General features: G+C 65.7%; 55 protein-coding genes, 1 tRNA gene and 1 pseudogene (1 of these 57 only partly in view). 42 read left to right on the top strand and 15 right to left on the bottom strand.

The genetic code is table 11. The annotated features are described in order from the left end of the window. The 3 genes from ACT6UX_RS26380 to ACT6UX_RS26370 form a co-directional block, all read left to right on the top strand. Positions 1–37: the 3' end of a hypothetical protein gene (locus tag ACT6UX_RS26380; protein WP_444778129.1), read on the top strand. The gene continues 815 nt to the left of window position 1, outside the view; the window shows 37 of its 852 coding nt (coding positions 816–852); its start codon lies off the left edge, out of view; the stop codon is at positions 35–37. A gap of 69 nt (positions 38–106) precedes the next feature. Further along, positions 107–931 carry an isocitrate lyase/PEP mutase family protein gene (locus ACT6UX_RS26375; RefSeq protein WP_444778128.1) on the top strand — a complete coding sequence of 275 codons (825 nt, stop codon included), beginning with the start codon at positions 107–109 and terminating at the stop codon, positions 929–931. 9 nt (positions 932–940) lie between these two features. Continuing rightward, positions 941–1570 carry a hypothetical protein gene (locus tag ACT6UX_RS26370; protein WP_444778127.1) on the top strand — a complete coding sequence of 210 codons (630 nt, stop codon included), beginning with the start codon at positions 941–943 and terminating at the stop codon, positions 1568–1570. 3 nt (positions 1571–1573) lie between these two features. Here the strand turns inward: ACT6UX_RS26370 and ACT6UX_RS26365 are convergent, their stop codons facing one another. Next, the gene (locus ACT6UX_RS26365; protein WP_444778126.1) at positions 1574–1954 is read right to left on the bottom strand and encodes a rhodanese-like domain-containing protein; all 381 of its coding nucleotides are present in this window, start codon (positions 1952–1954) and stop codon (positions 1574–1576) included. Positions 1955–2075: 121 nt separating this feature from the next. Between ACT6UX_RS26365 and ACT6UX_RS26360 the strand changes: the two genes are divergently transcribed. Beyond that, positions 2076–2447 (top strand): RidA family protein, encoded by a 372-nt coding sequence (locus ACT6UX_RS26360; protein ID WP_428681214.1) that lies wholly within the window; start codon positions 2076–2078, stop codon positions 2445–2447. 65 nt (positions 2448–2512) lie between these two features. Continuing rightward, positions 2513–3997 carry a flavin-containing monooxygenase gene (locus ACT6UX_RS26355; RefSeq protein WP_444778125.1) on the top strand — a complete coding sequence of 495 codons (1485 nt, stop codon included), beginning with the start codon at positions 2513–2515 and terminating at the stop codon, positions 3995–3997. A gap of 4 nt (positions 3998–4001) precedes the next feature. On the opposite strand, the gene ACT6UX_RS26350 is transcribed toward ACT6UX_RS26355, so the two are convergent. Beyond that, complete coding sequence (locus tag ACT6UX_RS26350; RefSeq protein ID WP_444778124.1) at positions 4002–4775, bottom strand: 2-keto-4-pentenoate hydratase; 774 nt, start codon at positions 4773–4775, stop codon at positions 4002–4004. Between the two features lie 39 nt (positions 4776–4814). Between ACT6UX_RS26350 and ACT6UX_RS26345 the strand changes: the two genes are divergently transcribed. The 6 genes from ACT6UX_RS26345 (at position 4815) to prpF (ending at position 11311) form a co-directional block, all read left to right on the top strand. Then, positions 4815–5633 (top strand): isocitrate lyase/PEP mutase family protein, encoded by an 819-nt coding sequence (locus ACT6UX_RS26345; protein WP_444778123.1) that lies wholly within the window; start codon positions 4815–4817, stop codon positions 5631–5633. Then, positions 5630–6112 carry a MarR family winged helix-turn-helix transcriptional regulator gene (locus ACT6UX_RS26340; RefSeq protein ID WP_444778122.1) on the top strand — a complete coding sequence of 161 codons (483 nt, stop codon included), beginning with the start codon at positions 5630–5632 and terminating at the stop codon, positions 6110–6112. Before ACT6UX_RS26345 ends, ACT6UX_RS26340 begins: the two co-directional genes overlap by 4 nt. Before the next feature lie 104 nt (positions 6113–6216). Then, positions 6217–7263, top strand: a complete 1047-nt coding sequence (locus tag ACT6UX_RS26335) for a putative 2-aminoethylphosphonate ABC transporter substrate-binding protein (protein WP_444778121.1) — start codon at positions 6217–6219, stop codon at positions 7261–7263. 88 nt (positions 7264–7351) lie between these two features. Beyond that, positions 7352–8419, top strand: coding sequence for a putative 2-aminoethylphosphonate ABC transporter ATP-binding protein (locus ACT6UX_RS26330; RefSeq protein WP_444778120.1), 1068 nt, complete (start codon positions 7352–7354; stop codon positions 8417–8419). 67 nt (positions 8420–8486) lie between these two features. Then, the gene (locus tag ACT6UX_RS26325) at positions 8487–10121 is read left to right on the top strand and encodes a putative 2-aminoethylphosphonate ABC transporter permease subunit (protein WP_444778131.1); all 1635 of its coding nucleotides are present in this window, start codon (positions 8487–8489) and stop codon (positions 10119–10121) included. A gap of 20 nt (positions 10122–10141) precedes the next feature. Then, positions 10142–11311: a 2-methylaconitate cis-trans isomerase PrpF gene (gene prpF / locus ACT6UX_RS26320; RefSeq protein WP_444778119.1), complete on the top strand. Its 1170-nt coding sequence runs from the start codon at positions 10142–10144 to the stop codon at positions 11309–11311. A 2-nt stretch (positions 11312–11313) separates the two neighbouring features. Here prpF and ACT6UX_RS26315 read toward each other — a convergent pair whose 3' ends face one another. Next, on the bottom strand, positions 11314–11502 hold the full coding sequence (locus ACT6UX_RS26315) for a hypothetical protein (protein WP_444778118.1): 189 nt from the start codon (positions 11500–11502) through the stop codon (positions 11314–11316). Between the two features lie 26 nt (positions 11503–11528). Between ACT6UX_RS26315 and ACT6UX_RS26310 the strand changes: the two genes are divergently transcribed. Genes ACT6UX_RS26310 through ACT6UX_RS26295 form a run of 4 tightly spaced genes read left to right on the top strand, consistent with a single transcriptional unit; the run spans position 11529 to position 15935 of the window. Then, complete coding sequence (locus ACT6UX_RS26310; RefSeq protein ID WP_444778117.1) at positions 11529–12671, top strand: NAD(P)/FAD-dependent oxidoreductase; 1143 nt, start codon at positions 11529–11531, stop codon at positions 12669–12671. Positions 12672–12700: 29 nt separating this feature from the next. After that, positions 12701–14038, top strand: coding sequence for an aspartate aminotransferase family protein (locus tag ACT6UX_RS26305; RefSeq protein WP_444778116.1), 1338 nt, complete (start codon positions 12701–12703; stop codon positions 14036–14038). A 17-nt stretch (positions 14039–14055) separates the two neighbouring features. Then, the gene (gene speB, locus ACT6UX_RS26300; protein WP_444778115.1) at positions 14056–15030 is read left to right on the top strand and encodes an agmatinase; all 975 of its coding nucleotides are present in this window, start codon (positions 14056–14058) and stop codon (positions 15028–15030) included. Between the two features lie 56 nt (positions 15031–15086). Beyond that, positions 15087–15935 carry an alpha/beta fold hydrolase gene (locus tag ACT6UX_RS26295; RefSeq protein WP_444778114.1) on the top strand — a complete coding sequence of 283 codons (849 nt, stop codon included), beginning with the start codon at positions 15087–15089 and terminating at the stop codon, positions 15933–15935. A 142-nt stretch (positions 15936–16077) separates the two neighbouring features. Here ACT6UX_RS26295 and ACT6UX_RS26290 read toward each other — a convergent pair whose 3' ends face one another. Further along, positions 16078–17223 (bottom strand): iron-containing alcohol dehydrogenase, encoded by a 1146-nt coding sequence (locus tag ACT6UX_RS26290; RefSeq protein WP_444778113.1) that lies wholly within the window; start codon positions 17221–17223, stop codon positions 16078–16080. A gap of 53 nt (positions 17224–17276) precedes the next feature. Here ACT6UX_RS26290 and ACT6UX_RS26285 point away from each other — a divergent pair, with 53 nt between their 5' ends. From ACT6UX_RS26285 to ACT6UX_RS26260, 6 genes are read left to right on the top strand one after another with little or no spacing between them, the layout of a single operon-like run. Beyond that, positions 17277–18671, top strand: a complete 1395-nt coding sequence (locus ACT6UX_RS26285) for a M20 family metallopeptidase (RefSeq protein WP_444778112.1) — start codon at positions 17277–17279, stop codon at positions 18669–18671. Between the two features lie 11 nt (positions 18672–18682). Continuing rightward, the gene (locus tag ACT6UX_RS26280) at positions 18683–19240 is read left to right on the top strand and encodes a sigma-70 family RNA polymerase sigma factor (protein WP_444778111.1); all 558 of its coding nucleotides are present in this window, start codon (positions 18683–18685) and stop codon (positions 19238–19240) included. Continuing rightward, the gene (locus tag ACT6UX_RS26275; protein WP_444778110.1) at positions 19237–19893 is read left to right on the top strand and encodes a ChrR family anti-sigma-E factor; all 657 of its coding nucleotides are present in this window, start codon (positions 19237–19239) and stop codon (positions 19891–19893) included. The genes ACT6UX_RS26280 and ACT6UX_RS26275 overlap by 4 nt, the downstream gene beginning before the upstream one ends. Positions 19894–19951: 58 nt before the next feature. Continuing rightward, a complete protein-coding gene (locus ACT6UX_RS26270) occupies positions 19952–20500 on the top strand; it encodes a carboxymuconolactone decarboxylase family protein (RefSeq protein ID WP_444778109.1) in 549 nt (182 codons plus the stop codon). A gap of 23 nt (positions 20501–20523) precedes the next feature. Further along, positions 20524–22035 (top strand): M81 family metallopeptidase, encoded by a 1512-nt coding sequence (locus tag ACT6UX_RS26265; protein ID WP_444778108.1) that lies wholly within the window; start codon positions 20524–20526, stop codon positions 22033–22035. 31 nt (positions 22036–22066) lie between these two features. After that, positions 22067–23074: a TauD/TfdA dioxygenase family protein gene (locus ACT6UX_RS26260; protein WP_444778107.1), complete on the top strand. Its 1008-nt coding sequence runs from the start codon at positions 22067–22069 to the stop codon at positions 23072–23074. 19 nt (positions 23075–23093) lie between these two features. On the opposite strand, the gene ACT6UX_RS26255 is transcribed toward ACT6UX_RS26260, so the two are convergent. The 6 genes from ACT6UX_RS26255 to ACT6UX_RS26230 form a co-directional block, all read right to left on the bottom strand. Further along, complete coding sequence (locus tag ACT6UX_RS26255) at positions 23094–24146, bottom strand: prolyl hydroxylase family protein (RefSeq protein WP_444778106.1); 1053 nt, start codon at positions 24144–24146, stop codon at positions 23094–23096. A gap of 210 nt (positions 24147–24356) precedes the next feature. Then, positions 24357–24854: a hypothetical protein gene (locus tag ACT6UX_RS26250; protein WP_444778105.1), complete on the bottom strand. Its 498-nt coding sequence runs from the start codon at positions 24852–24854 to the stop codon at positions 24357–24359. 188 nt (positions 24855–25042) lie between these two features. Next, positions 25043–26668, bottom strand: coding sequence for a dihydroxyacetone kinase subunit DhaK (locus ACT6UX_RS26245; protein WP_444778104.1), 1626 nt, complete (start codon positions 26666–26668; stop codon positions 25043–25045). A gap of 79 nt (positions 26669–26747) precedes the next feature. After that, on the bottom strand, positions 26748–27938 hold the full coding sequence (locus tag ACT6UX_RS26240) for a multidrug effflux MFS transporter (RefSeq protein WP_444778103.1): 1191 nt from the start codon (positions 27936–27938) through the stop codon (positions 26748–26750). Positions 27939–28021: 83 nt separating this feature from the next. Next, entirely contained in the window at positions 28022–28606 is a 585-nt protein-coding gene (locus tag ACT6UX_RS26235; RefSeq protein ID WP_444778102.1) for a histidine phosphatase family protein, read from the bottom strand. Positions 28607–28658: 52 nt separating this feature from the next. Continuing rightward, positions 28659–28961: a hypothetical protein gene (locus ACT6UX_RS26230; RefSeq protein WP_444778101.1), complete on the bottom strand. Its 303-nt coding sequence runs from the start codon at positions 28959–28961 to the stop codon at positions 28659–28661. A gap of 101 nt (positions 28962–29062) precedes the next feature. On the opposite strand from ACT6UX_RS26230, the gene ACT6UX_RS26225 reads away from it, so the two are divergent. After that, complete coding sequence (locus ACT6UX_RS26225) at positions 29063–29302, top strand: hypothetical protein (protein ID WP_444778100.1); 240 nt, start codon at positions 29063–29065, stop codon at positions 29300–29302. Between the two features lie 665 nt (positions 29303–29967). Here ACT6UX_RS26225 and ACT6UX_RS26220 read toward each other — a convergent pair. The 3 genes from ACT6UX_RS26220 to ACT6UX_RS26210 form a co-directional block, all read right to left on the bottom strand. Beyond that, positions 29968–30159 carry a hypothetical protein gene (locus ACT6UX_RS26220; protein ID WP_444778099.1) on the bottom strand — a complete coding sequence of 64 codons (192 nt, stop codon included), beginning with the start codon at positions 30157–30159 and terminating at the stop codon, positions 29968–29970. Positions 30160–30607: 448 nt separating this feature from the next. After that, a tRNA-Val gene (locus tag ACT6UX_RS26215) sits at positions 30608–30682 on the bottom strand. Between the two features lie 35 nt (positions 30683–30717). Beyond that, the gene (locus ACT6UX_RS26210; protein ID WP_444778098.1) at positions 30718–31422 is read right to left on the bottom strand and encodes an HAD-IA family hydrolase; all 705 of its coding nucleotides are present in this window, start codon (positions 31420–31422) and stop codon (positions 30718–30720) included. 59 nt (positions 31423–31481) lie between these two features. Here ACT6UX_RS26210 and glmU point away from each other — a divergent pair, with 59 nt between their 5' ends. After that, the gene (gene glmU, locus ACT6UX_RS26205; protein WP_444778097.1) at positions 31482–32855 is read left to right on the top strand and encodes a bifunctional UDP-N-acetylglucosamine diphosphorylase/glucosamine-1-phosphate N-acetyltransferase GlmU; all 1374 of its coding nucleotides are present in this window, start codon (positions 31482–31484) and stop codon (positions 32853–32855) included. Positions 32856–32882: 27 nt separating this feature from the next. Then, on the top strand, positions 32883–34706 hold the full coding sequence (gene glmS, locus ACT6UX_RS26200) for a glutamine--fructose-6-phosphate transaminase (isomerizing) (protein WP_444778096.1): 1824 nt from the start codon (positions 32883–32885) through the stop codon (positions 34704–34706). A 66-nt stretch (positions 34707–34772) separates the two neighbouring features. On the opposite strand, the gene ACT6UX_RS26195 is transcribed toward glmS, so the two are convergent. Further along, positions 34773–35852 (bottom strand): hypothetical protein, encoded by a 1080-nt coding sequence (locus ACT6UX_RS26195; RefSeq protein WP_444778095.1) that lies wholly within the window; start codon positions 35850–35852, stop codon positions 34773–34775. A gap of 270 nt (positions 35853–36122) precedes the next feature. Here ACT6UX_RS26195 and ACT6UX_RS26190 point away from each other — a divergent pair, with 270 nt between their 5' ends. From ACT6UX_RS26190 to ACT6UX_RS26165, 6 genes are all read left to right on the top strand, one after another. Beyond that, a complete protein-coding gene (locus ACT6UX_RS26190) occupies positions 36123–36911 on the top strand; it encodes an ABC transporter ATP-binding protein (RefSeq protein WP_444778094.1) in 789 nt (262 codons plus the stop codon). Then, positions 36911–37624 (top strand): ABC transporter ATP-binding protein, encoded by a 714-nt coding sequence (locus ACT6UX_RS26185; RefSeq protein ID WP_444778093.1) that lies wholly within the window; start codon positions 36911–36913, stop codon positions 37622–37624. The genes ACT6UX_RS26190 and ACT6UX_RS26185 overlap by 1 nt, the downstream gene beginning before the upstream one ends. Before the next feature lie 9 nt (positions 37625–37633). Then, positions 37634–38539: a branched-chain amino acid ABC transporter permease gene (locus ACT6UX_RS26180; protein WP_444778092.1), complete on the top strand. Its 906-nt coding sequence runs from the start codon at positions 37634–37636 to the stop codon at positions 38537–38539. 2 nt (positions 38540–38541) lie between these two features. Next, positions 38542–39549 carry a branched-chain amino acid ABC transporter permease gene (locus ACT6UX_RS26175; RefSeq protein WP_444778091.1) on the top strand — a complete coding sequence of 336 codons (1008 nt, stop codon included), beginning with the start codon at positions 38542–38544 and terminating at the stop codon, positions 39547–39549. Positions 39550–39649: 100 nt separating this feature from the next. Further along, positions 39650–40867 (top strand): ABC transporter substrate-binding protein, encoded by a 1218-nt coding sequence (locus ACT6UX_RS26170; protein ID WP_444778090.1) that lies wholly within the window; start codon positions 39650–39652, stop codon positions 40865–40867. A 188-nt stretch (positions 40868–41055) separates the two neighbouring features. Then, the gene (locus ACT6UX_RS26165) at positions 41056–42279 is read left to right on the top strand and encodes an ABC transporter substrate-binding protein (RefSeq protein ID WP_444778089.1); all 1224 of its coding nucleotides are present in this window, start codon (positions 41056–41058) and stop codon (positions 42277–42279) included. Positions 42280–42350: 71 nt separating this feature from the next. On the opposite strand, the gene ACT6UX_RS26160 is transcribed toward ACT6UX_RS26165, so the two are convergent. Then, on the bottom strand, positions 42351–42839 hold the full coding sequence (locus ACT6UX_RS26160) for an EF-hand domain-containing protein (RefSeq protein WP_444778088.1): 489 nt from the start codon (positions 42837–42839) through the stop codon (positions 42351–42353). A gap of 137 nt (positions 42840–42976) precedes the next feature. On the opposite strand from ACT6UX_RS26160, the gene gor reads away from it, so the two are divergent. From gor to ACT6UX_RS26100, 12 genes and pseudogenes are all read left to right on the top strand, one after another. After that, on the top strand, positions 42977–44371 hold the full coding sequence (gor, locus tag ACT6UX_RS26155; RefSeq protein WP_444778087.1) for a glutathione-disulfide reductase: 1395 nt from the start codon (positions 42977–42979) through the stop codon (positions 44369–44371). A gap of 95 nt (positions 44372–44466) precedes the next feature. Next, on the top strand, positions 44467–45912 hold the full coding sequence (locus ACT6UX_RS26150; RefSeq protein ID WP_444778086.1) for a class II 3-deoxy-7-phosphoheptulonate synthase: 1446 nt from the start codon (positions 44467–44469) through the stop codon (positions 45910–45912). Positions 45913–45950: 38 nt separating this feature from the next. Beyond that, a complete protein-coding gene (locus ACT6UX_RS26145) occupies positions 45951–47099 on the top strand; it encodes a hypothetical protein (RefSeq protein ID WP_444778085.1) in 1149 nt (382 codons plus the stop codon). A gap of 30 nt (positions 47100–47129) precedes the next feature. Then, positions 47130–47759, top strand: a complete 630-nt coding sequence (locus ACT6UX_RS26140) for a glutathione S-transferase family protein (RefSeq protein WP_444778084.1) — start codon at positions 47130–47132, stop codon at positions 47757–47759. 112 nt (positions 47760–47871) lie between these two features. Then, a complete protein-coding gene (locus ACT6UX_RS26135; RefSeq protein ID WP_444778083.1) occupies positions 47872–48381 on the top strand; it encodes a sigma-70 family RNA polymerase sigma factor in 510 nt (169 codons plus the stop codon). 142 nt (positions 48382–48523) lie between these two features. Further along, positions 48524–49438, top strand: coding sequence for a FecR family protein (locus tag ACT6UX_RS26130; protein ID WP_444778082.1), 915 nt, complete (start codon positions 48524–48526; stop codon positions 49436–49438). Between the two features lie 124 nt (positions 49439–49562). Next, positions 49563–52031: a TonB-dependent siderophore receptor gene (locus ACT6UX_RS26125; protein ID WP_444778081.1), complete on the top strand. Its 2469-nt coding sequence runs from the start codon at positions 49563–49565 to the stop codon at positions 52029–52031. A 6-nt stretch (positions 52032–52037) separates the two neighbouring features. Next, entirely contained in the window at positions 52038–52352 is a 315-nt protein-coding gene (locus ACT6UX_RS26120; protein ID WP_444778080.1) for a hypothetical protein, read from the top strand. Position 52353: 1 nt separating this feature from the next. Next, a complete protein-coding gene (locus ACT6UX_RS26115) occupies positions 52354–53913 on the top strand; it encodes a PepSY-associated TM helix domain-containing protein (protein ID WP_444778079.1) in 1560 nt (519 codons plus the stop codon). Further along, the gene (locus ACT6UX_RS26110) at positions 53910–54617 is read left to right on the top strand and encodes a DUF4198 domain-containing protein (protein ID WP_444778078.1); all 708 of its coding nucleotides are present in this window, start codon (positions 53910–53912) and stop codon (positions 54615–54617) included. The genes ACT6UX_RS26115 and ACT6UX_RS26110 overlap by 4 nt, the downstream gene beginning before the upstream one ends. Further along, complete coding sequence (locus ACT6UX_RS26105; RefSeq protein ID WP_444778077.1) at positions 54617–54940, top strand: DUF3325 domain-containing protein; 324 nt, start codon at positions 54617–54619, stop codon at positions 54938–54940. Before ACT6UX_RS26110 ends, ACT6UX_RS26105 begins: the two co-directional genes overlap by 1 nt. Before the next feature lie 12 nt (positions 54941–54952). Beyond that, positions 54953–55407: pseudogene (locus ACT6UX_RS26100) on the top strand (tonB-system energizer ExbB); the annotation flags it as partial.

Below are 55407 nucleotides of genomic sequence, written 5' to 3'. Positions count from 1 at the left end.
GCTGGTCGCGGCCAGACATGAGGCGACGTTGAAATAATCTCGATTGTCCCGCAAAGGGCGGCCGAGACAAACTCCGCCAGGTCATTCGAACGAGGGGAAGAGCTTCATGAGTGTCAGCCAGGCCGAGAAGGCCCGCAAGTTTCGGACGCTCCATGAGAGGCCGGGGGCCTTCGTCATCGCCAATCCCTGGGATGCAGGTTCGGCACGTATCCTGGCGGGGCTGGGCTTCGAGGCGTTGGCGAGTTCCAGCGGTGCCAAGGCTGGCGTGCTGGGTAAGCGTGACGGAAGGGTGACGCGCGACGAGGCGCTGGCCAATGCACGCCTGATCGTGAACGCCACCGACCTGCCCGTGGCCGCCGACCTCGAGAAGGGATTTGGCGATTCTCCTGACGATGCAGCGGAAACGATCCGCCAAGCTGCAGGTGTCGGGCTGGTCGGCGGTTCGATCGAGGATGCGACCGGAAACCCGGACCAGCCGCTGTTCGACATCGAAACGGCCACGGCCCGCATCAAGGCGGCGGTCGATGCAGTGCGTTCGCTGCCGGTGCCATTCGTGCTCTCGGCGCGCGCCGAGGGGTTCCTGCGCGGCAAAGCGGATCTCGCCGACGTGATCAAGCGCCTGCAGGCCTACGAGGCGGCGGGCGCCGATGTCCTGTTCGCCCCGGGCCTGCCCGATCTGGCGTCGGTCAAGAAAGTCTGTGGCGCGCTCCGCAAGCCCTTCAACTTCATGGTCGGCATCAAGGGCAAGTCGTTCAGCAAGGCCGAGCTCGAGGCCGCCGGCGTGAAGCGTATCAGCCTCGCCACCTCGCTCTATCGTGTCGCGATGACGGGCCTCATCGAGGCCGCGACAGAAGTGAAGGAAGAGGGGACCTTCACCTATCTCGACCGGGCGATTCCCACGGGCGACCTCAATGCGTTCATGAAGGAGTAGAGTACGACGATGCTGACCGAAGACGAGATGAAGCGCATCGCAGCCGAGGAACGCTATCGCCATTCGATCCGCAAATCTCTGGAAGAGGAGTCCGCGCGGCCCGCGGCCGACCCGCCGCCACCGCCTCCACCGCCGGGTTTCGGCGCCAAACTCTACGAATTCCTGAACAGCTCCGTGGGAATGTGGCTGCTGTCGTCGGTCGTCCTGACCGGCGGCGCCGCCTTCCTGCAGCAGGTGCAGCACCAGCATGAGATCTCACTGAAGAATCAGGCGGACCTGACCAGCCACCGCTTCGAGATCGAGCACCGGTTGGACGGGATGAGTTTCCTGCTTCGTCGTGCGGTCACGGTCGGGGACGCCAAGGCGGCCTTGGGCGGCGTCTTCAAGAGCGCGATCCCGGTCGCGCCGGAACTGCAGAACCGCAGCCTCGCCTCACTTTATCTCTCCATCTATCCGCTGCTCGCCGGCACGGAAAAGCAGAAGACGAACAAGGCCTACCATATCGTCAAGGAACTCGAGGACGTCGAATTGATGCTGCAGCCGCTGCCCGACAGCAAGCCGCTGGACGACGCCCAGCGTGCCCAGATCACCAAGTTGATGACGGCGATCCAGCAGCTCAAGTTCGATGACGGAAAGTAAGCGTCAGGCTTTGTCGACGGCGCCACCGCTGTCGACCCAGTCCTTGAAGGCGCCGAGGTTGAAGACGTTGGCGTATCCGAAATCCTTCAGCACCTTGCCGCTGAGGGCCGAGCGGCCACCGGAGGCGCAGTAGACGATCACCGTCTTGGCCTTGTCGAAGGCCTTGTCGTGGGCGGGCGACTCGGGGTCGGCGCGAAATTCCAGCATGCCGCGCGAGACATGGACCGCGCCCGCGACCTTGCCGCTGTTCGCGACCTCGGCCGCGTCGCGCACGTCGACGACCAGCGTGTTGCCCTTGGCGATCATCTCCTTGGCGTCGGCCGGCGTGACCCGCGGCACGGCCGCATTGGCCGCTTCGATCAACTGCTTGACGCTCGTGGGCATGAGATTCCTCCCTGGGATTGAAGTGGAGGGGGAGCCTAGCATGGCGCGCTGGTCGCCCACCGCTGTTTGTCTGAGGCCGCGTCGGGTTCATAGTGTCGACGGTTCGTGAGGGAGTTGAAACATGAGTACCAGTGACATCACGCGCGTGCCCAATCCGCGGGTGCCGGCCAAGTCTTCGGTTGCGGTCTACCGCCTGCCGGGTGGCGGCGGCTTCCTGTGGGGCGTGGCGACCTCGCCCGATCGCACGCAGGACATCCGCGTCCAGACCTTGGGCGCGCTGGGTGTCATCGACGGCTATCTCAAGGACGCCGGTCTCGACCGGACGCGCATCGTGAAGGCGGAAATCGTTGTCACCGACCACGACAACAAGCCGGCCTTCGACGAGGCCTGGGCGACCTGGATGCCGGCCAACCACGGCCCGGTCCGCTCGTTCGTGCAGTCGGTCATGCCCGAAGGCGACCTGATCGAGATCATCATCACGGCGGCGCTCTAGGAGGGGGCGAGGGCGAGCAGCAAAGGCGAGTTGCCAGCCCCATTTCTTTCCGCGATGAAGTTCGGATGGATACAATCGTCGCCCCCGTGCCGCAGGTTCGCACAGCCACTGAACATTTCGACGTGCTGATCGTCGGCGCCGGCCTTTCGGGCATCGGCGCCGCCTGGCATCTGCAGAAGAACTGTCCGGCCAAGAGCTACGCGATCCTCGAGGGGCGGGGCGCGAGCGGCGGGACCTGGGACCTGTTCCGCTACCCCGGCGTGCGCTCGGACTCCGACATGTACACGCTGGGCTACCGCTTCCGGCCGTGGAAAGACGCCAAGGCGATCGCCGATGGGCCGGCGATCCTGAGCTACATCCGCGAGGTTGCGAGCGATCACGACATCGATCGCCACATCCGCTACGACCATCGCGTCGTGGGTGCCTCGTGGTCGACGCCTGACGCCAGATGGACCGTCGAGATCGAGCGCGGCGGGGAGCGCGTGTTCCTGTCGTGTGGCTTTCTGTGGATGTGCAGCGGCTACTACCGTTACGAGGCGGGGTATCTGCCGGACTTCCCCGGCATCGACGGCTTCAAGGGCAGGGTCGTCCATCCGCAGCATTGGCCGCAGGATCTCGACTATGCCGGCAAGAAGGTCGTGGTGATCGGCAGCGGTGCCACCGCGGTGACGGTGGTGCCGTCGATGGCCGAGACCGCCGGTCACGTCACCATGCTGCAGCGCTCGCCGACCTACGTGGTGGCGCGTCCGGCGCAGGATCCGTTCGCCAACAAGATGCGGCGCCGGCTGCCGCTCAAGCTCGCCTATATGGCGACGCGCTGGAAGAACGTGCTGATGGGCATGTATTTTTACCAGATGTGCAAGCGCAAGCCGGAGAAGGTGAAGAGCCTGATCCTGGGCGGCGTGCGCCAGATGCTGGGGCCGGACTACGACGTCGCCACGCATTTCACGCCGAAATACAATCCCTGGGACCAGCGGCTCTGCCTGGTGCCCGACGCGGATCTGTTCCGCGCCATCCGCAAGAAGAAGGCGTCGGTGGTCACCGACACGATCGAGACGTTCACGGAGAAGGGCATCAAGCTCAAGTCGGGCGCCGAGCTCGAAGCCGACGTGGTGGTGACCGCGACCGGCCTTGTGGTGCAACCGCTGGGCGGCGCGAAGCTGGTGGTCGACGGCAAGCCGGTGAAGCCGTCCGATACGATGATCTACAAGGGCATGATGTATTCCGACGTGCCCAACCTCGCCGCGGTATTCGGCTACACCAATGCATCCTGGACGCTGAAGGCCGACCTGGTCTGCGAATATGTCTGCCGCTTGCTGAACTACATGGACCGTAAGGGCTTCAAACAGGCAACGCCGCACAACAGCGACCCGGCCCTCACGGAGGAGCCGTGGGTCAACTTCTCGTCCGGCTACATCCAGCGCGCCCTGCCGCACCAGCCCAAGCAGGGCAGCAAGCGGCCGTGGAAACTCTACCAGAACTACGTGCTCGACCTGATCACGCTGCGCCACGGCTCGCTACGCGACAAGGCGATGGTGTTCACGAAGTAGTATCTCAACTGATGGAAACCTCGACCGAGCCGAACGGGCCGAAATCGGCCACATAGGTTTCGCCGGGCTTGGGCGCCAGCATGCCGGTCAGCGTACCGGTGCTCACCATCTGGCCTTCCTTCATGCCGACGCCGGTGCGCGACAGTTCGTTGGCGAGCCAGGTGAGGGGGACCATGGGATGGTCCAGCGCGGCCCCAGCCGTTCCCTTGCGGCGCAGGCGACCATCTGAGGAGAGGGTCGCCTCCTGCCCCGCGATGTCGCGGTTTCGCCAGTCTTCGATTGCGGGACCGTGGATGATCGTGCCGGAGCCGGCGCCGTCGGCCAGGATCGCCGGCAGCGGCGGAAATAACGCGTCGTGGATGAAGCGGCATTCCGCCAGTTCCAGTCCGGCATGGAGGGAGGCGACCGCATCGGTCACTTCCTCCAGCGTGTATGGCTTATCTCTGGGCGGCAGGTCGCGGCCGAGCTTCGCCTGGTACTCGACCTCGGGGATCGGGCTGGCGAGCCTGGCGTGAACGGCGGTGTGCGGCGTTTCGACCACGAAATAGACGCGACCGTAAATCGGTGAATCCGTCCGCAGCGCCTGCTGCATCTCCTCTTTCATCGCCGCGATCTTCCAGCCCAGCACCGGCCAGCCCAAATCCTCGGCGACCATGCCGGCGATCTTGTATGCCGTCGCCTTGTCGGGCGGCACGAGATGCGGGGCGAGGCCGCTCTGGCTGCGCTGTTCGCGGCGCAGGGCGGCGAGGAGGCGGGCGAGTTCCCGTTGCGCGGTCATGTCCATCGGTGTTCCCTAGCAGAAAGCGGAGGAGACGAGATGCGGACGCAGGCGGAAAAGGGACGGGTGTTTCGCGAGCTGCACGAGCGGCCTAGCCTGCTGCTCCTGCCGAATCCATGGGACGCGGGCACGGCGAAACTGCTGCAGTCGCTGGGCTTCGAGGCGCTGGCCACGACCAGCCTCGGCATGTCGAATGCGCTGGGACGCGTCGACGGCGACAATTCCGTGAGCCGCGGCGAGCTGCTGGAGAACTGCCGCGTGATCGCGGGCGCCACCGACCTGCCAGTGAATGCCGATCTCGAGAACGGCTATGCCGACGATCCGAAGGAGGCCGCGACCATTCTGCGGGATGCGGCTGCGGTCGGCATCGTCGGCGGTTCGATCGAGGATTGGAGCGGCGAGCGAATCTACGACTTCAACCACGCCGTGGAGCGCGTCGCGGCGGGCGCCGAGACGGCGCGTTCGCTGGACGTGCCGTTCACCTTTACCGCCCGGGCAGAGAACCTGATCCGCGGCGTGAAGGATCTCGACGACACGATCCGGCGCCTTCAGGCCTTCGAGAAGGCCGGCGCCGACGTTCTCTATGCGCCGGGCCTCCACGATCTTGCGACGATGCGCATCGTGGCCTCCGAGGTGACGAAGCCGCTGAACGTGGTGATGAGCGCCGGCGATCCCGACCTGACGGCCGAGCAGATCGCGGCGACCGGCGTGAAGCGCATCAGCGTCGGCGGCGCCCTCTCCCGTCTTGCCCTGGCGGCCTTCATGAAGGGGGCGAAGGAGATGAAGGCCGGCAGTTTCCACTGGATGCGCGATACGATGCCGACCAGTGAGCTCAAGAAGGTGTTCTCACCGACATGAAGCGTAAGACTAAGGCCGGCTCCGCGATCCCCGCTCCGGGCGAGGGCAAGCGCGGTGCGGAGGGGCATCTCGGCTATCTGATGCGGCAGGCTCATGCGGCGCTGCGGGGAGCGATGGAGAAGGCGTTGGCCGATCTCGACGTCACGCCGCCACAGTTCGCGGTGCTGACCATGGTCGTGAACTATCCCGGCATCTCTGGCGCGGAGCTTGCTAGGCTTACCTTCCTGACGCCGCAGACGATCAACGTGATCGTCCGCAATCTGGTCAGGGCGGAACTGGTCGGGAAGACGGCCGACGCCGTGCACGGCCGCATCCTGCAGCTCCATGCGACGCCACGGGGCGAGGCTCTGTTGAAGCGGTGCCGGGCACGGGTGATGGCAGTGGAGGGACGGCTGCTGGCGCTCCTGGACCGCGACGAGGAGCAGGTCGTGCGGCGCTGGCTGGTGGATGTCGGCAACAAATTGTCTGGGGAAGGGTGAGAAGGCCGCGTGCACGCGGTTGTGGGAAGTGTAACATAATGGTCATGAACCGCCTGTAGCTGCAGGCGTTCGACAGGGGTTGGAAGACCAGGGGGATTAACGAAATGATCGATCGCACCATCTTCAGGCGCGCCGCGCTGGCGGGCGCCGCCGCACTCGCCATGGTCGGCCTCGCGTCGCCGGCCTTCGCGCAAAAAACGAAGCTCACCGTCTACACCGCGCTGGAGAACGACCAGCTCGGCCCGTTCAAGAAGGCCTTCGAGGCCGACAATCCCACCATTGAAATCGCCTGGGTGCGCGATTCCACGGGTGTCGTCGCCGCCAAGCTGATGGCCGAGAAGGACAATCCCCGCGCCGACATCATCTGGGGCCTCGCCGCCTCGAACGTCGGCCTGATGGCCTCGATGGGCATGCTGGAGCCTTATACGCCGGCCGGTGCCACGGCCCTCAACCCGATGTTCCTGAGCGGCAAGTCGCCCCAGACCTGGGTCGGCATGGACGCCTATCTTTCGCTGGTCTGCTTCAATACGGCCGAGGGCAAGAAAGCCAACAAGCCGGTTCCCACCAGCTGGGCCGACCTGATCAAGCCCGAATACAAGGACTCGATCGTGATGCCGAACCCGGCCTCGTCGGGCACGGGCTATCTCACCGTTGCGGCCTGGCTGCAGATCATGGGCGAGGAAGCCGGCTGGAAGTACATGGATGCGCTCCACCAGAACATCGCGCAGTACATCCACTCGGGCTCGGCGCCCTGCGTCCAGGCGGCGAAGGGCGAGCGCCTGATCGGCATCGGTCTGGACACGCGCGGCGCCTCGGAGAAGACCAAGGGCGCGCCGATCGAGCTCGTGATCCCGAAGGAAGGACTGGGCTGGGAGCTCGAGGTCACCGCGATCGTCAAGGGCACCAAGAACCTCGACGCTGCCAAGAAGCTCGCCGACTGGGCCGCCACCAAGAAGGCCAACGAGCTCTACGCCAAGACCTATCCCATCGTCGCCTATCCGGGCGTCGCCGTCACGCCGCCGAACTATCCGCCGAACCTCGAGAAGGTGATGGTGAAGAACGACGTCGAGTGGATGGCCAAGAACCGCGACCGCATCCTGGCGGAGTGGACGAAGCGCTACGACGGCAAGTCCGCCCCGAAGGCCAAGTGACACGTAGAGCGTGTCATCCCGAGCGTTGCGAGGGATCTTCTATGAGTCGTAAGGATCCTTCGCTTCGCTCAGGATGACAGTGGCTGCCATGGCGAACTACCTCGAGGTCCGCAACCTCTCCAAGCGGTTCGGTGACTTCTCGGCTCTCGGCGACGTCTCGCTCGACGTCGTCGAGGGCGAGTTCGTCTGCTTCCTCGGCCCGTCGGGCTGCGGAAAGACGACGCTCCTGCGGGCCATTGCCGGGCTCGATCCGCAGACCTCGGGCACCATCCGCCAGAAGGGGCGGGACGTCTCGGCGCTGCCGCCGGCTCAACGCGACTTCGGCATCGTCTTCCAGTCCTATGCGCTGTTTCCCAACCTCAGCGTGGCCGACAATGTCGGCTACGGGCTGGTGAACCGGCGCCAGAACAGGGGGGCGATTACCAAGCGGGTCGCCGAACTGCTGTCATTGGTCGGCCTGCCCGATGCCGGCCTGAAATACCCGGCCCAGCTTTCGGGCGGCCAGCAGCAGCGCGTCGCCCTGGCGCGGGCCCTCGCGACCTCGCCCGGCCTGCTGCTGCTCGACGAGCCTCTGTCGGCCCTCGACGCGCGAGTCCGCCTGCGCTTGCGTCACGAGATCAAGGCGCTGCAGCGGACGCTCGGCGTCACGACGATCATGGTGACGCACGACCAGGAGGAGGCGCTGACCATGGCCGACCGCATCGTGGTCATGAATCACGGCGCCATCGAGCAGGTCGGCACGCCCCAGGAAATCTACCGCCGGCCCTCCACCGCCTTCGTGGCCGACTTCGTGGGCTCGATGAATTTTCTGGCAGGCACGCTGATGGCGCCTGACAGGGTGCGGGTTGCCGGCGTCGATTTCGCCTGTCCCGTCCAGGATGGGCTGGCACCCGGCCAGAAGGTGAGCCTCTGCATTCGGCCTGAGGACGTGCGTGTGCGCGACCTTCAGGCCGACATCGCCAACCGCGTGCCGGTCGAGGTGGCGGAGCTGGATTTCGTCGGCGCCTTCTGCCGCGCGACCCTGAAGGCGCGGGCGGCCTCCGACATTGCGGTGATGGCCGATTTCTCCAGCAACCTGATCCGCGACCTAGGCGTCGACATCGGCACGAAGCTCGACATCGCCCTGCCGCCCGACCGGCTCAGGGTCTTCGCCTGATGGCGATCCCCGCGTGAGTCTCGTGGTTCCCGGACTGAAGGTCGGCCTGTCGCGCGACGACCTGACGATGCGCGCCGGCGTCGTCCTGCTGGCGGGTGTCCTGCTGGTCATGGTGGGGCTGCCGCTCTGGTCGCTGCTCGCCAAGGGTTTCGAGGATCGCGACGGCAAGTTCATCGGGCTCGCCAACTACGTCTCTTATTTCTCCACACCGGCTCTCTTCCAGTCGGCGCTGAACAGTCTGGAGGTCGCGTCGATCACCACCGTGATCGTCGTGCCGCTGGCCTTTCTCTACGCCTATGCGTTGACGCGTACGGTGCTGCCGATGCGCTGGCTCTTCCAGGGTATCTCTCTGATCCCGATCTTCGCGCCGTCGCTGCTGCCGGGCATCGCGCTGATCTACCTGTTCGGCACGCAGGGCTTCTTCAAGGCGTTGCTGGGCGGCGGCTCGATCTACGGCATCGACGGCATCGTGATCGCGCAGGTCTTCTACTGTTTTCCCCATGCCACGCTGATTCTGACGACCGCGCTCGCGACCGCCGACGCGCGCCTCTACGAGGCGGCGGACGTGCTGGGCGCTTCCAAGCGCCGGATCTTCTTCACCGTGACCCTGCCCGGCGCGAAGTACGGCCTGATCAGCGCCGCGCTGGTCGTGTTCACTCTGGTGATGACCGATTTCGGCATCGCCAAGGTGATCGGCGGAAACTTCAACGTGCTGGCGACCGACGTCTACAAGAAGGTCATCGGCCAGCAGGATTTCTCCATGGGCGCCGTGGTCGGCATGGTGCTGCTGGCGCCGGCGGCGCTCGCGTTCCTCGTCGACCGGCTGGTGCAGCGCAAGCAGGTGGCGCTACTGACCGCGCGCGCGGTGCCGCTTGTGCCGCGGCCGAAGTTCGCGCGCGACCTCTTCTTCACCCTGTTCTGCCTGTTGGTGTCGGCGGCCATCCTCGCCATACTCGGCATGGCGATCTGGGGCTCCCTGATCAAGTACTGGCCCTACAATCTCAGCCTTACGTTGGACAATTACGACTTCGCCAACTTCGACGCCAATGGCTGGGACTCCTATTGGAACTCGGTGCGCATGGCGCTGGGGGCGGCGGTGTTCGGAACGGTGCTGATGTTCACCGGCGCCTGGCTGAACGAGAAGACACGCGGCTTCGGCGCGATGCGCGGGATCGTGCAGTTTCTGGCGTTCCTGCCGATGGCGGTGCCCGGCCTCGTGCTGGGCCTCGGCTACATCTTCTTCTTCAATGCCCCCAACAATCCGCTCAACTTCCTCTACGCCACCATGGGCATCCTGGTGCTGAACACGGTGGCGCACTTCTACACGGTGGGCCATCTCACGGCGACGACGGCGCTGAAACAGATCGATCCGGAGTTCGAGGCGGTGTCCGCCTCATTGAAGGTGCCGATCTGGAAGACGTTCGCACGGGTGACGGCGCCGATCTGCCTGCCGGCGATCCTCGACATCGCCATCTACCTGTTCGTCAACGCCATGACGACCGTCTCGTCGGTGATCTTCCTCTACGCCCCCGACACCAAGCTCGCCTCGGTGGCCGCGGTGAACATCGAGGAGGCGGGGACGACCGCTGCCGCGGCGGCGCTCTGCGTCGTGATCGTGCTCACGTCCGCCGCGGTGAAGGCGGCCCACCTGATCGCCGACCGCTTCCTGTTCGCCCGTCTGCAGGTGTGGCGGCGACGCTGATTTCGCGCGAACATCGCGCCATGAAGCAACTTCGAATTCCGGCCGTCTACATGCGCGGCGGCACCAGCAAGGGCGTGTTCTTCCTGGCGCACGACCTGCCGTCCGATCCCGCGGCGCGCGACCGGCTGCTGCTGCGTGTGATCGGCAGTCCGGACCGCTATGGCAAGCATACCGATGGCATGGGCGGTGCGACCTCCAGCACCAGCAAGGTGGTGATCCTGTCGAAATCGGAGCGCGAGGGCTGCGACATCGACTATCGCTTCGGCCAGGTCGCGATCGATGCGCCGGTCATCGACTGGTCGGGCAATTGCGGCAACCTCAGTGCCGCGGTCGGTCCGTGCGCGCTGGGCATGGGCCTGGTCGAGGGGCCCCCGGATGGCATCGCGACCGTGCGGATCTGGCAGGCCAATATCGGGAAGATGATCGTGAACCACGTGCCCATGCAGGGCGGTGAGGTTCAGGAACTGGGCGACTTCGAATTGGACGGCGTGGCATTTCCGGCCGCCGAGGTGAGGGTCGAGTTCCTCGATCCCGCCGCCGACGAGGAGGGCGGTGACGGCGCAGGTGGTGGCGCTATGTTCCCGACCGGCAATCGCATCGACCTGCTGGACGTGCCGGGCGTCGGCAAGCTCGAGGCGACGCTGATCAATGCCGGCAACCCGACAATCTTCGTCGATGCCGCAAGCCTCGGGCTCGAGGGCACGGAGCTGCAGGGCGATATCAACGGCGACAAGGAATTGCTGAAGCGAGTGGAAGCCGTTCGCGCGCTCGGTGCCGTCGCGATGGGGCTCGTCGCCACGTCGCAGGAGGCGACGCAGAAGCGGCCGCACACGCCCAAGCTCGCGTTCGTGGCCAGGCCCGCCGCCTACACCGCGTCCGACGGCAAGCACATCGAGGCCGGCGATATCGACCTGCTGGCCCGCATCTTCTCGATGGGCGTGTTGCATCACGCGATGACCGGCACCGGCGCGGTCGCCATCGCCGCCGCCGCCGCGATCCCCGGCACGATCGTGAGCCGCGTGGCTCCGGCGGGAGCCGACGGCCGCGTCCGCTTCGGCCATCCCTCGGGTACACTGAACGTCGGCGCCGAAGCCCGCGAGGAGGGCGGTCAGTGGACCGTCAGCAAAGTCATGATGAGCCGCTCCGCCCGCCGCTTGATGGAGGGCTGGGTGCGGGTGCCGGGCGACTAACGTCAGCTCTCGTTGCGCCAGAAGCCGAGGAGGAAGCGGCGTCCCGTGCCGGCGTTCTGGCCGGCTTGCTCGTTGATCTCTGACAAGGTCGCCCCATGGCGGGCCATCCAGCGAGTGAGGACGCGTTTGCCGACCCAGCCGATCACGAGGAAGCTGCCGAAGTAGAGGATGGCGGTATAAAGCGCTGTCACGGGTGCGAGCATAGGCCAGGCGGGCGATGAAGTCAGATGTCGTGGTGATCGGGGGCGGGGCGATGGGATCATCCGTCGCCTATCATCTGAAATCCGATCCTTCTTTTGCGGGGACGGTGACCGTGGTCGAGCGCGATCCGGCCTATACGCGCGCTTCGTCGGCGCTGTCGGCGAGCTCGATCCGGCAGCAGTTCTCGACGCCGCTCAACATCCATCTGTCGCGTTACGGGATCGGTTTCCTGCGTCGGGCGCACGAATTGCTGGGCGTCGATCTCGGTCTGCGGGAGCCCGGCTACCTGTTCCTCGCGAGCCCGGCCGGGGAGGGGGTATTGCGGGCGAACCATGCCGTTCAGAAGAGCGAGGGCTGCGCGGTCGAACTGCTCGATCCGGCGGGCTTGAAGGCCCGCTTTCCCTGGATCTCGGAGGAGGGGCTGGCGCTCGCGTCGCACGGCACGGCCAATGAAGGCTGGTTCGACGGGCCGTCGCTGATGCAGGGGTTCCGGCGGACCGCGCGCGATCTTGGGGCGACGTACATTGCTGATGAGGTCGTCTCGTTCGATGCCGGCGGCGTCGATCTGAAGGACGCCGGCCGGCTGGAGGCGCGCACCGTCGTGCTGGCGGCGGGGCCCTGGTCCGGCGAGGTGGCGGCGCGGTCCGGCATCGCGCTGCCGGTGGAGCCGCGCCGGCGCTCCGTGTTCGTGTTCGACGTCCGCGAGGCGCCGGGTCTGACGCCGCTTACGATCGATCCCTCGGGCACTTGGTTCAGGCCAGAAGGGCGGTTCTACATCGCCGGCACGACGCCGGCCGAGGGCAACGATGCGCCCGGCGCGCCGCTCGAGGTCCAGCACCAGGAGTGGGACGACATCGTCTGGCCGGCCCTTGCGGCTCGCGTGCCCGCCTTCGAGGCGGCCAAGGTCGTGAACTCCTGGGCGGGCTATTACGAGTACAACACGTTCGACCAGAACGGCATCGTCGGGCGCCATCCGAGGGTCGAGAACCTGATCTTCGCCACGGGCTTTTCCGGCCACGGCATCCAACAGTCTCCCGCGGTGGGGCGCGCCGTCGCCGAACTGATCGTGCACGGGGATTACCGAACGCTCGATCTCAATACTTTTGGTTATGACCGCCTTGAATCGGGCCGGCCTATCCGCGAACTCAACGTCGTGTGATACTCGCAGCCTCATCCGAGGAGAGTGACGTGCCCGATCAAGCGCTGGTGAATTCCGATTTGCAGTCCGCCCTGACGGAGGCCAAGCAGGCCTATATCGACCGCAATCCGAGGAGCTTCAGCCGCCACCAGGATGCCTGCGTCGCCATGCCGGGCGGCAACACCCGCACGACGCTTCACAATTCGCCGTTCCCGCTCACGGTGGTGCGCGGCGCGGGCTGCAAACTGTGGGATGCGGACGGCCACGAATATATCGACGTGCTGGGCGAATACACCGCCGGCATCTACGGCCACTCCCATCCGGTGATCCGCAAGGCGATCGACAGGGCGCTCGACCATGGCTGGAACTTCGCTGGCCGCAACGAGAGCGAAAGCAAGCTCGCCAAGCTCGTGGTCGACCGCATGCCGTCGATCGATCTGGTGCGCTTCACCAACTCCGGCACCGAGGGCAACGTGATGGCCCTCGCGGGCGCGCGCGTCTTTGCCCAGCGCAAGGGCCGCACCAAGGCCACCAAGGTGATGGTCTTCCACGGCGGCTATCACGGCGGCGTGCTCTACTTCGTGAGCGGCGGCTCGCCTGTGAACATGCCGTACGAATACATCGTGGCGCCGTACAACGACGTCGAAGGCACCCGTGCGCTGCTCGCCAAGCACGGCGAGGAGCTGTTCGCCGTGCTGCTCGAGCCGATGCAGGGCAGCGGCGGCTGCCTGCCGGGTAATCTCGACTTCCTGCAGATGGTTCGCAGCGAGACCAAGGCGCGCGGCATCACCATGATCTTCGACGAGGTCATGACCTCGCGCCTGTCGCCGGGCGGCCTGCAGGAGAAGACCGGCGTGATCCCGGACATGACGACGCTCGGCAAGTATATCGGCGGCGGCATGTCGTTCGGCGCCTTCGGCGGCCGGCGCGACATCATGGAGCTGTTCGATCCGACCAAGCCCGATTCGCTGCCGCACGCCGGCACGTTCAACAACAACGTGCTCACCATGGCCGCGGGCGTCGCGGGCTATGGCGAGGTCTATACGCCCGAGGCGGCGAAGGAACTCAACGACCGCGGCGACAGGATCCGCGAGCGGCTGAACGCCATCTGCAAGAAGGCCGGCGTGGAGTTCCAGTTCTCGGGCATCGGCTCGATGATGACGGCGCATGCCACGACACGGCCGATCAAGAGTGCGGCCGATCTCGCATCGAGCAACCAGGACGCCAAGGAGCTGTTCTATTTCGACATGGTGGCGGCCGGAATCTGGATCGCCCGTCGCGGTTTCGTCGCGCTCAACATCATGATCGGCGACGCCGAGGGCGACCGCTTCGTGGCGGCGGTCGAGGAGTTCGTTTCGGCGCGAAAGGCCCTTTTGAAAGCGTCGTAACGGCTTACACTGGGGGAATGACCAGGAGCCAGGACTTCCCCCAGCCGGTCGCGGGCACCGTGGTGCCGCGCTTCGGCGACGTCGCCACCTTCATGCGCCTGCCGCTGTTCCGCGACCCGGCGGAGGTCGAGATCGGCATGGTGGGCGTGCCGTGGGATGGCGGCACGACCAACCGTCCCGGTGCGCGGCATGGCCCGCGCCAGATGCGCGACCTCTCCACCATGATGCGGCGCATTCATCATGTGACCGGCATCGCGCCCTACGAGCTGGCACGGTGCGGCGATCTCGGCGACGCGCCGGTCAATCCCGCCAGCCTCGACGATTCGCTCGACCGCATCGAGAAGCACTATGCGAGGCTCCATGCCGCCGGCGTGGTGCCGCTGTCGGCGGGCGGTGACCACCTGATCACGTTGCCGATCATGCGCGGCATCCGCAAAGGGCTGCCGCCGCTCGGCATGGTCCATTTCGACGCCCACAGCGATACCTGGGACAGCTATTTCGGCGGCTTCAAGTACACGCACGGCACGCCGTTCCGCCGCGCCGTGGAGGAGGGGCTGCTCGACCCCAGGCGCGTGGTCCAGATCGGCATTCGCGGCTCGCTCTACAAGGCCGACGACAACCAGTGGGCCCTCGACCAGGGCATGAGGGTCATCACCATCGAGGAATATTTCGACCTCGGCGTCGAGAAGGTGATCGGGGAGGCCCGCCGGGTCGTCGGCACCGGCCCGACCTATGTGAGCTTCGACGTCGACGGCCTCGACCCGGCTTACGCGCCGGGCACCGGCACGCCCGAGATCGGCGGCTACACCCCGCACGAGGCCCAGCGCATGCTGCGCGGCCTGCGTGGCCTCGACCTGGTCGGCGGCGACGTCGTCGAGGTCTCGCCGCCCTTCGACATGAGCGGCAACACGGCGCTCGTGGGCGTCACGATGATGTGGGAGATCCTCTGCCTGCTCTCCGAATCGGTGGCGAAGCGCAAGGGGCGGATCTGACCCGTTGCTCCTGCGGGGGATGGCGTCTGTCCGCGTGACGGCGCTATCCTCGGAGTATGTGCGCCTTTTTCCTGAGCCTTCTCCTGGCCTTCGTCGCCGCGTCCGCCTCGGCACAGCCGGTGCCGCGATGGCTGACCCTGCCGCCCACGCCCACGCTGCCGCCCGCTGTGAGCAGCGGCCTTGCGCCGGTCAACGGCATTTCGATCTGGTACGCGACCTTCGGGAGCGGGCCGCCGGTGATCCTGCTGCACGGCGGGCTCGCCAACTCGAACTATTGGGGCCACCAGGTTCCCGAGCTGGCGAAGAGCCACCGGGTGATCGTCATGGACAGCCGCGGCCACGGGCGCAGCACGCGCGATGCCCGGCCTTACGGCTACGCGCTGATGGCCTCGGATGTGCTGGGACTGATGGACCATCTCGGCGTGCCGCAGGCCGCCGTGGTCGGCTGGAGCGACGGCGCCATCATCGGGCTCAGCATGGCCATGTCCCATCCGCAGCGCGTGTCGCGCCTCTTCGCTTTCGCCGCCAATTCCGATCCCGGCGGCGTCAAGGACGTGAACAAGAGCCCCGTGTTCATGGACTTCATCGCCCGCGGCCAGAAGGAGTACGAGGCGCTCTCGGCCACGCCGCGCGAGTACAAGAAGTTCGTCGAGGAGATCGGCACCATGTGGGCGACGCAGCCCAACTGGACGGCCGCCGATCTCGGCGGCATCAAGGTCCACACCTGGATCGTCGACGCCGACCACGACGAGGCGATCAAGCGCGAGAACACCGAATTCATGGCGGGAGCGATCCCGAATGCCGGGCTGCTGCTGCAGCCGGAAGTGAGCCACTTTTCCATGCTCCAAGCGCCGCAGCAGTTCACCGACGACGTGAAGCGCTTCCTCGACCGCAAGTGGGAGTGACCCTCGATCGCATACTCGTTCCGACCCTGCGTCCCGGCGGCATCGTCAGGCCACGTAACCGAAATAAACGAAATAATCGAAACAATCGAAGCCAATGTCGCACCCCCGGCGAGCGGGTGCCGAACTTGCAGGTGCCATGCGCCTAGGCGGCCAGTTCCAGGATCTCCTTCACCTCGGCGGGCGTCGGGATCGGGCGCGGATTGCGCGGCACCCAGGGCGTGCCCATCGCCTGCTGGGCGATGCGGTCGAACTGCTCGCGGCCGATCTTCACGTCGGACAGGTGCCGCGGCATGTCGAGGCCGCGGATGAAGCGGTCGAGCACGTCGCCCGCGTCCTCGCCGGGATGGCCCATCGCGTTGGCGATCAGCGCCTGACGCTCGGCATTGGCCGGCTTGTTCCAGCGCATCACCCACGGCAGCATGATGCAGGAGGTGTGGCCGTGCGGCACGTCGAACACGGCGCCCAGCACGTAGCCGATGCCGTGGCTGGCGCCCATCGGCACGCCGGCGGCGATGCCGGTCATGGAGAGCCATGAACCGGTCTGGCAGTCGAGACGGGCAGCCATGTCCGAAGGATCGGCCTTCACCCGGGACAAGCCACGGGCAAGCAGGGAGAGACCATGCAGCGACGAGGCATTGCTGTACTCGGTCGATTCGTTGGAGCAGACGCCTTCGACGCAGTGATCGACGGCGCGGATGCCGGTCGAGAGCAGGAGCCACATCGGCGTGTGGCGCGTCACCTCGGGGTCGAGGATAACGGCCTGCGGGATGGTGAGGGGATGGCGGAACATCTCCTTTACCTTGGTGCCCTCGTTGGTGACGCCGGCGATCGCGGAGAACTCGCCGGCCGAGAGGGTGGTGGGGATCGAGATCTGGCGTACGGTCGGCGGCTTCACGTCCGCGTGGCCACGGATCCGGTCCATGTCTTCGGGTGTGCGGACGTCGTTCGACAGGCAGAGCTGGACGGCCTTGGCGGCATCGGTGATCGAGCCGCCGCCCAGGGTGACGATCAGATCGGCGCCGGCCTCTCGGGCCTGTTCGGCCGCCGCGACCACGGCGGCGCGCGGCGAATGGGCCGGCATCCGATCGAAGGTGCCGGCGCACTTGTTGCCGAGCGCGCGGCGCAGCTTCTCGATCTCGTCGGTCTCGCGGTTGAGCGTCCCGCTCACCATCAGGAAGACGCGCTTTGCGCCCTGACGCTCGACCAGTTCCGCGACGGCCTCGGCGGCGGGCCGGCCGAAGACCACTTCTTCCATCTTGCTGAAAACGACGCCGCCCGAAGCAGTCATGCTCATCTCCCTGTATTTTGCTATCGTGGCTGCGAAAACAGGCAAGGGAAAGCATGACCGGGACACGGGATGGCGCGATCACCCGCGCAGAGAAATATTTCGACGATGGCGGCTTCCTCGAGGAACTGCAGCGCCGGGTAGCCATCCCGACGACCAGCCAGGAGCAGGGCTCGATGCCCGCGCTCCAGCAATATGTCTCCGGCGAGATGACCGAATCGCTGCAGAAGCTCGGCTACGAGTGCACGGTCCTGCCCAATCCGCGCAGCGAATACGGCCCGTTCCTGATCGCCCGCCGGGTCGAGGATCCCGCCAGGCCGACCGTGCTGACCTACGGCCATGGCGACGTGATTCGCGGCCAGGAGGAGCAGTGGCGCACCGGCCTCTCGCCCTGGAAAATCGTGATCGAGGGCGACAAGATGTATGGCCGCGGCACGGCCGACAACAAGGGCCAGCACACGATCAACATCGCGGCGCTGGCCTGCGTCATGCAGGAGCGCGGATCGCTGGGCTTCAACTCGACGATCCTGATCGAGACCGGCGAGGAGACGGGCTCGCCCGGCCTGGCGGATTTCTGCAAGACCAACAAGGAAGCCCTCAAGGCCGACGCCCTGATTGGTTCCGACGGCCCGCGGCTCGACCATCGCCGGCCGACCATCTTCGGCGGCACGCGCGGCACGCTGAACTTCAACCTCAAGCTCACGATGCGCGAGGGCGGTCATCACTCGGGCAACTGGGGCGGCCTGCTGGCCAATCCCGGCATCATCATGGCCCATGCGCTGGCGACCATCACCGACGAGCGCGGGCAGATCAAAGTCCCGGAGTGGCGGCCCAAGACGCTGACCAACTCGATCCGCGCGGCGCTGGCCGACGCCCATGTCGATGCCGGCGAGGGCGCGCCGGAGATCAATGAGGATTGGGGCGAGAAGTCGCTGACGCCGGTCGAGCGCGTGTTCGGCTGGAACAGCTTCGAGGTCCTGGCCTTCAAGACCGGCAACCCCGACCGGCCGGTCAATGCCATCCCGCCCAGCGCCGTGGCCTACTGCCAGTTGCGCTTCGTGGTCGGCACCGATCCGCACGACATCATCCCGGCGCTGCGCCGCCATCTCGACAGCCACGGGTTCGGCATGATCGAGATCGAACAGGCGCGAGATGTCATCATGAACGCGACTCGTCTCGACCCGGAGAATCCCTGGGCGAAATTTGCCTCGGGCTCGATCGAGAAGACGGCGGGGCAGAAGCCGAACATGCTGCCCAACCTGGGCGGCTCGCTGCCCAACGAGGTGTTCACCGACATCCTCGGCCTGCCGACCGTCTGGGTGCCGCATTCCTACGCCGCCTGCTCGCAGCATGCGCCCGACGAGCACCTGCTGGCGCCCGTCGTCCGCGACGGGCTCCGGCTCATGACGGGCCTGTTCTGGGATTTGGGCGCACAGGGCCGGCCGGGCTAAGCTCCCGCCCGATGCTCTCAGCCGACGAGGCCGCGGACCTGATCGAAGCCATCGCGACCCGCCAGGATCGCGCGGCTTTCGCACGCCTGTTCCAATATTTCGCACCCCGTGTGAAGGCGTTCATCGTGCGGAGCGGTGCCGATCCGGAGGCGGCACAGGAAGTGGCGCAGGAGGCGCTGATCATGGTCTGGCGCAAGGCTGCCAGCTTCGACCGGACCAAGGCCTCTGCGTCCACCTGGCTCTACACCATCGCCCGCAACAAGAGGATCGACCATCTGCGACGCAACAACCGGCCGGCGATCGACACGGATGACTGGCTGACGGTTTTTGCACCGGAAGAGGACGGTGCCGACAAATCCGTTCTCGCAGGGCAGACGTATACGCGGGTGAAAGAGTTGCTCGGGGGGCTGTCGGCCGATCAGCTGGTGGTGATCGAGAAGGCGTTCTTCGAGGATAAAACCCACACGGCCATCGCCGGGGAGCTGAAGCTGCCCCTCGGGACGGTGAAGTCGCGCATCCGTCTGGCGTTGGCCCGCCTGCGGGAAGCACTGGAGAAAGACGAGTCATGAGCCGCCATCCGGCGCCCGATGAACTTCTGCTGGATTACGCCGCGGGTGCCCTGCCGGACGGGCCGGCGCTCGCCGTGGCCCTGCATGTCGCGCTGGACCCGCAGTCGCAGCGCACGGTCGACCGGTTGAACGCAATCGGTGGGGCGCTGATCGAGCGTGAGCCCGCCTTGGACCTGGACGATTCGGCGCTCGAAGAGGTGCTGGCGCGCCTCGACGAGGTGCCCGTCGAGCCGCGCCGCGCCGCCGCTGCCCGCCGTAATCCGGCCTTTGCCTGGGCGCCGGCGCCATTGGTCCCGCACCTGCGGCCGGGCATGGATTGGCGGCGCGTGATGGGTAAGTTCGACGAGATCCGGCTCGACCTGCCGGGTGACTTCCATCGTGTTTCGCTGTTGCGGCTGGAATCGGGGCGGGGCCTGCCCGAGCACAAGCATGACGGCTACGAATACACGGTCGTCCTGCAGGGCGGTTATACGGACGATACCGGCAATTACGGCGTCGGCGATTTCGCCGTCGGACCGGGCGACCATCGGCATGAGCCGATCGCCGATCCGGGCGATCCCTGTATCGCCCTGATCGTGGTCGAAAATCCCATCGTGCTGACGGGGCCGTGGGGCCGCTGGCTCAATCCGCTGGTCAGTCGCGGCTGGATCTGAAGCAGCGTTGACCGCGCAAGGGGTTCCCTTCAGGTTTGCGGCCTGAAGAGAGGGACCAATGCCGCGCATTCCGTACTACGAAGTCGAAAACGCCACGGGCAAGCACGCCGAATTGCTCGGCAAGCTCAACCCCATGCTCAACATCTACCGGATGCTGGCCAACTCCGAGCAGGGAGCGAAGGGCTTCCTGCGCATGGGCAACGGGCTGCTGTATCGCTGCGAATTGAACCCGGTGCTGCGCGAGCTGGCCATCATCCGTGTGGGCCGCCTGAGCCGCACCGCCTACGAAGTCTTCCAGCACGAGCGCATCGGCCGCGATGTCGGCGTGACCGAGGATAAGATCGCGGCCCTGCGCGACGCCACGATCGAGGCGCCGGCGTTCGACGACAATGAAAAGGCCGTGCTGCGCTTCACCGATGACGTCGTGCGCAACGTCCGCGCGTCGGACAAGACCTTGAAGGCCGTACAGGCGTTTCTGAGCCCGGGCGCGCTCGTCGAACTCACCCTGACGATCGGCTACTACATGATGGTCTGCCGCTTCCTCGAAACCACGGGCGTCGAGGGCGAAGAGGGCCAGGCCGAGTGGCTCAAGACGGCCAAGCTGTAAGCGTCGAGTGTAGGAGTAGAGAAATGGCGTACCGCGTCCTGATCGCGCAGTTCATGCACGAGACCAACACCTTCAGCAAACTCAAGACGACGCTGGAGGATTACCGCAAGCGCTGGCTGATCGAGGGCGAGGAGATGGTGCCGCGCTTCACCGGCACCAGGAACGAAGTCGGCGGCTATATCGACTCGGTGAAGAAGTATGGCTGGGAGCCGGTCTGGGCGGCGGCGGCCAACGCGACGCCCTCGGGCAAGCTCACGAAGGAGACGTGGGAGCATATCCGCGACCTGATCCTCAATGCCGCGAAGAAGGCCGGCAAGCTTGACGCGATCTGCCTGTCGCTGCACGGCGCGGCCGTCACGGAAACCGAGGACGATGCCGAGGGTGCGCTGCTCGAGGCGCTGCGCGGCATCGTTGGTGCCGACATTCCCATCGTTGCCACGCTCGACCTGCACGCCAATGCCACGGTGAAGATGGCCCGCCACGCCAATGCGCTGGTGAGCTACCGCACCTATCCGCACATCGACGGCTACGAGCGGGCGGTGCAGGCCGCGGCGCTGGTCCAGGAGACGCTGGAAGGCCGGAAGAAGCCCAGGTGCCTGCTGGTCCAGCCGGCGATGCTGCAGGGCGCCGATTCCGGCAAGACCACGCAGCCCGGCCTCATGCGCGACCTGCTGGCGAAGGCGGACGCTTTCGAGAAGGAGCCGGGCATCAACGTGGTCAGCGTCCAGGCCGGCTTCACCTGGGCCGACATTCCCTATACCGGTCCATCGATTGCGGTGAGCCACGAGCCGGGCGCCGAAGGGCGCGCGAAGGAAGCGGCCGCTGCGATCCTCGACGAGATCTGGAAGCGCCGGACCGAGAACACCTCGAACTTCCGCCCCGTTGCCGAAGCCATCGCCGCCGCCAAGGCCGGCGCCGGCAAGGAAGGGCCGCTGGTCGTGGCCGACGGCACCGACAACCCGGGCGGCGGCGGTTACAACGACACGACGCCGGTGCTGCAGGCGCTGGTCGACGCCAAGGTCGAGAACGTGGCCTTCGGCACGATCTACGATCCCGGCACGGTGCAGCAGGCGATCAAGGCCGGTGTCGGCGCGGAGATCGACGTCGAACTGGGCGGCCATACCGACTCCTCGATGGGCGCGCCGGTGAAGGCTCGCGCGATCGTCAAGATGCTGTCCGATGGTTCGTTCAAGAACGACGGGCCGATGAATGCCGGCGTCGAGACCTCTATGGGGCCGACCGCTGTCTTGCGCATCGGCGGCATCGACGTGGTCACCATCTCCAACCGCATCCAGACCATCGACCTGCAGGTCTTCCTGAGCCAGGGCATCGATCCGCGCACCAGGAGCGTGGTGGTGGTGAAGAGCGTGCAGCATTTCCGGGCAGCCTATGCGCCGATCGCCCGCGAGGTCGTGCTCGTGGATTCCGGCGGCATCTGCTCGCCAGACATCTCGCGGCTGAAGTTCACCAAGCTGCGGCGGCCGATCTGGCCGCTCGACGGCGTCAACGATCCCTATGCGGGGCAACGTCCCTGAAGGTTGGCATGACACTGGCATGAGGATGGGCATGAACTTCACACGCGAGGCGCCTTTTCCCGGCGCGTCCTTTGGTGCCACGCTTCGACTCGAGGGCGATGCAGCGCAGATCGTGGCGGCGGCCGAGAGCGATCCGAAGGCCCTCCCAGCGGCATTGGCCGAGGCGAAGGGGCTGATTCTGATCCAGGGCATGAACGGCATCTCCGGCGATCCCGACCTGCTCATCCGGCTCAGCCGCGTGTTCGGTCCGGAGGTCGAGGACTATCACCACACGCTCACCGACCTGAAGTCGGTGCATGTGTCCGTGCCCGAGATCCTGCTCGTCTCCAACATGCCGCCGGTCTCGAAGGCACCGCCCAAGCGGCCCGAACCGCCGCTGGCGACCGACGGCCTGATCCCGACCCAGTATCCCCATCGCATGGGCTGGCACACCGACCAGAGCTATCGCCGGCCGCCGCCCGACATCTCGCTGTTCTATGCCGTGACGCCGGCCGAGAGGAACACTGGGCAGACCCTTTTCGCCAACGGCATCCTGGCCTACGCGGCCCTGCCGGCGGCGCTGAAGGCGAAGGTCGACACGCTGGTCGGCCTGCATGCCCAGCCGGGCAGCGGCCGCTCGCGTGAAGCGGCCTTGGCCGGGCGCACGCCGCGTGCCTTCGCACTTCACGAGCGCTCGCAGCCGCAGCCGGTGGTGCGCATTCATCCGGTGACGGGCGAGCGCTCGCTCTATCTGTGCGAATGGGGCCAGATGGACTGGTTCGAAGGGCCGTTCGTCGGCATGGAGCCGGGGCCGCACGGCGCGGGCGCGGTGCTGCTCGACGAGATCATGGCGCATTTCACCGAGCGTCGCTTCTGCTACGCCCACGAATGGACGGAAGGCGATCTCCTGATCTGGGACAATCGCTGCCTCGTCCATGCCGCGACCTGGTTCGACGGCGATCGCGAGGGCCGGCTGATGTGGCGCACAACGGTGCACGGCAATCCCGGCGCCGCTTATGCCGGCGAGAAGAAGAGCTGGATTCCGGCGCCCGTCGCCTGACGGAACCGCCTGATCCGGTTCAGCGCTTCTGGCGGAAGAACGTCGTAAGCGCGTAGCGGCGGCCCCGGGTCACCGGGCCGACTGCGTGCAGCAGCGAGCACGAGAAGACGGCGGCTGCGCCTGCGGGCGGGCTGACCCTCACGGCGGCATATTCCGGAAAGACCAGCTCACCGCCCTCGAAATCGTCATTGAGGTTCAGTGATACGGCGAAGGCGCGATCGGCCGTCGTCGGCGCGCCATTGTCGCGATGCGCGGCGAAGAAGTGCTGACCCTCGGCGCTGTAGGACAGCACGACGTGCGAGTCGAAGGTGAACTCTCGGTCGAAGGCGAAGACCTTCGTCAGTTCGGGCCCGATGCGGTAGGCGAGGCGGTCGGATACCGCCTTGAGCATCATCGGCTCGACGATCGTATAGTCCTCGGTGCGCTTCAGCGCGGCCATATCGACATTGCCGTAGCGGCTGGAAACGCCAGAATCCTTGTGGTCGCCCTTGCCCCACAGGCGAATGAGCTGGGTGCAGAAATCCGGCTCGAAGACGCGCGGCAGGACCAAAACCGGCGCCATCGCCGTGTTGAGAAGCAAGCCGGCGCCGCCGTCGGCACGCACCGACCGGGCCAGCTCGCCGATCGCCTCGGCCGCGGCCAGCAGCGCGCGCGTGTCAAAGGTGCCGGCTACCCGCAGGTTGGGATCTAACACGATCACGCGCTGGCGCAGGCCGATGCCCTGGCCGAAGGACACCGCGCCGGCCTGGGCGAGAAACGCCGGCAGGAACTGGCCCTTGCCGTCGCAGAGAAGCAGCGGCTCTTCAGGCGCTGCGCCGAGCTTCGTCCAGATCGGTCCGGCCGCCGCGACGGGATTGGCGGCGACCACGACGAGCTTGGTCGAGGCCGCGGTACAGGCCTCTCGAAGGGAGGTGAACTGCGCGGCATCGAGGGCGGCGAGATCCGCCACTGCGAGGAGGGCGACCGGGTCGCCATTGAACGACCAGACGAACTTGCGGAGTTTGCCGTCGAGGCCCGGCAGCACGAAGTCGGGGAGGCGGTCACCGGGGCGAAGAGACAGCGTGCTGGTCATGGCCGCTGTTAGCAGCGGGTCAGGCTCGGTTCAAGCGCGCCGGGCTGATACCTATTTCGATAATGCAGACACGAGGCAAGGCAGGACGTCGTCGATATCGGGAGGTCAGGTGGTGTGCCTGGCGGAGCAGGTATCGTCGGTGGCCTCGCAACGCACGCAGCAGCCTGCAGTTCGCCAAGCGTAGGCTCGGTTAGAGAAGTCTCGGAGTTTCTATTGGCGGTCTGGCAAGGTCGCTCGGTCGTGTGTCTTGCATTCAAAAACATCACCGCACGCTAGGACGCTGCAGCTAAACCCAAAAGCGTCAGCCTTATGCGGTTCACTTTCGAAGATCACGCCGCGGACCCTCGTAGCGGGAAAGGTACCCTCCAAAAAGTTGGATGACGCGCCTTCTGGACCCATCATCCAGTGACCTTTGCCGTGATGGAGAGGCACGAATTTCTTCCAGCCACTCTGATAAGACGCATGCACCTTCAGCGGAGCATTCTCATCTATGAGGTGCATGATCGCTTCGTCACTTTGATAGTGTTGACGCACTTTCTCAATGGCTGCGACTTCATCCTCGATCAAGGGTCGCCCCCAGCAACGCGCCAGGATTATGGCTGGACGGAAGATGGTGTCCATATAAGCGATCAATACCGTGCTGATCAGAAGCGTGCTGATCAAGAACATGCTGATCAGGAACACTCCCCGGAGCATGCGCTTCTTCAACCGTCTATTTCCCTAGTCCGCCGAGAACGGTGGAAGACTAATATGACATTCCTTAGCAGACGGTTGGAACAGGTTTCCGGAGCCTATTGCCGAGAAGTAGGCGATCCTCCCGTGTCCTGGAAGCGCCGCGTTCGTTGCGCCGCAAGTCGCTGCACTCCGTGGATAACGGCACGCGACGGTCAGCAGCCTCACCCCTTCGCGAGGCCTTCCAGCAGTAGGGCGATGGCTTCCGCCCCTGGATCGGGAACGCCCTCGAGGTGCGAGGACGAGACGTAGGTCGAACGGCCGGCGCGAGCCGACTGCATCCGGGCGGTGGCGTCGGCACCGGCGCGCGCGGCTTTCGCGGTTTCGTCGAGGCCGCTCGACAGGGATGCGAGGGCCGGCGCGATGGCATCGATCATGGTGCGGTCGCCAGGCTTGGCGCCGCCATAGGCCATCATCTTCGCGAGGCCGGCGGACAGGGAATTCTGCCAGTTCGCACCACCCGATGCGGACTGGCCGGCGGCTGAGAAGAAGATGGCCAGCAACACACCCGACGATCCGCCCATGGAGCGAGAGAGCGCCTCGCTCGTGGCCGCGAAGAAGCGGTCGAGCTTGGCGAGAGGCATCAAAGGCAGCGCCGCCTGCAGGTGACGGGCGGCGGTGGCGACGGTCGAACCGGTATCTCCATCGCCCACCTTGGCATCGAGTGCGTTGAGCTTTCCTTCGGCGGCAACCAGGATGTCGCAGGACCGACTCACCAGCGCGGCGAGCGACGGGTTCCTGCTCGCCCGATCTGATTTTCGCCTCATCTCTCGGGGCAGCTTGACGAGCTTCGGCTTCACGTGCGCGCGGACCTTCGGCCAGACCAGCGGGCTAGCCGGGGATAGCAGCGCCTTCTCGAAATCGGGCGTCAGGGGGAGGAGGCTCAGCGACACGCCATGCATGTCGAGAGAGGACACCAGCGTGGCCGGGCCCAGCACCAGTTTGATCTTCGCGCAGCGTCGGCTCGCCAGCACCTCGTTGGTGAGCAGGTTCATCTCCAGCGCCGTGGTGGAGCCGAGGTTGTTGACCAGGAGTGCATAAGAGCGCGCCGGCTTTGCCGCCGCGAAGAGGCGGTCGAGGAGCACGAGGGCCGTCTCGCGCGCGCCTTCGTAATTGACCAGGTCGACGCCGGGCTCGCCATGGAGGCCGAGGCCGAGTTCGGCCTTACCGTCCGGTACGCGGTCTTCACGGCCGACGCCCGGCAGCGTGCAGGACGACAGCGAAATGCCGAGCGAGACCACCTGATCGGCCGCCTTCCGTGCCATGGCGGCGACCGTCTTGAGGTTCGCTCCCTGCTCGGCGTAGTGGCCAGCCACCTTCTCGACGAACATGACGCCGGCGATCCCCCGCGGCTGAGCGACGTCCGGCAGCGCGATGTCGTCCTTCACGATCACGACCTCGACCTTCTTGCCGAGCGCGCGGGCACGTTCCACGGCGAGACCGAAGTTCAGACGGTCGCCGGTGTAGTTCTTGAAGATCACGAGGCAACCGCCTCTGCCCGTCACCGCCATGATCGCGGCGAAGACGGCATCGATCGACGGCGAGGCGAAGACGTCGCCGCACACCGCGGCGGTCAGCAGGCCCTTTCCCACGAACGATGCATGTGCCGGTTCATGACCGGACCCGCCACCCGCGACGATCGCCACGCGACCGGGCTTGTGATCGGTGCGCAGCACGACCTTGATGTCGGGATAGCCGTCGAGACGCGCCAGGTTGGCGCCGCCGCTGCTGCGCAGGAGTCCGTCGATCGCGTCGACGACGAGGCTCTCCTTGCCGTTCATGAATTGCATGGCGGTCCCACGTCGTTCAGTTGAAGCGAGATGCCCGGTATAGCCGGTGACCGGCAGGGCGCGGAAGCCGCCGGGTCCGTCAGGCCGTCGGCGACCGGCGCACCAGCGTCCACCAGCCGACCAGCCCGACGATGCCGGTGATGGCGACGCCGATTCCGATGTTCATCTGGGTGTCGTGCGGCACGTAGCCGACCAGCAAGGTCAGCACTGCGGCGGTGACCATCTGCACGAAGCCCATCAGGGCGGAAGCCGCGCCGACCCGGCTGGCGGGCACGGCGGATAGCGCGCTCGCCATCGCATTGGGCATGTTGAGGCCGTTGCCCCAGCCCATCAGCATCAGCGGCCCGATCAGGGCCAGCGGCGTGACATAGCCCAGCGCCGCCGTCGCCATCATCGCCACGGCGCCCAGGGTGAGAATGATTTGGCCGACCGGGATCAGGATCATGCTTTTCACCCGGCCCTGCAGGCGGCTGGACACCAGGCTGCCGACGACGAAGTTGCCGGCCCAGGCGAGCGTGAACCAACCGAACGTTTCGACGGCGACCCCCATGACCTGGATCAGCAGGATCGGGCCGCCGGAAAAGAAGACATTGAAGCCGGCCGAGGCGCAGGTGGTCGCCGTCATGAGGCCGATGAAGCGGCGCTCGCGCAGGACGGCGCGGAAGCCGTCGAGATAGTCGCGCACCACGCCGGTGGTGCGCGGCGCGGCCTTCGGCGCGGTCTCTCCGACGATGCGCCAGACCAGGATCAGCACGGCGACGCCGCAGGCGGCCGTGAACCAGAAATTGCTGCGCCAGCCGAAGAAGCCGAGCAGCTGGCCGCCCAGTAGCGGCGAGAGCGCCGGCGCCAGTGCCATGGAAGAGGCCATGTAGCCCATCGCCCGAGGGGCCTCGGGTCCGGTGCGGCTGTCGCGCACGATGGCGCGGCCCAGCACCACGCCGCCGCAGGCACCGCAGGCTTGCACGAGGCGCGAGGCGATCAGGGTCTCGATCGTCGGGCTGAGTGCGCAGCAGATGCTGCCGATCGTGAACACGACGAGGCTGCCCAGCAGCAGCGGCCGGCGGCCCAGATTGTCCGAAAGAGGGCCCACGGCGAGCTGGGCGAAGGCAAAGGCGAACAGGTAGATCGAGAGCGTCAGCTGGGCGGTGCCGTAGGAGACGCTCAGCTCATTCGCGATGGTCGGCAGCGACGGCAGGAAGATCGTGAGCGCCATCTGCGAGGACACGGTGGCGCTCATCAGCAGCCAGATCGGCGGTTTGGTCGTACGCATGCGCAGAATTTTCACGTGTCCGCGACAGGCGGAGTGCCGGGCTCATAGCAGCCTTCGGCCGCCTCGGGCAGGGCCGCCGTCCGTCAGGCGGTCGGGAGTCGCCCCTGAACCACGAGCTGGCCGCCGGGCATTCGCTGCATCACCACGATCTCGCCACTCCCTGGAAAGACCCCGCTGAGGGCCGTCACCACGACCTGATGCGTCACGAACACCGTCGGGTTTGCCAAGGCGAGTTGTCCGATCCACTGCCGCAGCGCCTCGATCTGGCCGGCTTCGCGCGACCGGTCCTGAAAGAACGAGTTCAGGAGCGGTTGCGAGCGTACGTCACCCAGTTTCATCAGGCGCGCAGTATCGAGGCAGCGGCACCACTGGCTGGAATGGATTTCGGTCGCGGCCATCGCGTTGGCGCGAAACAAGTCGCCGATGTGAACGGCTTGCGCGCGGCCCTCGGCCGACAGATTGCGCTGCGTCGCACAGTCGTCGAGACGAAAGCCTGGCGGGTCGTTGGTGCCGGGCGCCGTGGCATGGCGAACAAGCGCGAACGATCCGGGCCGGCGCAGGGCCGCCCACGGATCGCTTTCCGCCCACGCCGAACGACCCCGGCCGAACGCAGCGACGGAAACCAGGGCTGCAATCAGCGCACGCCGCGAGGTGAAAGAGGCTGTCACGTGTCGACGTTACGTGCGCTCCTCTCGCGGGTCCACGGCACGCGGCCATCGCTCACTGTGCTTTGATGGACCGTGAACCGGCGGCTTTCAGAGCCTCGCGAACGACCTCGGGCTCGCTTCCATGATAGTCGACCGATACCTCGATCTCACCGGCGAGTTCCGGCGTGCCGCGCTTCGGCGAGCCATGGCCGCTCTCGACATCGGCGCCGGCGGCCCTGACGCCGGCCGAATTCGCTTCGCCCTTGGCACGTATGAAGATGTCGGTCCGCGCGACGCCGTGCTCCTGCACCAGATGCTCGACGGCAATCTCGGCATCCCGTCGTGTCTCGAAGTGGGCGACGATGGTGCGCTCCATGCTGAACTCCATTTGCTGTGTCGGGAATTCAACCTTCCCCGGTGCAAACGGTTGCCAAGCCCTGTGTCGCGCAGGTTCACGCCCGCTCATGCCGTTCAGGCATGAGGGGCGACAGCCCACGACCCCAACCTGCGCAACAGCGCGACGAAAGTCGGGCGCCGGCCACCGGCTGCCACTACTTCATCAAGGCGGGCCAGATCGAATTCTGCGGCGACAGCACATATGCGCTGGCAGGGCAGACTGTGCAGATCTTCGCCACCATACCCGAGCTTGACGTCGTCGATGGCGGAAAGGGGGATTTCTGCCAGCGTTGCAGCGACGTCGCGAGCATTATCGAATAGTTCGCGTAACACCCGATGGAGGTGCGGTATGGAGTCGGAGACTGCTACGGTTAAAAAGTCATCGTAAGCACGCTCCCAGAGATCGCGTGGAATGTAATTCAAAGAAGCCATCGCGACCTGTCACCGCGTCCGTCGTGCCGCCGTCTGTCCGGACATACTTCTGCGCAAGGCTACAGCCCAGCGACATCAATCCCAACAGCCCCAATCCCTGATTGCTTGGTTTGGTTCGTCACAACCTCGCTTTCACCGGTGGGATTGTTAGTTGAAAACGGCCAAACGTCTTTTGCTTCACGTCGCTCTTTGAACATTCGCCGAGGCGCACCCGAGGTCGGGGTCTGGATCCGTCCGGACCCGACATGCTCGTTTTGGGCGTTTCCTCCCTAAATTTGGCTCTGCCCACGGTAGTTCATTCTACGCCAGCGCGTTGAAAAACTGCATTTCGAGTGCTAACATAGTTACGTGGGAGTTGATCGGTGGGGTTAAAATGACAGAGTGCCATCGCGAAAAAACGCGCGCGGCAAGGCAGCGTGTCGTCGACGAACTCGCCAGATTCCGTGGCGACAATTCTGAGGATCGCTTGGCGACCCTCAATGCGGCGATCGAAAACTGGCACGCTACTGTAGGCGCCTGGAACGAGGCCCTTTCAGCAGAGCGCGTCCAGAAACTCACATGACAGGGCGCTTGTCGCTGGCCTGCCATGCTTGCTGCAGCTCGCGGACTTGCTGAGAGAGCAACAGGCTGTCAGGCCCGCTGAGATGCTCCGAGGTCGCCGCCAGAATGTCCGCCACGGCCGATGTGAATTCAGCTTCGGTCATGCAGCTCTGATTGAGGCGGGCGTGGAGCTGATCGATCAACATTCTGACGTTTGTCATTTTCAACGCATCGGATGTGAAGGACCGATACCAAAAAGATATTTCGCGGACCTTACAAAAGACGGCTCCGGGTGCGCATTCGTGTGACTTGGTGGGAGCCGACGACCTTGAGCGCGCAGGACGCCCGCGGATGGTGCCAAGAGCCGACCATCAGGAGGGCTCGTCGCCCGCGACGACGAGCTGGGGACCGGTTTAGGCACTCGGCGCTGGCCGCGTCGACTTGGCGTAAGGGCTCTGTGCGGTGGAGCCGGCGACACGGGGCAGCTCGCGCACGCGGAGCTGGTGGCTGCTCGGGCCGCGGCGGGCCATAGCAATCTCGCGGTTGGCTGCGGCCCCGCGCTCCTCCGTGCCTGTTCACGCCATTTCGTGCCCTCTCATGCAGGATGGGCATGAGGGGCAAAAAACAATTATCTAACGATTTCCGGAGGGTAAATGGTGGGCGCTGTAGGGATTGAACCTACGACCCCACCCGTGTGAAGGGTGTGCTCTCCCGCTGAGCTAAGCGCCCGGAAGGCGCGCGTATAGGACAGGCGGGCTTGATCGTCAACGGGCCGATGCGAGCCGAGCCAGTGCCTCGGGAAGGGCGTCGAAACGATCGATCACGGCATCGGCGCCGAGCTCGCTCGCGGGCCTGGCCGTGTAGCCCCAGCTCACCAGCACGGCCGGGATTCCGGCGCCGCGCGCCGCTTCGGCGTCGTGGGTCGAATCGCCGATCATGACGGCGCGCTTCGGATCGCTGCCCATGCGCTCCAGCAGCATCAGGAGGTGGCGCGGGTCGGGCTTGCGAACCGGGAAGCTGTCGGCACCTGCCACGTCGCTGATCGGCGGCATCAGCTTCAGGTGTTCAAGGATCATGCGCGAGGGCTTCTCGAACTTGTTGGTGCAGACTCCCTGCTTGAGGCCGAGGCGGGCGAAGCCCGCCACCACGTCGGAAACGCCGGCGAAGGCCGTGGTATGGCTGATCGGATCGGCCTCGTAGTAACGCACGAACTCGCGCGTCGCGGCGGTCAGGGCCTCGTCGTCGAGCGACCTGCCGTATTTGGCGAAGGCCTTGCCGATCGTGACCTTGCTGCCCTGGCCCATGAAAATCCGGACGTCGTCTTCCGTCACCGCCGGCAGGCCATGGTCGGCCAGCACGTGGCTGACGGCGAGCTGCATGTCCGTTGCGCTGTCGATCAGGGTGCCGTCGAGGTCGTACAGGACGGTCTCGAAGCGGGCGGCTATGAGTTTCTCGGCATCTGTCTTCATGCCGTTTTCTCTAGCACATCCGCCTTGCCCGCCCGCCAGTCGCGTGGCATCCGACGGGCATGAAATCACCCATTGCCGTGGTCGTGCTCGCGGCCGGCGCCGGGACCCGCATGAAATCGGCGCTGCCGAAGGTCCTGCATCCCCTGGCCAACCGCCCCATGCTGGTCCATGTGCTCGCCAATGCACAGGCGCTGAAGCCCAGCCGCATCGTGGGCGTGATCGCGCCGGGCGTCGCCGAGGTGGCCAAGGCCTTCGAGCCCCATCCGACGGTGGTTCAGGGCAAACCCCTCGGAACGGGACACGCGGCAAAGGCGGCCCTTGACGCTCTCGGCGGGCACAAGGGGCCGGTGCTGATCGTGTTCGGCGATGCACCGCTCGTCACGACAGCCAGCCTTCGCAAGCTGGTTGCGGCCTGCGCCAGGGCCGGCGCGGCGGTCGGCGTGCTGGGCTTCGTCGCCCGCGACCCGACGCCCTATGGCCGGCTCATCGTGCAGGACGGCGAACTGGTGAAGATCGTCGAGAGCAAGGACGCCGACGCGGCCGAGCGAGCGGTGGCCTTCTCCAACTCGGGTGTCATGTGCATCGACGGCCGGCTGATCGCCTCGCTGCTGGGCGCGATCCGCAACGACAATGCCAAGGGCGAATTCTACCTGACCGACGCGGTGCGGCTGGCGTGCGAAGCCGGCCACAAGGCGATTGCCGTGGCGGGCGAGGAGGCGGAATTCCAGGGCGTCAATTCACGCGCCGAACTGGCCGTGGCCGAGCAGGCGCTGCAGCAGCGGCTGCGCGCCGCCGCGATGGCGGGCGGCGTGACCATGACGGACCCCGGCACGGTCTGGCTGTCGGCGGACACGAAGTTCGGCACCGACGTGACGATCGGGCCCAACGTGCGGTTCGGTCCGGGGGTGATCGTCGGGGCCGATACCGTCATCAACGCCTTCTGCGACATCGAGGGTGTACGCATCGGCCGGGGCGTTCTGGTGGGGCCGTTCGCGCGCATCCGCCCGGGCTCGGAGGTCGCCGACGGCGTCCATATCGGCAACTTCGTCGAACTCAAAGCCACGCGCATGGGCAAGGGCGCCAAGGCCAATCACCTGGCCTATCTGGGCGATTCCGATATCGGGGCGGGCAGCAACATCGGCGCCGGCACGATCGCTGTGAACTACGACGGCTACGGCAAGCACCGCACGGTCATCGGCGCCGACGTGTTCATCGGCTCCAACAGCTCCCTCGTGGCGCCACTCACGGTCGGCAGGGGCGCCAACGTCACCGCCGGCAGCGTGGTGACGGAGGACGTGCCCGCCAACGCGCTGGCCTTCGGCCGCGCCCGCCAGGTCACGAAGAAGGGGCGCGCGGCTGCGCTTCGTGCGAAACTGAAAAACCGGGCAGCGGCCCTCAAGAAGGCGGCGTCAGAGCGGTCCGGCAAGAAATAACCCCCTCCCTCGGTCGAGGCAGATCCCATGTGCGGCATCATCGGTATCATCGGCAAAGCGCCCGTCACGCCTCTCCTCGTCGACGCGCTGAAGCGGCTGGAATATCGCGGCTACGATTCGGCGGGCATCGCCACCCTGGTGAACGGCCACATCGACCGCCGCCGGGCCGAGGGCAAGCTGGTGAATCTCGAGGCCAGGTTGGCCGCCGAGCCACTGACGGGCACGATCGGCATCGGCCACACGCGCTGGGCCACGCACGGCAAGCCCTCGGAGCGCAATGCCCATCCGATCGCGACCGACCGGGTCGCGGTCGTTCACAACGGCATCATCGAGAACTTCCAGGAGCTGAAGGAGGAGATGGAGGCCGAGGGCCGCCGCTTCGACAGTGACACGGACACCGAGGTGGTGGCCCAGCTCATCACCTCCTATCTCGAGCGGCAGATGTCGCCAGAGCAGGCGATGGGAACGGCGATGGCACGCCTGCGCGGCGCCTTTGCGCTCGCCGTGCTGTTCAGCGGCCGTCACGATCTGCTGATGGGCGCGCGACGCGGCAGCTCGCTGGCCGTCGGTTACGGCGATGGCGAGATGTACATCGGCACCGATGCACTGGCGCTGGCGCCCTTCACCAAGCGGGTGAGCTATCTCGAGGACGAGGACTGGGTGGTGCTCACCCAGGACGGCGCGAAGGTCTACCAAGGCACCCAGGAAGTCGTTCGCGAGGTCCGCCAGAGCGGCATCTCCGGGGCGATGATAGGCAAGGGCAATCACCGCCACTTCATGTTGAAGGAAATCCACGAGCAGCCGGCGGTGATCGGCGACACGCTGCACAGCTATCTGAACCCGGCGACTCGCACGGTGACCCTGCCGGCGTTGCCGGTCGACTGGTCCACGGTGAGCCGGCTCACCATGACGGCCTGCGGTACGGCTTTCTATGCCTGCATGGTCGCCAAGTACTGGTTCGAGCAGTTGGCACGCTTGCCGGTGGAAGTCGAGGTCGCCTCCGAGCTGCGCTATCGCGAACCGCCGATGCCGAAGGACGGCGTCTGTATCGCAGTCTCCCAGTCCGGAGAGACGGTCGATACGCTGGCGGCGATCCGCTACGCCAAGGCCCACGGGCAGACCATCCTCGCGGTGGTCAACGTGCCGGAGAGCGCCATCGCCCGCGATTCGCATGGCGTATTGCCGACCCTCGCCGGGCCCGAAATCGGTGTCGCCTCGACCAAGGCTTTCACCACCCAGCTCACCGTCCTGCTCTGTGCCGCGATCGCTGCCGGCCGGGCGCGCGGCACGCTGAGCGAGGCCGACGAGGCGAAGATCGGACTTGCGCTCATCGAGCTGCCAGCGCTGGTCAACGAGGCGCTAAATCTGGAGGAACAGTACCGGCGGATCTCCGAGGACATTCTCGCCGAGGCGCGCGACGTTCTCTATCTCGGCCGAGGCACCTCGTTCCCGATCGCCCTCGAAGGCGCTCTGAAGCTCAAGGAGATTTCTTACATCCACGCCGAGGGCTATGCCGCCGGCGAGATGAAGCACGGCCCGATCGCGCTGATCGACGAGCTGGTGCCGGTCGTGGTGGTGGCGCCCTCCGATTCGATCTTCGACAAAACGGCGTCGAACTTCGAGCAGGTCAAGGCGCGCGGCGGCAAGCTGGTGCTGCTGAGCGACGCCGCCGGCGTGGCGCGCCTCGGCCCGCACGCGGTCGCCACGCTCACGCTGCCGGCGGTCGATCCCGTCGTGGCGCCGATCCTCTACACGATCCCGGTCCAGCTGCTGGCCTACTACACGGCCGTCGCCAAGGGCACCGACGTCGACCAGCCGCGCAACCTCGCCAAGAGCGTCACCGTCGAATAGCGCCGTCGGGCCGGCACGAAAAAGCCGCGGGCCTGTCGGACCCGCGGCTTTCGATTTAGAGAACGCTCAGCGCGTGCCCTGAGGGAGGCCCGGGGGCGGGCCCGAGGGGACCGGCGCCGGGGCCGGCTGGCCACCGCGCGGCTGGGGCTGGGCGGGGCGGGGCTGTGCGGGCTGGGCCGGCATCATCGTCTGGACGATGGCGCGGACCTTCGCGGCCTCGGCTTCCTGGGCTTTCTTGAACTCGTCCTCGCTGATGAAGCGGTCCTTGTTCAGGTCCATCTCGCCGAACTGTTTCAGCGCATAGGCCGACAGCTCGACGCGGTCGATCTGGCCGTCCTTGTTGGTGTCGATCTCGGCGAACTTGCGCATCGCAATCTGCTTGCGCATGTCGAAGGGCAGCAGGTTCTTGGCCTGCGGCCCGTCCGCCGGGCCGGCGAGGACCGTGTATTCCGGTCCGCTGATCTTGCCGTCCTTGTTCTTGTCGAGTTCGTCGGCCTGCCGCAGCTGCATGTCCATGAACTCGTTCAGGGTCATCATGCCCTGACGACGGCGCGCGTCCGCCTGCTGGCGTTCGGCTGCCTCGCGCTGCATCGAGCGCTGGATGATCAGGCGAACCTCGGGCTCGGTGATCTTGTTGTCGCGGTCGGTGTCGTAGTTGTTGAACTCCGAATGGACCACCGCCTCGGCCTCGCCGCGCTCCAGGAAGCCGTCGCGGTTGGTGTCGAGGTTCTGGAACTCGGCCTTGGCGCGGTTGCGGCGCTCTTCCAGCGAGGGCAAGCCGGGCGCGTCGGCCGGCGTCGACGGCGGCTCGACGACCTTCGTGAACTCCTCGAGCGACAGCTTGTTGTCCTTGTTGAGGTCGAGCGACTCGAAGGACTTCATGCGGTACTTCAGGAACTCGGCGCGGGTGACCTCGCCCTTCTTGTCGACGTCGATCTCGACAAACCACTGTGGCAGCGGGACGGGCGCGGTCGAGACCGCGGGGGCCCCGGCGGCCGGCGGGGTGCCGGGCGTGGCAGGAGCCGCTGCCGGCGGCGCAGCCTGGGCCGGTGGCTTGTTCTGTGGCCAGGCCTGCGTGGGCGGAGTCTGGGCCATCGCCGGAAGGGCGATGCAGGCGACGGTCAAAAATAGGGTCGGGCGAAACATGCGATTCATCGGCGGTGAGCCCGCTTTTGGAGGGGGAGTTTTCGTATCGGTTGCAATGGACGGCGTGTCAATGTCTGCAAAGCCGCGCGAACGTGCGGCGCAATCGCGCCGAAAGCATGGCGCGTCGCCATTTGAGTTGCGTCCCACCGCCGGATACGTCATCGTTCCATCGATGCAGACTCCGTAGAAGGGTCGCAAGTACTTGGGAGGCAAGGGTAATTTCGCCACGTTGGCGCGTGTAATGCGCCGGCCGGCGAAACCAGCATTGACATGACAGGACCATCTTCAACTCGCGGATCGCCGCTTTTGAGCGTGCGGGACGTGTCCGTCCGGTTCGGCGGAATCGTCGCTCTCGATGGCGTAACCTTTGACGTCTTCGCCGGACAGATCGCCGGTCTGATCGGCCCGAACGGCGCCGGCAAGACCACGCTCTTCAATTGCCTGAGCCGGCTCTACACGCCGAATTCCGGCGACGTGCAGTTCGAGGGGAGGACCATCCTCGACCGGCCGCGGCATGCCATTCCCAAGATCGGCATCGGGCGGACGTTCCAGAACGTGGCCCTGTTCGACAAAATGTCGGTCCTCGACAACGTGAAGGTCGGTTGCCACAGCGTGAGCTCGACCAGCTTCTTCGAGAACGCGCTGCGGGTGCCGAAGGTCAAGGTCGAGGAAGAGGCGATCACGCGACGTGCCGAGGAGCTCGTCGCCTTCATGGATCTCGTGCCCTTCGCCAACGCATTGGCCGGGCCCTTGCCGTTCCCGATCCGCAAGAGGGTCGAGCTGGCGCGTGCGCTCGCGTCGAGCCCCAAGCTCTTGCTGCTCGACGAGCCGGCGGCGGGGCTGAACCATGATGAGATCGAGGTGCTGAAGGAGCAGATCAAGCGGGTCCGGGACCTTCAGAACGTCACGGTGCTGCTGGTCGAGCATCACATGAGCCTCGTCATGTCGGTGTCGGACAAGGTGGTGGCGATCGACTTCGGCCGGAAGATCGCCGATGGCACGCCGGCTGAAGTTCAGCGCGATCCGGAAGTGATCCGCGCCTATCTGGGGACCGCGTGATGGCTGCGCTACTCGAGGTCAGCGGCCTGAAGGCCTTCTACGGACAGACCCAGTCGCTCTACGACGTGGCTTTCGATATCCCGATGGGCGGCATCACGACGCTGCTGGGCGCCAACGGGGCCGGCAAGACGACGACGCTTCGGGCGATCTGCAACATGGTCCGCACCGACGGGACGATCCGCTTCGACGGCAAGAACATCCGCGGCATGGCCACGGAAGAGATCGTGCGCCAACGCATCGCTCACGTTCCGGAAGGACGCGGTACTTTCACCACGCTCACGGTCGACGAGAATCTCCGTATCGCCGCCTATACCCGCAAGGACAAGCAGGCAGTCAAGGACGAGCTGGAACGCGTGTTCGTCTACTTCCCGCGTCTCAAGGAGCGCATCCAGCAGCAGGCCGGCACGCTGTCGGGCGGCGAGCAGCAGATGCTGGCGATCGCCAGGGCGCTAATGCTCAAGCCGCGTCTGATGCTGCTCGACGAACCCTCGTTCGGCCTGGCGCCGCTGATCGTGCTGGAAATCTTCCGCATCCTGCGCCGGATCAACGAGGAGGAGAAGGTGAGCATCCTGCTGGTCGAGCAGAACGCCGCCCTGGCGCTCGATCTCGCCACGCACGCCTATGTGCTGGAAACCGGCAAGGTCGTGATGTCGGGCCCCTCGGACGTCGTGAAGAACGACGAGAACGTCCGCAAATCCTACCTCGGCTACTGAGGCAGCCCCATGGAACAGTTTCTTCAGCAGATCGCCTCGGGCCTTGCCAACGGCGCCATCTATGCCTGCGTGGCGCTCGCCCTGGTCATGATCTACGTGTCCACCGACCACATCAATTTCGCCCAGGGCGAGATGGCGATGTTCAGTACCTACATCTCCTGGCAGCTCATGAGCTGGGGGATGAGCTTCTGGGTCGCCTTCGTCCTCACCGTGCTGATCTCCTTCGCCATGGGCGTACTGATCGAGCGGCTGATCCTGAGACCGCTGCACAACGCTCCGGTCCTGTCGATCATCGTGGTGTTCATCGGCCTGCTGGCGATCTTCAACTCGATGGCCGGCGCCTTCTGGAGCTACCTGATCAAGGAGTTCCCGTCGCCCTTCCCCAAGGCCGAATTCGGCATCGCCGGCGTGATCGGCCCCCACCAGCTGGGCGTGGTCCTGATCACGCTGATCGTGCTGGGCCTGCTGTTCGTGTTCTTCCGCTACACGCCTCTCGGCCTCGCCATGCGCGCGGCGGCGCAGAACCCGCAGTCGGCGCGGCTGGTCGGCGTTCGCGTCGACTGGATGCTGGCGCTCGGATGGGGCCTGGCGGCTTCGGTGGGCGCGGTGGCCGGCATCATGGTCGCCCACATCGTCTATCTCGAACCCAACATGATGGGCGGCATCCTGCTCTATGCCTTCGCCAGCGCCCTGGTCGGCGGCATCTCCAATCCGGCGGGCGCCGTGGCCGGCGGCTTCATCGTCGGCATCCTCGAGAACATGGTGGCCTATGGCGGCAACCAGCTCGAGAAAGCGACCGGGATCTACATCATCGGCAACGGCGAGAAGCTCACGGTGGCTCTGATCATCGTGATCTTCGTGCTGACGGTTAAGCCCGCGGGCCTGTTCGGCCGCGTCGTCGTGAAGAGGGTCTGAGCATGGCCGCCTCGTCGAAAAAGTGGGTGCTGGGCGCCATCGTCCTCGCGGTGCTGGTGCCGCTGCTGCAGCCGGTCTTTCCGGACGTGGTTTCCAACTATCGGCTGTTCCTGATCAGCACCATGATCATCGCCTCGATCGCGGTGCTGGGCCTCAACCTGCTGACCGGGTTCAACGGCCAGTTCTCGCTGGGTCACGGCGCCTTCTATGCTGTCGGCGCCTACACCGCCGCCATCCTGATGGACAAGCTGAACGTGCCCTATTGGGCCACGATCCCGGCGGCCGCCATCGTCTGCTTCATCGTCGGCTATCTGTTCGGCCTTCCGGCGCTCAAGCTCGAAGGGCACTACCTCGCGCTTGCGACCTTCGCGCTGGCGCTCGCGGTCCCGCAGATCCTGAAATACAAATGGCTCGAGGGGCTGACGGGCGGCGTGCAGGGCATCGTGCTGATGAAGCCGGAAGTGCCCTTCGGCCTGCCACTCAGCGAAGACCAGTGGCTCTACTATTTCTGCCTGGTCGTGATGATCGTGCTGTTCTGGGGCGCGGCGAACATGCTGAACAGCCGCAGCGGGCGCGCCATGATGGCGATCCGCGACCAGTACATGGCGGCGGACACGATGGGTATCGACACGGCTCTCTACAAGACGGTCACGTTCGGTATCAGTGCGGCCTATACGGGCATCGCCGGCGCGCTTTCGGCCTCGGCCATCGCCTTCGTGGCTCCCGACAGTTTTGGCATCTTCCTGTCGATCAAGTTCCTGATCGGTCTGGTGGTGGGCGGCATGGGCTCGCTGCTCGGGTCGGTCCTCGGCGGCATCTTCTACGTGCTGGTCGACAATTCCGCCCAGTCGCTGACGCAGTTCATCCGTAACGACCTCGGCCTGCCGTTCGACCTGTCAGCCTACACCGTCTTCGGCGTCCTCCTGATCGCCATCATCTACCTGATGCCGATGGGCATCGCGGGCGGCCTGTTCATGGCCTATCGGAAGCTCAGGGGGGCGCGGGCGTAACCGGGACCCTTTTCGTCGGAAAGTCGCCAGAAGGCGGCCTTCTTTCCGGCCGGAATGCAGAGGAAGCTCCGGCTGGCATTGTCACCAAGGGAGGATAAAAATGGCTACCAGCAGGCGCGGTTTCGTGGCGGGCGCTTCGGCGTTCGCAGTGTTAGGTGCGAACTCGGCGTTCGCCCAGAAGAAGTACGACGATGGAGCCACCGACTCCGAGATCAAGATCGGCCACACCGGCCCCTACAGCGGCCCGGCATCGTCCTACGGCCAGATCGGCAAGACGATCGAAGCCTTCTTCAAGTCTGTGAACGACGCGGGCGGCGTCAACGGCCGCAAGATCAACTTCATCACGCGCGACGACGGCTACTCGCCGCCGAAGATGGTCGAGCTGGTGCGCCAGCTGGTGGAGCAGGAGAAGGTGCTCTGCCTGTTCAATACGCTGGGCACGCCCACCAACACCGCGATCCATCGCTACATGAACCAGAAGAAGGTGCCGCAGCTCTACGTCGCCACCGGCGCGTCGAAGTGGGGCAAGCCCAAGGAGTTCCCGTGGACGATGGGCTTCCAGCCCGACTACCACACCGAGGGCATGGTCTACGCCAAGCACATCCTGGCCAACGTCAAGGACGCCAAGATCGGCGTGCTGATGCAGAACGACGACTACGGCAAGGACTACTACGAGGGCTTCCGCGAGGGGTTGGGCAAGGAGACGAGCAAGATCGTCAAGCACGTGACCTTCGAGGTCACGGATCCGACGGTCGACAGCCAGATCATCCAGCTGAAGGATTCCGGCGCCAACGTCTTCTTCAACATCGCCACCCCCAAGGCGGCCGCCCAGGCGATCCGCAAGGCGGCAGACATCGGCTGGAAGCCGGCGCAGTACCTCAACAACGTGTCCGCCTCGGTGGGCTCGGTCATGAAGCCGGCCGGCCTCGAGAACAGCCAGGGCATCATCACGGCGCAGTACCTTATGGACCCCACGGACAAGCAGTGGGAAAGCAACGACGCTTTCAAGGCCTGGAGCGCCTGGATGGACAAGTGGATGCCCGGCGCCAACAAGGCCGACGCCAACCACGTGTTCGGCTATGCCGTCTCCAACCTGATGCTCGAGACGCTCAAGAAGTGCGGCGACACGCTCACGCGCGAGAACGTCATGAAGCAGGCCGCCAACTACCAAAAGTACAAGCTGCCGATGCTGCTGCCGGGCATCACGATCAACACCAGCCCGACAGACTACTATCCGATCCAGTCGGTGCAGCTCGCGCGCTTCAAGGGCGAGACCTGGGATCTGTTCGGCGACGTCATGTCGGCCGAAGGGTCCTGAAACTCTAAGTTTCTCGACGTCACGAAAGGCCGCCGGTGACCCCGGCGGCCTTTTTGTTGCTCGCACTGCAGCATCGAAATCCGTGAACTCTTTGTGGTTTTTTCTTTCCAAGAAGTTCGATCTGCGCAACCATATTCCGCATAACGAATGAAGGGCAGGGACGTAACGTTCAACCAAGGGAGGCAGAATTGAAAACCAACAGGCGTACCTTTTTGGGCGGCGTTTCGGCGGCCGCTGCTTTGTCGGCCTCGGGCGCGGCCTACGCGCAGAAGAAGAAGTACGACGACGGTGTGACCGACAAGGAAATCAAGATCGGCCATACCAACCCCTACAGCGGGCCGGCATCCTCCTACGGCGTGATCGGCAAGTGCGAAGACGCCTATTGGAAGAGCGTCAACGAGCGCGGCGGCATCAACGGACGCATGGTCAAGTTTGTTACCATGGACGATGGCTACAATCCGGCCAAGACCGTTGAGGTCGTCCGCCAGATGGTGGAACAGGACAGGGTGCTGTGCCTGTTCAATACGCTGGGCACGCCGACCAATTCGGCGATCCATCGCTACATGAATCAGAAGAAGGTGCCGCAACTCTATGTTTCGACCGGCGCCTCCAAGTGGGGAAACTACAAGGAATTCCCGTGGACGATGGGCTTCCAGCCCGACTACCACACTGAAGCCGTCATCTACGCCAAGCACATCCTGGCAACTGTGAAAGACCCGAAGATCGGCGTGCTGATGCAGAACGACGACTACGGGAAGGACTACTGGGAAGGCTTCAAGGAGGGGCTGGGCAAGGACGTCAACAAGGTGGTCAAGCACGTCACCTACGAAACGACCGACCCGACCGTCGACAGCCAGATCATCCAGCTCAAGGATGCCGGGGCCAACGTCTTCTTCAACATCGCGATCCCGAAGTTCGCGGCTCAGGCCATCCGGAAGACCGCGGACATCGGTTGGAAGCCCATCCAGTACCTGAACAATGTTTCTTCCTCGGTCGCTTCGACGCTCAAGCCGGCCGGTCTGGAGAACAGCCAGGGCCTGATCACGGCGCTCTATCTCATGGATCCCACCGACAAGCAGTGGAACGACAACGCGGAGATGAAGGCCTGGCGTACCTGGATGAACAAGTACATGTCGGGCGCCAACCAGGATGACGGCAACTACGTCTTCGCCTATGCCGTCGCGACCCTCATGGAGGAAACGCTGAAGCGATGCGGCGACACGCTGACGCGCGAGAACCTGATGAAGCAGGCCACCAGCTTCAAGAAGCACAGGGTGCCGTTGCTGCTGCCGGGCATCACGGTCAGCACCAGCCCCACCGACTATTACCCGATCCAGTCGGTACGGCTTGCCCGATTCAAGGGGGAGACCTGGGATCTGTTCGGCGACATCATGTCTGCCGAAGGTTCTTGAGTTCTTGTCCGAAGCCAACCGGAGGCCGCCGGCGACCCCGGCGGCCTTTTCTTTTGACCGGCAAGCGCGAGCTACCGCTCGGCCGGCTTGCGCTGAAGAGCCTGGCGGCACTCGGCCGTGTCGATGCGGCCGTTCTTGTCGAGGTCGCAGCGCGTGAAGTTGCGCTCGGTGCCCGCCAGGAACTCCGTCAGGGTAACGGATCCGTCCTTGTCGACATCGAGAAGCTGGAAGTAGCTCGACTGGCGACCGGCCTGGCGGTCCGTCGGCAGCACGCTATTGCCGGCCGCCGGGGTGCGGGCGAACAGCTCGTCCTGGCTGAGCTTGCCGTCGCCGTTGGTATCGAGCCGCTTGAAGCGCGCCTGCTGGCCAGCCTTCCATTCGTCGCGCGTGACCGCGCCATCCTTGTTGGCGTCATATCGCATGACGCCGCCGTCGGTTCGCGCCGGCCGGGTGGCCGGGGTGGACGGGGTGGCTTGGGGCGCCGTCGTGTCGCCGGGGGCGGCGAAGGCGGGGCCGCCCAAGAGCAGGAAGCCGGTCGCAAGCAGGGAGAGTCTCGGCATGGTCGTTCCTTCGGGTTGTATCGGGATACGGCTATGCACGCGCCATTTCCCTTACCGGCGGGTCTAGGCGCGGATATAGTCTGCCCGGCGACCGAATTGTGGCCGCGTTGAGGTTTTGTTCTCTCTGGGGATAACCCATGGCCTATGATTACGATCTGTTTGTCATCGGCGCCGGTTCGGGCGGCGTGCGCGCCTCGCGCATCGCGGCGACCCACGGCGCCCGCGTAGGCATCTGCGAGGATTACCGCGTCGGCGGCACCTGTGTGATCCGCGGCTGCGTGCCGAAGAAGCTCCTGATGTACGGCTCGAAGTTCGCGCACGAGTTCGAGGACGCGGCGGCCTACGGCTGGACGGTTCCGGAGCCGACCCATTCGTGGGCGACCCTGCGCGACAACGTGAACAAAGAAGTGGACCGGTTGAACGCGCTCTACCTGCGCCTGCTCGAGGGAGCGGGCGTGAAGCTGCACATGGGCCGCGGCCGCCTGATGGACCGCCACACGATCCAGGTCGGCGATGAGACGATCACGGCGGAGAAGATCCTGATCGCCACCGGCGGTCATCCCGTCATCCCGTCGATCCCGGGTGCCGAATTGGCGATCACGTCCAGCGATGCCTTCCATCTCGCTGAACTGCCCAAGCACATCACCATCGTCGGGGCGGGCTACATCGCCGTCGAGTTCGCCGGCATCTTCCGCGGGCTGGGCGCCAAGGTCGACATCGTGTTGCGACGCGACCGCGTCCTGCGCGGCTTCGACGAGGAATGCCGCACCTTCGTGCACGAGGCGCTGAAGGACAGCGGCATCCGCATGCGCACCGAAATGGAAGTCGGCCGCATCGTCGCAAAGGGCGAGGATGGCAAGAGCGGCCCGTTCGAGGTCCACACGCCGATGGGCGGCATGTTCGAGACCGACTGCGTGATGTATGCAACCGGCCGCGCGCCCAACACGTCCGGCATCGGACTGGAGAAGGCCGGCGTCCAGCTCAACAAGGTGGGCGCCATCGCGGTCGACGAGTGGTCGAAGACCACCGCCGACAACATCTGGGCGGTGGGCGACGTCACCGACCGCATCAACCTCACGCCGGTGGCCCTCATGGAAGGCCACTGTTTCGCCGACACCGAGTTCGGCAAGAAGCCGCGCAAGGCCAACCACCACGACGTGCCGTCGGCGGTCTTCTGCCAGCCTGAAATGGCGAATGTCGGCCTGAGCGAGGAACAGGCGAAGCTGCAGCTGGGCGAACTGCGTATCTACACGGCGGCTTTCCGACCGATGAAGTACACTGTCTCCGGCCGCCACCAGCGCACCTTCATGAAGATGATCGTCGAGGCCTCGACCGACCGGGTGGTCGGCATCCACATGGTGGGCGACGATGCCGCCGAGCTCATCCAAGGGCTGGCGGTGGCCATGAAAGCGGGGGCCACCAAGGCCCATTTCGACGCCACCGTGGGCATTCATCCGACCGCCGGCGAGGAGTTCGTGACGATGCGAACCGCACGGCCGGATTCGACGCCGGCCCGGGCAGCCGCGGAGTAGAACGGGACCGGTCTGCCGGCTGGTCTTTTATCCACAGCACGTATAGGTTCACCCACCCCGCCGGCCCCTTCGGCCCGCGGGTCGAGGAGGAGTCGATGACCGCGATCCAGGGCCATTCCAGGGCCGATTCGCGTACCGCGAAGGGCCAGTCCCGCACGTCGAGCGCCGCCGACTGGTCGCCGACCAGCTGGCGCAGCCGGCCGGCGCTGCAGATGCCGGTCTATCCGGATGCAGCCGTTCTGGCCAATGCCGAGGCGCGCTTGCGCCGCTATCCGCCACTGGTCTTTGCCGGTGAGGCGCGCAAGCTCAAGACATCTCTGGCCAAGATCGCCAATGGCGAGGCCTTCCTGCTGCAGGGCGGCGACTGCGCCGAGAGCTTCGTCGACTTCACCGCCAACAACATCCGCGACACGTTCCGGGTGCTGCTCCAGATGGCCGTCGTGCTGACCTACGGCGCGGGCATGCCGGTGGTGAAGCTCGGCCGCATCGCCGGCCAGTTCGCCAAGCCGCGCTCCTCCAACGTCGAGAAGATCGGCGACGTCGAGCTGCCGTCCTATCGCGGCGACAACGTCAACGGCATCGAGTTCACGGCCGCTGCGCGCCTACCCGACCCCGAGCGCATGGTCCAGGCCTACAACCAGTCGGCGGCGACGCTGAATCTGCTGCGCGCCTTTGCCCAAGGCGGCTATGCCGACCTGCACGAGGTCAACCGCTGGAACCTCGACTTCGTGCGCAGCTCGCCCGCCTCGGCGCGCTACGAAGACCTCGCGGCCCGGCTCGACGAGACTCTGAACTTCATGGCTGCCTGCGGCCTCAATTCTGCGACGACGCCGCAGATCGCCGAAACCGACTTCTTTACCAGCCACGAGGCGTTGCTGCTGCCTTACGAGGAGGCGCTGACTCGCGTCGATTCGACCTCCGGCGACTGGTACGACTGCTCGGCGCACATGCTGTGGATCGGCGACCGCACGCGTCAGCCCGACGGCGCCCATGTCGAGTTCCTGCGCGGAGTTCGCAATCCGATCGGCTTCAAGGCCGGGCCGACGCTTCCGACCGACGATCTGCTGCGCCTGATCGACACGCTGAATCCGTCGAACGAGGCGGGACGCATCGTGATCATCGCGCGTATGGGCGCCGACAAGGTGGGCGACAAGCTGCCGGCGCTGGTCCGTGCGCTGAAGCGCGAGGGCCGCACGGTGGTGTGGTCGTGCGATCCCATGCACGGCAACACGGTCACCGCCTCGAACGGCCGCAAGACCCGACCCTTCGACGCGATCCTGCGAGAGGTGAAGGAGTTCTTCGCCGTGCACCGCGCCGAGGGGACCCATCCGGGCGGCGTGCATTTCGAGATGACCGGCCAGGAAGTCACGGAATGCATCGGCGGCTCGACCGAGATCACGGTCGACAACCTGAACGAGCGCTACGAGACGCTGGTCGATCCAAGGCTCAATGCCAGCCAGGCGCTCGAACTCGCGTTCCTGCTCGCCGAGCAGCTCAAGGCGGAGCGCTTGTCCGTCGCAAGGGCGCGCCCGGCCGTCTAGCGACGTCCGGGCTTGGCGCGAGAGGCCGGGGGAGGGCCATGACGCATCCTGAGAATGGCGAGATCGCGCGCTATACCGATCACTACTTCAATCGTTCGAAGCAGGTGGTTGGCAAGTTCGGCGACTGCCAGGTGACCTATGCCATCTTCATGCGTCGGCCCGTGGTGTTTGCGCCACGACTCGCGCTGGAATGGCTGGAAGAAACCTGCCGCGCACGCAATGCGACGGTGGAACTCGATCTGCGCTACCGCGAGGGGAAGTGGGTCGGCGCCGGTGAGCCGATGATGTACATCACCGGCTCGTTCTTCCATCTCGTCGATCTCGAGACGATCTTCCTGCAGAAACTGGGCCCTGCCTGCGTCGCCGCCTACAATGCCTGGACGATGTGCGCGGACATGCCGAAGTCGGCCTTCCTCGCCATGGATGCGCGTCATTGTGCCGGCCAGGAAATGGCCGAGATGATGGCCTATGCCGCCTCGGTCGGCTCGGCGCGGGCCAAGCGCAAGGTCGGCGCGGTCGGTTTCATCGGCAATGCCACGCACGCCACCGCCCATTACTTCGGCCGCGAGTACGGGCTGGGGACCATGCCGCACGCCCTGATCGGCTATGCCGGCTCGACGCTGCGCGCCGCCGAGATGTTCCACGAGACCTTCCCGGACGAGGGGATGACGGTCCTGGTCGACTATTTCGCGCGCGAGATTTCCGACTCGCTCGACGTCTGCCGGCGCTTTCCTGAACTCGCGGCCCAGGGGAAGCTGTCGCTCCGCCTGGACACGACGGGCGGTCGCTACATCGAAGGGCTGGATCCCGCCTCGTCCTATGCGGTGCTGGAGCGCTTCTCCCCGGAATCGATCCGCGGCTACCGGAGCGAGGAGGAGTTGCGCTACCTCGTCGGTACCGGCGTGTCGGCGGCGGCGATCTTCCATCTGCGGGCAGAGCTCGACCGCAACGGTTTCGACAAGGTCAAGATCGTGGCGTCTTCCGGCTTTGGCCCGGCCAAGTGCCGCATCATGGCCGAGGCCAAGGCCCCGATCGACGTCGTGGGCTCCGGCTCGTTCCTGCCGTCCAACTGGTCGGAAACCTACGCCACCGCCGACATTGTCGAATATGACGGCGAGAAGCGCGTGAAGATCGGCCGCGAGTTCCTGCATCGGAACCGCCCGGCCGACGCGACCCAGCCCCTCTAGTTTTCCTGTTCCGGCAATCCGAGGATCAAGATGCTCAAACTCTATTTCGCCCCCGGCGCGTGTTCGACCGCATCGCATATCGGACTCGAGGAGAGCGGCACGAAGTACGATTCGCAGGCTTTGTCCTTCGCCAAGAGCGAGCAGCGGACGCCGGAGTATCTCAAGGTCAACCCGCGTGGCCGCGTGCCGGCGCTGGTGGTCGACGAGGGCACGATCGTCGAGAATACGGCGATCCTGGACTATGTCGCCACGACCTACGCGCCGCATCTGATGCCCAAGGATCCGGTCCAGCGCGCCCGGGCGCTCTCGCTGATGGCGTGGTTCTCCAATACCGTGCATCCGAACTTCACCCACATCGGCCGTCCCGAGCGCTTCGCGACGGACACGGGGGTGTTCGACCATCTCAAGGCGGTGGGACGAGAGAACTTCTTTGCCAACCTCAAGGAGATCGACGGTCTCCTGGCAGGTAAGACGTGGATTCTGGGTGACGAGTTCTCGGTGGTCGATGGCTATGCGCTGGTGTTCTACGGCTGGGGCAAGCGTATCGGTCTGCCGGTCCAGGACCTCGTGAACTACACGGCCTGGAAGGAGCGCATGCTGGCGCGGCCGGCCGTGATGCGTGTCCTCGAACGGGAGCAAAGCGTTCTGCTCGCTGCCTGACGAAAGCTCCATTGCATGCTCTTGGGCATCGCGGCTCGCGATGCTTGCCGCCACCCCATGCCTTCCCTATAAGTGAAGTGAGAATTATTCGCATGTAGGGGTAATGGTAGGCGTGAGTTCGGCGGATCCGACCCTGGCTCTGTATCTGAAGCATCGTGGCTCGCTGGTGAATTACGCCAACGGCATCGTCAGGGACCGGGCGGGCGCAGAAGACGTCGTGCAGGAGGCCTATCTCCGGTTCAGCTCCGCCAGCAGCGATGAGCGGCCTATCACCAGTCCCGTCAGCTACCTTTACCGCATCGTCCGCAATCTCGCGCTCGACTGGGTTCACCGGACCTCGGACAGCGCTTCGACGGGACCGGCGGCGGCGCTCGAGCAGGTCGCCCAGGACGGGCCCACGGCCGAGGATGTCCTTCACTATCGCGACGAGCTGCGGATCCTGACCGACGCGCTCGCCGAGCTGCCGGAGCGGACGCGCATCGCCTTCACCATGTATCGCCTGGAGGGCTGCACGCTCCAGCAGGTGGGGGAGCGGCTGGGGGTCTCCGTCGTGCGAGCGCACCAGCTCGTGAAAGACGCGATCCTCCATGCCACCCGCCGTTTGGATGGCATGGATGGCTGATCCCGTGGAAGTTTCCCGGTGGCCCCCTTAAAAGTCGACATCGCCCGCCGTCTGTCCGTTGTGATCGTCCGGAGTGGGCGAGCGGATTTGGAGACGGGTGACTTCCGACGTGGACGATAGAGATCTCCTGCGCAGCGAGGCGGTGGACTGGCTGGTGCGCATCAATGGCGCCCCGCAAGACGCCGCCGTCCGCGCGGGCCTGGAGACCTGGCTGGCGTCCAGCGAGGCGCATCGTCGTGCGTATCGCAGCGTCGAGCGGGTGTGGAAGCTTTCGGGCGCGTTACCATCCCCTCCGGGCAAGGTCGTTGAGCTGTCGCGCGTTCGGCGGACGCGACGCGCCTGGGGGCTCGCGGCAGCTGCTCTCGCGGCCTGTATCGCACTCTGGTTCTTCCCGAGCCTGAAGCTGCAGTTTCAGGCCGATCACCTGACCGGCGTTGCCGAGTTGCGCGAACTGACGCTTGAGGACGGCAGCATCGTTCATCTCGATGCCGCCAGTGCAATTGCGGTGCGCTACGACAAGGGACGTCGCGAGGTCGAGCTGTTGGCCGGGCAGGCGTTCTTCAAGGTCGTATCCGCCCGCGATCGCCCCTTCGTCGTGACGGCCGGCAACGTGGCGGTCACCGTCAAGGGTACCGCCTTCGATGTCGGCTCGTCCCGGGACGGAGTGTCCGTCGCCGTCCAGTCGGGGATCGTCGAGGTTCTGATTTCGGGGGGCGAGCGTAACGTGCTGTCCACCCTGACGCGAGGCGAGCGCATGGTGGTGGACACGCAGGGGGCGTTTGCGCGGTCGCAGGTTTCTCCCGAGGACGTCGCCTCATGGCGTGAGCATCGGCTCGTCGTGGATGGCGCCACCTTGGGGGAGGTCGTGGACGAGCTGGGGCGCCACCATCGAGGTGTCATCGTGATGAGCGATCGCCGCCTGGCGGAGCGTCGGATCACGGGCGTCTTCGATCTCCGCCGTCCGCTCGAAGCGCTGCACACGGTGGCCCGGACCCAGCACGGCTCGGTGATCGAGCTTTCGCCGTATCTCACGATCGTCTCCTCGTCGAAGCCCTGAATATTTCTTCCGGCGCCCCTTAAATCGGCACCCCGCCGCCCGTCCTCTGGTCGCGAACGCGAATCGTTCGCGTCATTTCAGCGTCTCCATGGCCCGCCGGTCTGGAGCAGCGGGGGAGTTCGTCGTGTTGCAGGACCGGTCCGGTAGCGTCGCGCAGGTAGTTGCCATCGCCACAGTCGCTCTGACGATGGGGGCTTCCATCGCATCCGCGCAGACAGGGGCGGCTGAAGCCCAGGCCCCGCTCGAGGCCCAGGCCAGCAGGTCGGCGACCTTCGACATTCCGGCGCAACCGCTCTCCCAGGCCCTGATGGCCTTCGGTCGCCAGTCGGGCATGCAGATCGCCGTCGATTCCGCGGCTGTGGCGGGCAAGACCAGCGCCCCGGTCGCGGGCTCGATGACGGCGGATCAGGCCCTGCGCCAGCTCCTCTCGGGGTCTGGCCTCACCTATCAGTTCACGTCGGCCAATGCGGTGACCGTTGCCGGCGCCCCCGCGCCGGGGGCGGCCGGCGTGCCGGGCTCCGATACGCTGGTGCTTGATCCGGTCCGCGTGCAGGCCGTCCCGACGACTCCGGCACAGGGTGAGATCGGCAATCAGTCTCCGGCCTATGCCGGTGGGCAGGTGGCCCGCGGCGGCAAGGTCGGCCTGCTCGGCAACCGCGACTACATGGACACGCCGTTCAGCGAGACGACCTACACCAATCAGTACATCCAGAACCAGCAGGCGCGGACGTTGACCGACGTCCTCGCGGGCGATCCGACGCTGCGCTCCGGCGTTCCCAACGGCAACGTCTTCGATGACCGCGTCATGATCCGCGGCGTCACCGTGACCAATCCGAATTTCGGATTCGGCGGCCTCTTCGGCATCGTTCCGAACCAGGTGGATACGACGGGTATCGAGAGGGTCGAGGTCTTCCGGGGGCCGACGGCCTTCCTGAACGGGGCGCTGCCTAACGCCGTTGGCGGCACCATCAACCTCGTGCCGAAGCGCGCGACCGATGCGCCGATCACCCAGGGCACGCTGCTTTTCAACTCCGATTCCCAGCTCGGCGGCTCGCTGGATGTCGGTCGCCGGTTCGGACCCGACAACGAACTCGGCCTGCGAGCCGGCGCGACCTATTACTCGGGCGACACGGCCGTCAACAACCAGACCGCCGAACGCCTAGCGCTCACCCTCGGCTTCGACTACCGCAGCGATCGCACGCGTCTCGAAGCCGATATCGGCTACCTGCGCCGCGATGTCGGCGCATTCCAGGGCGGCATCTTCCTTGGGGCGGGCGTCCAGCTGCCGCCGGCCCCCTATGCGCGCCAGAGCTCCTATCAGCCTTGGGAACGCCTTCAGGGCAATGACGTCTACGGATCCCTGAAGTTCGAGCACGACATCGTCGAGGGGCTCACCGGCTTTATCAAGGCCGGTGCGCGCCGCAGCAACTACACGTCCGTATTCTTCAACCAGAACATCGTGAACTACGACGGCAACACCACCGTCCTGTCAGCCGGGCAGTATGCGTCCACGGTCGAGTCGCTCTCGCTCGAAGCCGGCCTGCGCGCCAACTTCCACACCGGTCCTGTCAAGCACGAGGCGGCACTGATCGGTGATTACCTCAAGACCCAGAACTTCACCTTCAACAATCCGATCGTCGCTGCGCTGAACTCGAACATCTACAACCCGACCTTCATATCGCAGCCGAGTTTCTTCGGCTTCCGCACGCAGCCGCCGCTCACCTCGGACTCCGTTTACGGAAGCATCGGCATCGTCGATGCGTTGTCGTTCAATGGGGACATGTTCCAGATCATCGGCGGAGCACGCCTGCAGCGGCTGCAGACCGCGAACTACAGCACCGCGACCGGCCTGCCGACCAATGGCAACGACCAGACCGTGGTGTCGCCGTCCGCGTCCTTCGTCTTCCGGCCGGTGAAGGAAGTGATGCTCTACGGAAACTACATTCAGGCGCTGCAACAAGGGCCGATCGCCCCAGCGGGTACGCTCAACGCCGGACTCCAGTTCTCGCCCTTCGTCACCAACCAGTTCGAGGTCGGCGTGAAAGCCGATTTCGGGTTCATCGGCGCCACGCTCAGCGCCTTCCAGATCACGCTTCCGACCAGCTACACGGATGTCGCGACGAACACGTTCGTGACCAACGGGCAGCAGCGTAACCAGGGGATCGAGTTCATGGCTTTCGGCGAGCCAGCTCCAGGTCTCAAGCTCTTGGGCGGATTCACCGCGCTCAATGCGATCCAGGTGAATACGCAGGGTGGTTTGACCAACGGCAAACAGGTCGTGGGCACGACACCGTTCCAAGCCTCGCTCGGTCTCGACTGGGATACACCCTACGTAAAGGGGCTGGGGGTGATGGGTCGCGCCGTCTACAACGGCCAGGTCTATCTCAATGCCGCCAATACCCAGGCGGCGCCGCCCTGGACCCGATTCGATGCCGGGCTGCGCTACACGTTCGATCGGACCGACGGCAAGCCCGTAACGCTGCGGGCGAACGTCATCAACCTGTTCGATGCCAACTACTGGATCGCGACGACCTCGTTCTTCTTCCAGAACCCGCCGCGGACCTTCTTGTTGTCGCTGACCGCCGACTTCTAGCGTCCCATGGCAAGGGCTGCTTCCTCTCCCGCACCCGTCGGCGCCGGCAAGGTGGTCGTGCGCGTCCTCGCCATGGTGTTCGGCGCCTACGCCGCCAGTGCCGCGGTGGTGGCGGCAGGCGTCGCCGGGCTGATCCTTGCGGGTGTCAACAAGAGCGACGCCTTCACTGTCTGCAGCATCCTTGGCTTCCTGCTCTATACGGGGCTCGCGCTTTGGGCGGCCGCTGCGCCCCGGCTGGTGCCGATGGTTGCTACCCTCGTGCTGGTCACCGCAGTGGGCACCGGGATCGGCTTTCTTCCCGCGCTCATCGGCGGCGCCTGAGATGGGGGCGAGCTTCCGCGAATCCATGGGGTGGCTGCACACCTGGTCCGGTCTGCTGATCGGCCTGCTGCTGTTCGCGGTCTTCTGGACCGGCACGCTCTGCGTCTTCGATCGCGAGATCGACCGCTGGATGAATCCCTCGACCCGGCTCGTCTATTCCGGCGAGCCGATCGCAATCGACGGCCTGCGGGAAGAGGCAAGCCGGCTCTCGCCGCGCGCGGCGCCCTGGGCGATCGTCCTGCCGACGCCGCGCGATCCCGCACTCTGGATCGGCTATCGCGGACGAGGGGGCTTCGAACGCACGCTGTTCGATCCGCTCACCCTGAAGCCGGTCGCGCCGGCCGAGAGCTGGGCGGGCACCCGGTTCGTCTTTCCGTTCCATCACACGCTGCATCTCAGGATGTGGAATCTCGGCACCTGGCTCACCGGCCTCGCCGGGATCGCAATGATGGCCCTCTGCATTTCGGGCGTGATCATCCATCGCAAGATCTTCGTCGATTTCTTCACCTTGCGCCGCTCGCGCCAGCCGCAGCGTCTCTTGCTCGATCTGCACAACACCACGGGAACGCTGGGTGTCCTCTTCTACTTCGTCATGTCGTTCTCGGGCGTGACCATCCTGGCGTCGGTTTACTACCCGTCTGGCGTGTGGGTGGCGTTCGAAGGCGGCCGCTCGGGCTATGTGCGCGACACCTATGACGTGTTCAGCCGCCCACGCCTCAATCAGCCGGGCCCGCCGCTCGGCTCGCTCGACGCGATGGTGGAGACGGCGCGCGAGGCTTGGGGAGGTCTCAATCCCGGCTTGGTGCGTGTCTTCCATCACGGCGACCGGAACTCCTACGTCGAGGTGCGACCGTCGATCGAGGCCGAAGTGGCGATGCGCACCGATCCCTTCTTCTTCGACGCCGCGACCGGCGAGGTCCTGTATCGCACCTACATCCGCGAGACGACGCAGGTGCAGCAGTTCCTGACGGGGCTGCACTTCGCGCAGTTTCGCCACTGGACCCTGCGCTGGCTCTACTTCGCTCTGGGCCTGCTGGGCTGCGTCCTCATCGCCACCGGCTTCCTCTTCTGGATCGAGTCACGGCGCAAGGCGCACGCGGCGGCCGGCTTGAGAGGCGTCGGCTTCGTCGAGGGACTGACGGTCGGCGGCACCGGCGGCATTGTCCTGGCGACGCTCGCCTTCTTCGTCGCCAATCGCCTGCTGCCCTCCGGCGCGACCTTCATGGGCGGCGCCCGCTACGAACTCGAGATCTGGGTCTTCTTCGCCGTCTGGGTGCTGAGCTTCGCCCATGGCTGGATGAGGCGGGGTGCGGCCTGGATCGACCAATGCTGGCTCGCGACCGGGCTGTGCATCCTTGCCGTCGTGTTCAACGGGGCCACGACTGGCGACCACGTCGTGCGGGCCTGGGGCGACGGGAAGCTCGCCGTCGCCGGCATGGACCTCGTGCTGCTGGCCGGCGGGTTTGCCGCCGCGGTCACGGCGTGGCGCCTGCAGCGCCGCCGGCAAGGAACATCCACGACACGACTGCGACATCATCCTCTGGAGGGACAATCGTCATGAAGCCAATCTTCCGCATCGCCGCCCTCGCGGCGCTCTCGCTGTCGTTCGCCGGGCCAGCTTCGGCACATCACATCTGGCTCGAAGTCGACGGGCAGGGCGGCAAGATCTATTTTGGCGAGTTCGGCGAAAACCTGCGCGAAGCCTCGCCGGGGACCCTCGACAAGCTGCAGCCCCAGGCCAAGGCGGTCTCGTCGGCTGGCGAACGCCCGTTGACCGTCCAGAAGTCGGCGAACGCCTACGTCGCCACCGGCAAGATCGAGGGGGGCGATAGCATCGTTGCCGAAGACATTCGCTGGCCGTCCTTCGAGCGCAAGCGCGACAACAAGACCGGCATCTACATGCCGGCGGCGCGCTTCGTCCCGGACCGGACGCCGCGGGCTGCGGCGCTGACGCTCGATATCGTTCCGAGGGGCGGCGACACGTTCCAGGTCGTCTTCAAGGGCAAGCCGCTGGCCAAGGCGAAGGTCGTGGTCGTCACGCCGTCGGGGTGGGGGCGTGAAGAGCATACCGGCGCCAACGGGGAGTTCGAGATCAAGCTGCCGTGGCGCGGCGCTTACGTGTTCGAGGTGCATCACGACGACAACGCGGCCGGCAAGCGCGGCGAACAGGCCTATGACTTCGCGAACTACGTGACGACGCTGACGGTCGTGCAGCCGCAAGGGACTGAGCCTCCGCCGGCGTCGGCACCGGCCAAGCCGCACTGATGGAGGCCGCCCTCATCGTTGCTGTGCTGGCCATCAGTTACCTGGGCTTTGCCGGGCTGGCCCTCAGCCAGGACCGGCATTGGTTCCACCTCTGCGGCGAGCGCCATTGTCCGCCGGGCATCGCTCGCAGCCTGCGGGTTGCCGGCTATGCCTCGTTGGCCGCGGGCCTGTGCCTCGCGCTCTTACGAGATGGCCCGGGATTCGGCCCGCTCGTGTGGGCGATGACGCTAACGGTCGCGTCATTCGCCGTTGTCTGCACGCTGACATGGCGGCCGCACTGGCTCCGCCCGCTCGCCCTGGTCTGTCAACGTCATGCCCGATAGCCGATGGTCTTCATGAAGGTTGTTCGTCGTCTGCTGGTTCTGCTTCTGCTGTTCCCATCGCTGGCCTTGGCGCAGGCGCCGGCGACGACAGAGCCTGCCCCGCCCGCGGTTACAGCTCCCGCCGAGACTGAGCCCGCGCCCGCAACCGCACCCACCGATGCGGGGACGCCGGCTGCGGCGCCGGCCCAGGCAGTGCTGCCGAAGGACCTGTCGGTGTGGGGCATGTTCGTGGCGGCGGACTGGGTGGTGCAGGGGGTGATGATCGGCCTTGTGATCGCGTCGGTGCTGACCTGGACGGTATTCGTGGCCAAGAGCCTGGAGCTGGCGATGGCGGTACGGCGGCAGCGGCGCCTGCTGGCGGCGCTTGATACAGCGCCGTCGCTCGACCAGGCGCCGGCCAGCGACCTCGTGGCGGCGGCGCAGGCCGAGCAGCGGCTGAGCGCCGACACGGTCGACGATCGCGACGG

Source organism: Reyranella sp., assembly GCF_052439685.1.
Classification (GTDB): Bacteria; Pseudomonadota; Alphaproteobacteria; order Reyranellales; family Reyranellaceae; genus Reyranella.
This window is presented reverse-complemented; position numbering and strand designations above follow the sequence as displayed.

Bases quoted from the DNA above. Each gene is read 5' to 3' on its own strand.
- ACT6UX_RS26160 (WP_444778088.1), bottom strand. From the start codon at position 42,839: ATGCCGAGACTCTCCCTGCTTGCGACCGGCTTCCTGCTCTTGGGCGGC.
- ACT6UX_RS26175 (WP_444778091.1), top strand. From the start codon at position 38,542: ATGGCCGCCTCGTCGAAAAAGTGGGTGCTGGGCGCCATCGTCCTCGCG.
- ACT6UX_RS26360 (WP_428681214.1), top strand. From the start codon at position 2,076: ATGAGTACCAGTGACATCACGCGCGTGCCCAATCCGCGGGTGCCGGCC.
- ACT6UX_RS26265 (WP_444778108.1), top strand. From the start codon at position 20,524: ATGGCGTACCGCGTCCTGATCGCGCAGTTCATGCACGAGACCAACACC.
- ACT6UX_RS26325 (WP_444778131.1), top strand. From the start codon at position 8,487: ATGCGCGCCGGCGTCGTCCTGCTGGCGGGTGTCCTGCTGGTCATGGTG.
- ACT6UX_RS26110 (WP_444778078.1), top strand. From the start codon at position 53,910: ATGAAGCCAATCTTCCGCATCGCCGCCCTCGCGGCGCTCTCGCTGTCG.
- ACT6UX_RS26255 (WP_444778106.1), bottom strand. From the start codon at position 24,146: ATGACCAGCACGCTGTCTCTTCGCCCCGGTGACCGCCTCCCCGACTTC.
- ACT6UX_RS26150 (WP_444778086.1), top strand. From the start codon at position 44,467: ATGACCGCGATCCAGGGCCATTCCAGGGCCGATTCGCGTACCGCGAAG.
- ACT6UX_RS26190 (WP_444778094.1), top strand. From the start codon at position 36,123: ATGACAGGACCATCTTCAACTCGCGGATCGCCGCTTTTGAGCGTGCGG.
- ACT6UX_RS26295 (WP_444778114.1), top strand. From the start codon at position 15,087: ATGTGCGCCTTTTTCCTGAGCCTTCTCCTGGCCTTCGTCGCCGCGTCC.
- ACT6UX_RS26340 (WP_444778122.1), top strand. From the start codon at position 5,630: ATGAAGCGTAAGACTAAGGCCGGCTCCGCGATCCCCGCTCCGGGCGAG.
- ACT6UX_RS26170 (WP_444778090.1), top strand. From the start codon at position 39,650: ATGGCTACCAGCAGGCGCGGTTTCGTGGCGGGCGCTTCGGCGTTCGCA.
- ACT6UX_RS26195 (WP_444778095.1), bottom strand. From the start codon at position 35,852: ATGTTTCGCCCGACCCTATTTTTGACCGTCGCCTGCATCGCCCTTCCG.
- ACT6UX_RS26375 (WP_444778128.1), top strand. From the start codon at position 107: ATGAGTGTCAGCCAGGCCGAGAAGGCCCGCAAGTTTCGGACGCTCCAT.
- ACT6UX_RS26210 (WP_444778098.1), bottom strand. From the start codon at position 31,422: ATGAAGACAGATGCCGAGAAACTCATAGCCGCCCGCTTCGAGACCGTC.
- ACT6UX_RS26230 (WP_444778101.1), bottom strand. From the start codon at position 28,961: ATGGAGCGCACCATCGTCGCCCACTTCGAGACACGACGGGATGCCGAG.
- ACT6UX_RS26345 (WP_444778123.1), top strand. From the start codon at position 4,815: ATGCGGACGCAGGCGGAAAAGGGACGGGTGTTTCGCGAGCTGCACGAG.
- ACT6UX_RS26270 (WP_444778109.1), top strand. From the start codon at position 19,952: ATGCCGCGCATTCCGTACTACGAAGTCGAAAACGCCACGGGCAAGCAC.
- ACT6UX_RS26185 (WP_444778093.1), top strand. From the start codon at position 36,911: ATGGCTGCGCTACTCGAGGTCAGCGGCCTGAAGGCCTTCTACGGACAG.
- ACT6UX_RS26225 (WP_444778100.1), top strand. From the start codon at position 29,063: ATGAGGGGCGACAGCCCACGACCCCAACCTGCGCAACAGCGCGACGAA.
- ACT6UX_RS26310 (WP_444778117.1), top strand. From the start codon at position 11,529: ATGAAGTCAGATGTCGTGGTGATCGGGGGCGGGGCGATGGGATCATCC.
- ACT6UX_RS26220 (WP_444778099.1), bottom strand. From the start codon at position 30,159: ATGTTGATCGATCAGCTCCACGCCCGCCTCAATCAGAGCTGCATGACC.
- ACT6UX_RS26115 (WP_444778079.1), top strand. From the start codon at position 52,354: ATGGGGGCGAGCTTCCGCGAATCCATGGGGTGGCTGCACACCTGGTCC.
- glmU (WP_444778097.1), top strand. From the start codon at position 31,482: ATGAAATCACCCATTGCCGTGGTCGTGCTCGCGGCCGGCGCCGGGACC.
- ACT6UX_RS26180 (WP_444778092.1), top strand. From the start codon at position 37,634: ATGGAACAGTTTCTTCAGCAGATCGCCTCGGGCCTTGCCAACGGCGCC.
- ACT6UX_RS26240 (WP_444778103.1), bottom strand. From the start codon at position 27,938: ATGCGTACGACCAAACCGCCGATCTGGCTGCTGATGAGCGCCACCGTG.
- gor (WP_444778087.1), top strand. From the start codon at position 42,977: ATGGCCTATGATTACGATCTGTTTGTCATCGGCGCCGGTTCGGGCGGC.
- ACT6UX_RS26285 (WP_444778112.1), top strand. From the start codon at position 17,277: ATGACCGGGACACGGGATGGCGCGATCACCCGCGCAGAGAAATATTTC.
- ACT6UX_RS26120 (WP_444778080.1), top strand. From the start codon at position 52,038: ATGGCAAGGGCTGCTTCCTCTCCCGCACCCGTCGGCGCCGGCAAGGTG.
- ACT6UX_RS26145 (WP_444778085.1), top strand. From the start codon at position 45,951: ATGACGCATCCTGAGAATGGCGAGATCGCGCGCTATACCGATCACTAC.
- ACT6UX_RS26335 (WP_444778121.1), top strand. From the start codon at position 6,217: ATGATCGATCGCACCATCTTCAGGCGCGCCGCGCTGGCGGGCGCCGCC.
- prpF (WP_444778119.1), top strand. From the start codon at position 10,142: ATGAAGCAACTTCGAATTCCGGCCGTCTACATGCGCGGCGGCACCAGC.
- ACT6UX_RS26105 (WP_444778077.1), top strand. From the start codon at position 54,617: ATGGAGGCCGCCCTCATCGTTGCTGTGCTGGCCATCAGTTACCTGGGC.
- ACT6UX_RS26365 (WP_444778126.1), bottom strand. From the start codon at position 1,954: ATGCCCACGAGCGTCAAGCAGTTGATCGAAGCGGCCAATGCGGCCGTG.
- ACT6UX_RS26275 (WP_444778110.1), top strand. From the start codon at position 19,237: ATGAGCCGCCATCCGGCGCCCGATGAACTTCTGCTGGATTACGCCGCG.
- ACT6UX_RS26330 (WP_444778120.1), top strand. From the start codon at position 7,352: ATGGCGAACTACCTCGAGGTCCGCAACCTCTCCAAGCGGTTCGGTGAC.
- ACT6UX_RS26260 (WP_444778107.1), top strand. From the start codon at position 22,067: ATGAACTTCACACGCGAGGCGCCTTTTCCCGGCGCGTCCTTTGGTGCC.
- glmS (WP_444778096.1), top strand. From the start codon at position 32,883: ATGTGCGGCATCATCGGTATCATCGGCAAAGCGCCCGTCACGCCTCTC.
- ACT6UX_RS26355 (WP_444778125.1), top strand. From the start codon at position 2,513: ATGGATACAATCGTCGCCCCCGTGCCGCAGGTTCGCACAGCCACTGAA.
- ACT6UX_RS26370 (WP_444778127.1), top strand. From the start codon at position 941: ATGCTGACCGAAGACGAGATGAAGCGCATCGCAGCCGAGGAACGCTAT.
- ACT6UX_RS26280 (WP_444778111.1), top strand. From the start codon at position 18,683: ATGCTCTCAGCCGACGAGGCCGCGGACCTGATCGAAGCCATCGCGACC.
- ACT6UX_RS26245 (WP_444778104.1), bottom strand. From the start codon at position 26,668: ATGCAATTCATGAACGGCAAGGAGAGCCTCGTCGTCGACGCGATCGAC.
- speB (WP_444778115.1), top strand. From the start codon at position 14,056: ATGACCAGGAGCCAGGACTTCCCCCAGCCGGTCGCGGGCACCGTGGTG.
- ACT6UX_RS26140 (WP_444778084.1), top strand. From the start codon at position 47,130: ATGCTCAAACTCTATTTCGCCCCCGGCGCGTGTTCGACCGCATCGCAT.
- ACT6UX_RS26290 (WP_444778113.1), bottom strand. From the start codon at position 17,223: ATGACTGCTTCGGGCGGCGTCGTTTTCAGCAAGATGGAAGAAGTGGTC.
- ACT6UX_RS26350 (WP_444778124.1), bottom strand. From the start codon at position 4,775: ATGACCGCGCAACGGGAACTCGCCCGCCTCCTCGCCGCCCTGCGCCGC.